Genomic DNA, 42,220 nt, shown 5'->3' with positions numbered 1-42,220 from the left:
AACTTCCGCAAAGACGAAGCTGGCGCAGTCACCGTAGACTGGGTTGTTCTGACCGCTGCCGTTGTTGGCCTGGCAGTTGCAGCATTCACTGCAATCGAAACCACCACTTCCGGCCTGACCACTGAAGCAGCCGCGGCACTGACCTCTGCTGACGCAACAACCAGCGCCATTTCCACAACCAGCAGCTCCAACTAATCCCTGAGAGCTTCTCATAGGAGCAGGACAGCCTAAAAGGCCTCGCCCTGCTCTATTGCCCCCCTTTACTGGAGAAATCCCATGATCAAGTTCATCAAAAACTTCCGCAAAGACGAAGCTGGCGCAGTCACCGTAGACTGGGTTGTTCTGACCGCTGCCGTTGTTGGCCTGGCAGTTGCAGCATTCACTGCAATCGAAACCACCACTTCCGGCCTGACCACTGAAGCAGCCGCGGCACTGACCTCTGCTGACGCAACAACCAGCGCCATTTCCACAACCAGCAGCTCCAACTAATCCCTGAGAGCTTCTCATAGGAGCAGGACAGCCTAAAAGGCCTCGCCCTGCTCTATTGCCCCCCTTTACTGGAGAAATCCCATGATCAAGTTCATCAAAAACTTCCGCAAAGACGAAGCTGGCGCAGTCACCGTTGACTGGGTTGTTCTGACCGCTGCCGTTGTTGGCCTCGCAGTTGCAGCATTCACTGCAATCGAAACCACAACTTCCGGCCTGACCACCGAAGCAGCCGCGGCACTGACCTCCGCTGACGCAACAACCAGCGCCATTTCCACAACCAGCAGCTCTAACTAATTCTTGAAGAGCGCTCATAGGCCGGGCGCACTGCGATAAGCGGGGCGCCCGGCCTATCAATTTGATGACATCTCAACAGTCGGCGAGGAATTAAATGATCCGTTCTATGAAGTCTTTTAAAAACGATGAAGCGGGCGCGGTCACAGTTGACTGGGTCGTTCTGACAGCAGGTATTATTGGACTTGCGATCGTTGTTTTTGCAGCCATTGAGTCTGCGGCGCGCGCGCCGGTAACAGCTGCAGCGGTGACCCTGAATGCCGCAGACGCGACCAGCGCGGCAGTCCCAACACAGTAATATTGTGCCTCTGGCACGCTTTTATGGCTGAGCAGGCGTCCGATTTGGTCGCCTGTTTGTTTTTGCCAGCCAGCATCTGGCGCACTTCATACAGAGACGTCACGAAACCTGTCCTTTGGCTCCCTGAATTCGCCACATTTGCCAAGCAATGTCATTCGTGAACCAGTCTGTGCGCCTTCTTTGCACAACGACACAAACACGAGGTGGGACCCATGCGTGGTATCTTTGCAGCCGTGCTGCTTTTCGGTCTGGGGATCGCAGGATTCGCGGTCTACATGGCACAAAACTACATCAAGGAAATCGACAAGCAGGCCGAGCTGGCCCGCAAAAACGCGCCGCCAACCGTCGAGCTGGTGGATGGCTTTATTGTCGCGCGCCAAATGAAGTTTGGCGAGAAGCTTGCCCTCAAGGACGTGCGCCGCACCAAATGGCCTAAAGCCGCCATGCCAGAGGGCATGTTCACTAACGCCGATGAGATCTTCCCTGACGGCGACAACAAGCAACGTGTTGTCCTGCGCACCATGGAAAAAGGCGAGGTCCTGATCGCCGCCAAGCTGACCGAACCGGGCCAGGAAGCCGGCATTCGCTCCCGCCTGAAAGAGGGCGAGCGCGCCTTCACCATCAAGGTCGACGTTACAAGCGGCGTATCCGGGCTGCTGCGCCCAGGCGACCGCGTGGATGTTTACTGGACCGGCGGCGTCGAAAACGACATCACCCGTCGTGGCGACTTCACCAAGCTTATCAAACCCAATGTCAAACTGATCGCCGTGGATCAGTCCGTGAACGAAGAAATGGAAGGCGGCGGCATCGCCCGCACCGTGACCGTGGCCGTTGCCAGCGATCAAGTGCCTGCCCTGAACTTCGCGCAAAGCTCCGGCCGCCTGTCTCTCTCGCTTGTGGGCGCTGGGGATGACACGGTCGCCGAGGTGATCGAAGTTGACCAGAAACGCCTTCTGGGCATCGAAGATGCACCCGAACCGGAAGTGCGCGAGGTGGTTCAGGTGGAGCCGGAACGTGTATGCTCCATCAAAACACGCAAGGGCGGGAATGTGTCCACCATCCCGATCCCCTGCACGAACTAAACCCGAAAAACTACACTGCACGACGATGGCAGTCCAAATCAAAGGCGCCCCGGATCGCGGGCGCCTTTTTCTCGTGCAGCCCTAGGCGACACACGTCTAACGGATGGAATGTGTCTGCCTGCACACAGCCCCACACATCAACAAGCCCGCCAAAGTCATTGATTCTTGCAATATTTACCAAACTGGCGCAGAGTGCTGCCAATTGTGGGCAAAAGACCCGCGAACTGAGGCGTGATCGAGAGGCAGGTCACAATGATTATGAGACGACTTATTGGCGCGACCCTTCTGGGCGTTGCCGTCGGGGTTATGCCGCTTATGGCGCCCCCCACTGCTGCGGAAAGCCTTCGGGTGGTGCGCAGCGGCACAAACTCTTCACTTGGCGTGCCGATGAACCGCGCCGTTGTGGTGGAAAGCGACGTTCCCTTTGCAGAGCTCTCAATTGCCAACCCGGCCATTGCAGATATCTCTTCCCTGTCGGACCGCACAATCTATGTGCTTGGCAAATCTCCGGGGATCACAACGCTCACCCTGCTTGATGCAACCGGCAGGCTGATCACCAATGTCGAGGTTCAGGTATCTCCCGACCTCAGCGAATTTAAAGAGCGCCTGACCCAAATTCTCCCAGATGAGAAAATCGAAGTGCGCTCCGCCAATGATGGCATCGTCCTGTCTGGCACAGTCAGTTCTACGCAACGCCTTCAGCGTGCCCTGGATCTGGCAGAGCGTTATGCGCCAGAGCGTGTTTCAAACCTTTTGGTTGTTGGTGGCGTACAGCAGGTCTTGCTGAAAGTGCGGTTTGCCGAGATGCAGCGCAGTGTGTCCAAGGCTTTGGGCACCAGCCTTCAGATCTCCGGCTCAGGTGACATTATCGAAACCGGTCAATTCCTGTTGCCCCCAACTGACGCAGGCGGCGTGCAGGTTTCAACCGGCACAGTTGGTGCTGGTCTCTTCAACCTCGACATCGGCGCCTTCGAAGTTGGCGTGCTGATCCAGGCGCTGGAGCGCAAAGGTCTGACACGCATGTTGGCAGAGCCCAACCTGTCAGCACTCTCAGGACAAGAGGCCAGCTTCCTTGCGGGCGGCGAATATCCTGTTCCCAGCCCCGGTGAAGACGGCGAAGTCAGCGTCGAATTCAAGCCGTTTGGCATCGAGTTGAACTTTATACCACGTGTGGTCGACGGCGATCTGATCAATCTGGAACTGGCAACAGCTGTCTCCGCTCTGGATACAGCAAACGGCATCGTGGCTGGCGGCCTTAACATCGCGGCCTTCACACGTCGCGAAGCCGCAACTACTGTTGAACTCCGCGACGGGGAAAGCTTTGCCATCGCAGGCCTATTGGAAGATGACTTTCTTGACAACAATGCCCAGGTGCCTTGGCTCGGCGACATCCCTGTTCTGGGCACCCTGTTCCGCAGCGCCGACTATCAGCGCTCACAATCTGAACTGGTGATCATTGTAACGGCCCATCTGGTAACCCCCACCCGCGGCGAAGCGCTCGCGCTGCCCACAGATCGGATCAAGCCCCCCACAGAGCAGGAACTCTTCCTCTTTGGCCATGTGACCAGCAATACCAAGAAGCAATCCGGTGCTGCGGGTGAAGTGGCCAAGCAGGATTTCAATGGCTCTTACGGCTACGTGATGGATTAAGGGAAGGACGCGACATGTTGAAGAAACTGGCAATCCTCAATCTTTTCCTCGCAGCCGCCTGTTCTGACGGCGACAACAGCGCCGTGCCGTCTTGGTTCCGCGAAGCTGGCTCCGTTGTTGACAGCGGCACATTTGGCCAGGCCACCGTCAATAACCTCGGCATCCAGAATGGCGATCAAAGCTACGTCCTGAGCCTCGCCAACCGCTTCGCTGAAGAAGTGCCAGACATGGTGAACTTCCGCTTTGACAGCGCGGAACTTGACGAACAGGCGCGCGCCATCCTGCGCCAGCAGGCGGTCTGGATCAAACAGTTCCCTGAGGTGCGCTTCAAAGTCTATGGCCACACAGATGCGGTCGGCTCCAGTGCTTACAACAAACAGCTCGGCCTGCGCCGTGCACGCGCCGTTGTGGCCTACCTCGGCTCACAAGGCATCGGCGGCGACCGGCTAGAAGCGGTTGTTTCTCTCGGGAAAACCCAACCTCTTGTCGTGAGCCAGGGCCGCGAACGCCAGAACCGCCGGACCGTGACCGAAGTCACAGGCTTTGTGGACCGCCACCCCACCGTGCTTGACGGAAAATATGCCCAAATTGTCTATCGCGAATACGTGAACAGCGCCCTCCCGACGACGGCAATTTCCGGCCTCGCGGTTTCTGGCGGCGGCGAATAACACAAAGAGCCCAAAGTCGCTCACAAAACAAAGAGTTACACAAAGCCGGCCCTTGGGTCGGCTTTGTTTTGTTTGGGAAACGATCCCCGCCCCACCCGCTGATCGTCGCACAATTCCGCACAATTTCGGCTTTTTGGCCCCAATGTTGCCCCAGTTGAGGGGGATGTTCGTTCTTGAGGCAAAGTGCCCTTGCGAAGATTCGCGGCACTGGGGGCTTCCCTGAAGTCCAAACGCTGAACGAGGTGGGCACCTCTGCACAACATCACGCGCGTCAAGCGCAAGCGAACTAGAGGCTGAATATGAGTAGCGAACCGCTGCAAACTGATCAAAGTCCGATCCTGGCATGCACAATTTGCCGGGATGTGCAGAATTTTGAGCTTCTGATCGTGGACATGGAAGAGGCACTTGGGGAGCAATGGGGCGACCTGGGGTTTGAAGACGCGCTTCCATTCATGGAGCAACCGGATGCCGAACATCTGGAATTCATTGCTCTGGCGATTGATGACATGGATGAAGACGCGCTGGACGAGCTGACAGCCATCATCACAGAGGCACGCAACCGCAACATCCGCACACTTTTGATCGCCGAGGATGTCACGCCCGCGTCCCTGCACCATTTGCTGCGCCACGGCGCTGACGAATTCATCCCCTACCCGCTGCCACCGGGCGAGCTTCAGGCCGCCATCGAAAAATTGCGGACCACCACAACCGCCAAAGCCGCTGGCCCGGAAAGCAAAGTCACCCTGTCGGCCTCCTCGGAATCCCGCGAAGGCGTTTTGATCGCCGTGCATGGTCTTGCAGGCGGCACCGGCGCGACCACTCTGGCCACCAATCTCGGCTGGGAGCTGGCAACCATTGGCGACACACCGCCCAGCGTCTGTCTGGTCGATCTCGATCTGCAGTTTGGCACCATGTCCACCTATCTGGATCTGCCACGCCCGGACTCGGTGTTTGAATTGATCACCGATACCGAAAGCATGGACAGCGACAGCTTCGGTCAGGCGCTGCAGAAATACGAAGACATCCTGCATGTGCTCACCGCGCCCGCAGACATCATTCCACTGGATCTGGTCGGCCCTGAGGACATCGAGCGGGTGCTGGAAATGGCGCGCAAGCACTATGACTACGTGATCGTGGACATGCCCTCCACGCTTGTGCAGTGGTCCGAAGTCGTTCTGCAGGCGGCCCATGTCTACTTTGCGACCATGGAAATCGACATGCGCTCCGCACAAAACGCAATGCGCCTGAAACGGGCCTTGCAGGCCGAAGACCTGCCGTTTGAAAAGCTGCGCTACGTGATGAACCGCGCACCGAAATTCACTGATCTGGCGGGCAAAAGCCGCGTCAAACGTCTGGCCGAAAGCCTGAGCATCTCCATCGACCTGCATCTGCCGGACGGCGGCAAGCAGATCGCGCAGGCCTCAGACCACGGCCAACCCCTCGCGGTATCCGCGGCTAAAAACCCGCTGCGCAAGGAAATCGCCAAACTGGCCAACAGCCTGCACGCGCTCGATCAATCTGACGACAAAGCTGCCTAAAGAGGGATCACCCCATGTTCTCCCGCTATAAAAAAGCCGACGCCAAGCCCAGCGCCGCAGTCGCCCAAAAGGCGGCCGTCGCGCAGAAAAAAACTGCAAAGCCCGCCCCCACAGCCCCGGCACCGGAAGCTGCGGTCGAGGCCAAAAAGATCATGCGCCGCCCGATGGCGCAGCAGGCTGCTGGCGAAGTGGTCGCGGGCGATAAGGAACGCCGCCGCAAGGAGCGGCTTGGGGAAATCAAACTGGAGCTGCACCGCGAGCTACTGGACAACCTGAACCTTGCTGCGCTGGACAAAGCCTCCGAGCGGGAACTGCGCTCGGAAATCACGGCGATTGCCACCGAAGTGCTGCAGGAAAAGGCTATTGTCCTAAACCGCGAAGAGCGCACGACGGTCTTTCAGGAACTCTATGACGAGGTCACGGGCCTTGGTCCGCTGGAAACCCTCCTGCAGGACGAAACCGTCAACGATATTCTCGTCAACGGACCCAAGCAGATCTTTGTGGAACGCGCCGGTAAGCTGGAGCTGACCGATGTGGTGTTCAAAGACGAACGCCACCTGCTGCGCATCATCGACAAGATCGTCTCCGCCGTGGGTCGCCGGGTGGATGAATCCAACCCCTATGTGGACGCCCGCCTGGCGGATGGTTCGCGTTTTAACGCCATGGTCTCCCCGATTGCGGTGGACGGCTCGCTGGTCTCCATTCGTAAGTTCAAGAAAGACAAATTGGGCATCGACGATCTGGTGCGTTTTGGCGCTTTTTCTGAGGAAATGGCCGCCTATCTTCAGGCCGCCGTGGCCACGCGCCTCAATGTGATTGTGTCCGGTGGTACCGGCTCCGGTAAGACCACCACGCTCAACGCGCTCAGCTCCTTTATCGACAACGCCGAACGCATCCTGACCATCGAGGATACGGCGGAACTTCAGCTGCAGCAGACCCATGTGGGCCGGATGGAAAGCCGCCCGCCCAACGTGGAAGGCAAAGGCGAGGTCTCCCCGCGCGACTGTCTGAAAAACGCTCTGCGGATGCGTCCTGACCGGATCATCGTGGGCGAGACCCGCGGCGAAGAAGTGATCGACATGCTGCAGGCCATGAACACCGGCCACGACGGTTCCATGACCACGATCCACGCCAACAACGCGCGCGATGGTATCTCCCGTCTGGAAAACATGATCGCCATGGCCGGGATCGAAATGCCGATCAAAGCGGTGCGCAGCCAGATCTCTTCGGCGGTGAACCTGATCGTGCAGGCCTCCCGCCTTCAGGACGGCTCGCGCCGGATGACCTCCATCACCGAGATCACCGGCATGGAGGGCGACGTGATTTCCATGCAGGAGATCTTCCGCTTCCAGCGCACCGGCCTGACACCGGAAAACAAGATTATCGGTCACTTCACCGCCACCGGCGTGCGCAGCCACTATTCCGAGCGCTTCCGCCTCTGGGGCTATGACCTGCCACCTGAAATTTACGAACCGTCTGCGGGGTAAGACGACATGCCATTCTCACCCGAACTCATTGTCTACGGGCTTATCTTTGTGGGTGTCTTCGTTCTGGTCGAAGGCATCTACCTGACTGTTTTTGGCAAATCGATCAGCCTGAACAGCCGCGTCAACCGCCGCCTAGAGATGCTCGACAAGGGCGCCAAGCGCGAAGAGGTGCTGGAACAGCTCCGCAAGGAGATGAAACAGCACACCGAAAACCGCGGCATCCCGCTCTATTCGGTGCTGGCTGAAAAGGCCCAGAAAGCGGCCATCGCCTTCTCGCCCCAACAGCTGATCCTGATCATGGTCGCGCTCACCATCTTTGCTTTTGTGGGTCTCTCCGTCGGCACGCAAACAGGCACCGTGACCCGCGCCGCCATTAGCGTGATGATGGGCGTTGGCGGCGTCTTCACCTGGGTGTCGATGAAGGCCAACAAACGGATTTCTCTGATCGAAGAGCAGCTGCCTGACGCCATCGAACTTATGGTGCGCAGCCTGCGGGTGGGCCACCCGTTCTCCTCCGCCATTCAGATCGTCTCCAAGGAAATCGAAGACCCACTGGCCACCGAATTTGGTGTAATCGCCGATGAGGCCGCCTATGGTCGCGACATGGGCGACGCGCTCAAGGATATGGCCGAACGACTGGACATGCAGGACATGCGCTTTCTGTCTGTGGCCGTGACCATCCAGCAGCAATCCGGTGGTAACCTCGCAGAAATCCTCGCCGGCCTGTCCAAGGTGATCCGCGCACGTTTCCGCCTGTTCCGCCGCGTGAAAGCCATCACCGCCGAGGCGAAATGGTCCGGCAAATTCCTGTCCGCCTTCCCGGTTCTGGCGCTGATCGTGATCAACGTGATGGACCCGAACTACTACGACGAAGTCAAAGACCACTGGCTCTACATTCCCGGCTGTATCGCCGTGGGCATGTTCCTTGGCCTGAACCTCATCGTGATGAAAATCCTGACCAACATCAAAGTTTGAGGAGAGACCACTATGACCACTATGGAAGCCTTGAACCTGATGTTGACCGACATGATCGGTCCCCAAGGTCCCCTACTCGCTGTTCTGGTGCTTGGCGGCTTCTTTGCCCTGCTGGTTTTCGCCATGATGGTCGCCCGTCAGGATGACCCCATCGAAAAGCTCAAGCGCGCGCAAAGCGGCAAGACAGACACCAAGAACTCACAACAGGATAAGCTGCGGCGCAAGGCGGCCAACGCCAAACTCGACAAATACAAAGCCTTCCTGGAGCCTCAAAGCGAAGAGGAACTGAGCTCTGTCCGCCTCAAACTGATGCAGGCAGGCTACCCGTCCCGCGATGCGGTGCGCGCCTATCATTTGGCACAGTTTCTTCTGGGCATCGGCGGTCTGATCTTGGGCGTGAGCTACTTTATCTTCGTGAAGCAGACCCCGGACTCCAGCACCACCGACATGATGCTCTGGACCCTTGGCCCCGGTGCGGCAGGCTACATGCTGCCGAAATACTGGGTGACCCGCCGCGTTGAAGAGCGCAAAGAGGAAATCACCGCAGGCTTCCCTGACAGCCTCGATATGATGCTGGTTTGCGTGGAAGCCGGTCAGTCGCTCGATCAATCCATCGTCCGCGTTGCTGCCGAGTTGCGCGCCTCCTATCCGGCGCTCAGTCAGGAATTTCAGATCGTCGCGCAGGAGATGAAAGCCGGTAAAGACAAATCTCAGGTGCTCTCTGACATGGGCGAGCGTTGCGGCGTGCAGGATGTGTCCTCCTTTGTGACCGTGCTGATCCAATCGGCCACCTTTGGTACCTCCATCGCCGAGGCTCTGCGGGTCTATGCCGGAGAGATGCGTGACAAACGTGTGATGCGGGCGGAAGAGGCGGCAAACAAGTTGCCAACAAAGATGACATTGGCCACAATGATGCTCACAGTGCCGCCGCTGTTGATCATTCTGGTCAGCCCATCCGTGATCGGGATCACGCAGCTCGGCCAATAAGGCAAAACGAGCAAAAGCAAAAAAGATGACAGGTTTTCGGGCCTGCGCCCTTATCGCAGCATTTTCACTGGCCGCCTGTGACACGGGCGGCCTTGGGGCGTCCAAAGACAGCCCCTACGCGCCCGCCGTGGACCGCTCTGAACCAGCGGTTGACGGTTTGCTTGTGGGCTGGCGCCTGATGGATGCGGGCGAATACGAGCTGGCCATGGACGCCTTTGTGCGCGCCGCCGTGGATCAGGGCCGCACGCCCGAAGTGATCTCTGCTGTTGGCACCGCCAATCTGGTCATGGGCCGTCTGGGGCAAGCAGAAACCATGCTGCGGGAGGCCACTCAGGCAGATGACACAAACCCCGAAACCTGGAACAATCTTGGCGTTGCGCTGATGGAACAGGGCAAAAACGCCGAGGCCGAACAGATCCTCAGACGGGCCTATGCGCTGGACAATGGCGAAAGTGACGCAATCCGGGATAATTTGCGCTTAGCGCTCGCAAAATCGAATCAACCCAGCTATGCTGACGAAAAACCACAAGAATATAAGTTGGTTCGACGGGGCAGCAGTGACTATCTCATCCGTCAGACACCATAGTTGAAGGCACGAGCAGCAAAGGACGCAAAAATGCGCCATACTGTGTTGGGGTCGATCTGCGGGCTAAGCTTGGTTGTTTTGGCAGCCTGCTCCGATAGCGACCAAGAGAGCGTTGAGCGCGCGATTCAGGACGTGAACGCGCTGGATGAAAGCAACCTGTCAGATGTGATGCTGACGGTGGCGGATCCAAACGAAGGCATTGCCTATTTCCAACGCACGTTGAACGACAACCCGGACCGTATTGATATTCAGCGTGGTCTGGCGGTGTCTTATGTGCGCGCAAAACGCTTCACCGAGGCCGTCCCGGCCTGGACACGTGTCACCAAACACAAAGAGAGTACCGCAAACGACCGCGTTGATCTCGCCGATGCGCAAATCCGTGCAGGCCAGTGGGACGCAGCCGAAAAGACGCTGGACAGCATTCCTCCCACCCATGAGACCTTCAAGCGCTATCGCCTTGAGGCCATGATTGCGGACAGCAATCAGGAATGGAACCGCGCCGACAGCTTCTATGAAATCGCGGTTGGTCTGACCACACGCCCCGGCGGTGTGATGAACAACTGGGGCTACTCCAAACTGACCCGCGGCGACTACGCCGAAGCGGAACGCCTGTTTGGCGAGGCCATCCGTCAGGACAGCACGCTTTTCACCGCCAAGAACAACATGGTTCTCGCCCGTGGCGCGCAGCGCAAATACACGCTGCCTGTTGTGCCCATGGTGCAAACCGAGCGCGCGCAGCTGCTGCACACGCTTGCGCTTTCAGCGATCAAGCAAGGCGACACCGAGACCGGCAAGGTTCTGCTGCGCGAAGCCATCGAAACGCACCCGCAGCACTTTGAGGCAGCGGTCCGTGCTCTGGATGCACTTGAGCGCACCTAAGGCTTTATAAAGATGCAGGTTTCCAGTAGTTTTGCGCTATGGTCGCTGATCTTGGCGCTCCCGATTTGCCTGTATGCTTTCTATGTCGACATGAAGTTCAAACGGATCAGCAACATGACCGTTTGGGCGCTCTTTGCCGTCTTTGTTGTGGTCGGCCTTGCCTCCCTGCCGCTGATGGATTTTGTCTGGCGTTTTGCCAATTACGCGGTGGTCTTTGCCATCCTCCTGTTGATGTGGATGCTGCGGCAGATGGGGGCTGGCGACGTGAAAATGGCCGCCGTTGGCGCGCTTTTTGTGGACCGCGCAGACGCGGGCGACATGATGTGGATTGCCTTTGCCTCGCTGATCGCCGCCACCGTTGCCACCCTGATCGTGCGCTTCACACCCCTGCGCAAACTTGCGCCTGACTGGGCCGCATGGCGGCTGAAACCCTCAGCTGACGGCGTGGCTGTGGGCAAAGGCGATCAGATGACCCTGCCCATGGGCACCGGCATCGGCCTGATGCTCTGTACATACCTCCTGCTCGGCGCTTTTTACGGCCAGTAACACCGCGATCTGGCGAAGGCGCTTTTTGCAAGCCGCTGTCTGTGCAAGCTTCACCTTCGCGGCTTGATGCGGCCCAAAAAACGCCACCTTTTGATTGTCTATGAGATGGAAACAGCAATGGGGCCAGCCGTGGCCCGATTAGGAGCGATCCATCCATGAATATGCAGACCACCAATGTGATGGCCCCGCCGCCCCCCAAGCGGCTCGAAGACATGCAACTGCCTGTTGTCATGATGCGGGACATTCTGCTGAAAACCATCTTCCGCAAAAACGTGGACATGGTCACCGCAATCGCCAAGGCCGTCTGCCTACCCATCGCCGTCACCCAACAGCTGGTGGATATGGCGCGCGAACAGAAGCTGCTTGAGGCCACCGGAACACTCAACGCCAACAGCGGCAATGAAATGGGCTATCAGCTCACCGATGCCGGCAAATCCCGCGCCATGGATGCGCTGGCCCAGTCCGAGTATTTCGGCGCCATGCCAGTGCCGCTCGAAGTCTACCGCGAGCAGGTCAAACGCCAGTCCATCCGCAACATCCAGATCACCCGGGACCAACTGACCAACGCAATGGGGCATCTCATCCTGCCCCCCACCCTGCTGGATCAGTTGGGACCGGCTGTGGGTTCCGGCCGCTCCATCCTGATGTACGGCCCTCCCGGCAACGGTAAATCCTCGATTTCCAACGGCATTCGCGACGCAATGGGGGATAAGGTCTATGTGCCCCACGCCATCGAATACGCCGGTCAGGTGATCACCGTTTATGACCCGATTGTGCACTCCGCCGCCGAAGCCGAAGAACAAGACATGTCGAGCCTGCGCCGCACCGCACGCTTTGACAGCCGCTATGTCAAATGTGACCGCCCCACCGTGATCACCGGGGGTGAGCTGTCCCTCAGCATGCTTGATCTGGTCTACAACCCAACCGCGCGCACCTATCAGGCGCCTCTGCAGCTGAAGTCCAGCGGCGGCATCTTCATCGTGGACGACTTGGGCCGCCAGGAAGAACCGCCTCAGGCGCTCGTGAACCGTTGGATTGTTCCGCTTGAGGAAAGCAAAGACATCCTTGCCCTTCAGTCCGGTGAGAAATTCGAGGTGCCTTTTGACACACTCGTCATTTTCTCCACCAACTTCCACCCGAATGAGATCTTTGACCAAGCGGCGTTGCGCCGGATTTTCTACAAGATCAAAATCGACGGCCCAAGTCAGGAGAACTTCCTGAAAATCTTCGCGCTGGTTGCCAAGAAAAAAGGTCTGCCGCTGGACGAAGCCAGCCTCGTGCATCTGCTGAAAACCAAATATCCCACGATCGACAACACCTATGCGAACTATCAGCCGGTGTTCCTGATCGACCAGATGATTTCCATCTGCGAATTTGAGGGCATTCCCTACCAGATGCGCCCCGACCTCATCGACCGCGCCTGGTCCAATATGTTTGTGAAAGACGAGCACATTGTGAAGTAACCGGCCCCATTGCCAAAGACAGTCTCAGGGGGATCAGCGTTGCTGCGCCCCCTTTTTCTTTTCTCCGCCAAGGCCTACATTGCGGCCATGACGCCCCTCGCCCGCCTTTTCGCCCTTCCGGTCAAAGCTTACCGGCTGATTTTCAGCCCATGGGTGGGGTTTAACTGCCGCTATCAACCAACCTGTTCCGCCTATGCGCTGGAAGCTTTGGAAAAACATGGCGCGGTCAAAGGCAGCTGGCTCACTCTGCGCCGCATCGGGCGCTGCCATCCGCTCGGCAGCTCAGGCTATGATCCGGTCCCGGACGGCAAAGACGACAAACACTGCGGCTGCTCAAAGTCCTGAAACCCGCCGATTTCTGCCGCTCACGCGAGGCACTCTGGACAGGCCCCACTAATCTACCTAGAGCTGTGGCATCACCCATTGATTTGTTTGGAGTTTTCCCATGCGTTTTTCACGTCTTCTCGCGGCCTCAGTTGTCGCCACTCTCGCCGCTTCCGCCAGCTATGCGGATAAATTTGTCGGCTACGGCGCGATTGAGGGGTGGAATGTCCACATCGACACCGAAAAGAAATCCTGCCTTGTTGAGACCAAGGATCAACTCGACAACGTGATCCAAATGGGCCTGACCAAAGATCGCGGCATCGGCTACATCGGCGTGTTCACCACAGCCGAGACAGACATCAAGCGCGGCGACAAAGAAGCGGTTGGCATTTTGCTCGGCGATGAAATCTATGTTGGCGAAGCCACCGGCATGCGCGGCAATATCACCAAGGGCTACAGCGGCGGCTACGTCCTGACCGACAACCCCGCTGTTTACGAGGCCATCCGCCGCGAGCAGACCATGATTGTCTTCCCGGAAAAACACTACAGCTTCACCGTTGATCTGACCGGCACCGCCAAGGCGCTCGATCTGGCGCGCAAATGCAACCAAGAGCAAGTTCAGTGAGCCGCTCAGCACGCATAAGCAGCGGTGCCTGACGCCTGACACCAAAGGCGTAAGACAAAGCGCCGAATGGTTAAGAATGGGATTGCACCTTAAGCGGTCCCATTTTTATTTCCTCACACCTCTGGCGCGCAAAAGCTCACTAAAAACCAATCTTTTGTACAGCTTTGAGGCGCACCATAAAAAACAGGGCCTTTGACTGCGAATCTCAGCTTGCGCCGCATGACTCTCCTGTGGATAACTTTGGGGACAGATTGACCTTTGCCCAAGACTTCGCATAAGGCGCACATGCTTGATGATCTCGATGATATTCACCCGCTTTTTCACGGCGCGCCTTCTTCCGCTAGTTTCAAGAAGTTGCGCAAACGAATCGTACGCCAAACCCGTGAGGCAATCGAACAATACGGTATGATTGAGCGCGGCGCGCGCTGGCTTGTGTGCCTCTCCGGCGGCAAGGATTCCTATACCCTGTTGGCTATTTTGCATGAATTGAAGTGGCGCGGCCTTTTGCCGGTCGAGCTTCTGGCCTGCAACCTGGATCAGGGCCAGCCGGGCTTTCCGGCAACCGTGTTGCCCGAATTTCTGGAGCGCATGAAGGTTCCGCACCGCATCGAATATCAGGACACCTATTCGATCGTGAAAGACAAGGTTCCGGCCGGTCGCACCTATTGTGCACTGTGTTCACGTCTGCGCCGCGGCAACCTCTACCGCATTGCCCGCGAAGAAGGCTGCAGCGCCGTGGTTCTGGGACACCACCGCGACGACATTCTGGAAACATTTTTCATGAACCTCTTTCACGGCGGGCGCCTGGCGACCATGCCCCCCAAATTGGTTAACGAAGAAGGGGATCTTTTTGTCTACCGCCCTCTCGCCCATGTGGCCGAAGCCGATTGCGAGAAATTTGCCAATGCGATGAACTACCCCATCATTCCGTGTGATCTCTGCGGCTCGCAAGACGGGCTCCAAAGACAGCAGGTCAAACAGATTTTGGACCAATGGGAGGCCAACAGCCCCGGTCGTCGGCAGGTGATGTTCAAAGCCCTCACCAACGTACGGCCCAGCCACATGATGGATCCGAACCTCTTCGATTTTGCCGGTTTGATGCGTGATCCAGTAAAATTTGAACAAAATTCCGACAGCATTCCTAAGCTGCGTTAACGGATCACTTAAGAGAATCGATAAGAGTAGTTCGAGTTTTATGCCGCACGGGAAACGTCAAATGCAGTCAAAGCTGGGACAGCTCTTGGAATCGCTTCGTGCATTCTGGGTTCAGGAGTCTCATGTCCGGCAAGCGCTTCCGCTTGTCGTGCCTTTGGCGACTCTGGCGGCATGGTTCATCTTTGGCGAGATCGGCCTGCTGATCTGCGCCTTCCTGCTGCCGCTGCCGTTTCTGGCCTTCTCGCCGTTTTCCGAAAGCAGCAAGCGCCGCGGCCGCAGTGAAACAGACGGGCTGACCGGCCTGCTGACCAGCACGGGCCTTGAGCACAAGATGCAGGACAAGATGGCGACGCTGGAGCACGACGGTCGCGTGACCGCCTGCTTCTCCATCAAGATCGACAATTTTGCCCGTCTGCGTGAAAACCACGGCGATCAGGCCGCCGAAGACGTGCTGCGCAATGTCGCCAACCGTCTCAAAAGCGCCTTGCGCTCTGACGATATGGTGGCGCGCTCCGGCGATGCGGCCTTTGTTGTCGCACTGGCACCTGTGGCCTATTTTGATGTCGAAAGCGGCATCCAGATGGCCACCCGTTTCCAGACCGCTTTGGAAGAGCCGGTGCCCCTGCAGATGGCCTCCATCTATGTCAGCGTGTCCGTGGGCTTCTGCCTGTCCTCACGTCTGAGCCGCCCAACCGCGACAGCGCTCATTCAGGCCTCCGAAATGGCCATGAACGAGGCGCAGCTCACCGGTGCCTCCAACATCCGCGCCTATTCCACGGATATGGGCCGCAAGGTGATCTCCCGCCGCAAAACCCAAAGCGAAGCGGCCCGCACCCTGCAGCGCGACCAAATCCGCGCGTGGTTCCAGCCGCAGGTCTCCACCGACACCGGCCTTGTGACCGGCTTTGAGGCGCTGGCCCGTTGGGAACACCCCGAACGCGGCATCCTTGCCCCCATCCAGTTTCTCGACGTCCTGCAACAGACCGGACAGATGAGCCAGCTTGCCGACCTGATGCTGCGCCAATCCCTTGGTGCCCTGCGTGCTTGGGATGATGCGGGCTACAGCGTGCCGGTTGTTGGTGTGAATTTCGCAGGCGAAGAGCTGCGCAGCCCCACTCTGGTAGAGCGCATCCAATGGGAACTCGACCGCACCGAGCTATTGCCTGCGCGTCTCGGCATCGAAGTGCTGGAAAGCGTGGTGGCTGGTGCGCCTGACGATATGGTGGTGCGCAACCTTGAAGCCATCTCCGCCCTTGGCTGCTCTGTGGATCTGGATGACTTTGGCACCGGCCACGCCTCCATCTCCTCCATCCGCCGCCTGCCGGTCAAGCGCATCAAGATTGACCGTTCCTTTGTCACCAATGTCGACCGCGATCAGGAGCAGCAGCGCATGATTGCCGCGATTGTCACCATGGCAGAGCGTCTGGGCCTCGAAACTCTCGCCGAGGGCGTGGAAAACTCCGCAGAACACGCCATGCTGGCGCAGCTCGGCTGCTCTCACGTGCAGGGCTACGGCATCGCCCGCCCAATGCCGTTCCATGAGACCCTGAAATGGATGGCCGCCCATCAGGAAAAGATCGGCCCGGCCCTCCAGATCGGCAACAAACCGAGCTGATCTGCGCGCCAACAGCCACGCGCCACCCGCACAGACAAGCAACGACACAACGGCTTTCCTGTGATTCCAGTCGAATCCCCTTGACCTTTGGCCCCCACCTCTGTTGAACCTCCCCAACGTTTCAACGACAGATGGCTTGCGGCAATGGACGATCAGAACAAGAACCTCATCCTCGCGACGGCGCTCAGCTTTGGCGTCATCCTGATCTGGTTCACCCTGTTTCCCCCACCAGAAGCGGTGGAGGATCCCAACGCCCCGGCGATCACCGCAGAAAGCACTGATGCCGCCACGCCGTCTACGGCCCCTGCCCTGAGCAGCGCTGGCACCGACACGGCCTCTGCCGCTGCCACGGGTGCCGAGCCAACAGCCGCTGCAGATGCGCCCCGTCTGGACATCGCAACCGACCGCGTGACCGGCTCGATCTCCCTGCTGGGCGGCCGCATCGACGATCTGAAACTCAACGACTACCGCGTGACTCAGGACGCCGATTCCGAAATCGTAACCCTGCTGTCTCCCAACGGTGAGCCAAACGCCTACTACGCGCTTTACGGCTGGGCCCCCGGCGCGGGTCTGAACCTTGATCAGGTGCCCGGCTCCAACACCCTCTGGTCTGTTGAGAGCGGCGAGATCCTGCGCGAAGACGCGCCCGTGACCCTGTCTTGGGACAACGGCGCAGGCCTGACCTTCCGCCGCACCATTTCCGTGGACGACAACTACATGTTCTCCGTGGACCAATCGGTTGAGAACACCGGCGCAGGCTCCGTGTCCCTCGCACCATACGGTGTGCTGGCCCGCTACGGTCAGCCAGAGGATCTGAAGAACTTCTTCATCCTGCACGAAGGCATGGTCTCCATGGCGGACGGCGAGCTGGCCGAAATCGACTATGACGACATGACCGATTTCACCTTTGACCAACGCGAAGGCGCACCGGCAGAGGTGACACAGGTGGAGGCCAACGGCTGGACCGGCTTCACCGACCACTACTGGATGGCCACCCTGATCCCGGCACCGGGCACAGGCTTCAAATCGGTCGCCAAATATGACGCAAACCGCGACATCTACCAGACCGAAGCCGTGATGCGCACGCTCACCGTCACCGAGGGCGAGACCGCCACCACTTCCAGCCAGCTCTTTGCTGGTGCCAAGGAATGGGCCACCATCCGCGCCTATCAGAACGAGGGCGGTGTTCAGGGCTTCGTTGAATCCATCGACTGGGGATGGTTTGCCTTCCTGACCAAGCCAATCTTTGCGCTGCTGCACTGGCTGAACGTCCAGATCGGCAACATGGGTTGGGCAATCATCGGCCTGACCGTGATCCTGAAAATCATCGTCTTCCCGCTGGCCTATAAATCTTATGCCTCCATGGCGAAGATGAAAGAACTCCAGCCACAGATGGAAAAGCTGAAAGAAGCGGCCGGCGACGACCGTCAGAAAATGCAGCAATCCATGATGGAGCTTTACAAGAAAGAGAAGGTCAACCCAGCGGCCGGCTGTCTGCCGATCCTGATCCAGATCCCGATCTTCTTCTCGCTCTATAAAGTGATCTTCGTGACGCTGGAGCTGCGCCACGCCCCATGGCTTGGCTGGATCACCGACCTGTCCGCACCGGATCCAAGCTCGATCTTCAACCTGTTCGGCCTGCTGCCCTTCGGCATCCCTGAACTGGGCTTCTTTGAGATCTTCAGCCTCGGCATTCTGCCAATCCTGCTGGGTATCTCCATGTGGCTGCAGCAAAAGCTGAACCCGGCACCCACCGATCCGACCCAGCAAATGATCTTTGCCTGGATGCCATGGGTCTTCATGTTCATGCTCGGCAGCTTTGCCTCCGGCCTTGTGGTCTACTGGATCACCAACAACGTGATCACCTTCGTGCAGCAGTACGCCATCATGCGTCAGCACGGCTACAAACCGGACGTATTTGGCAACATCAAAGCCAGCTTTAAGAAAAAACCAAAAGAGGACGCCAAGTGATGGGCACAGTTGCCGCACTTTGGAGACACCCAATCAAGGCCCACGGACGCGAGTCCGTGGGTCACATTTCTTTGGTCGAAGGCCAGACCTTCCCCTGGGATCGCCGCTGGGCCGTGGCCCATGAGGCTGCCAAGACCGAAGGTGGCGAATGGGCCTCCTGCCGTAATTTCTCCCGTGCCGCCGGGGCCCCTGCCCTGATGGCGATCACCGCCAAGGTGGATGAGGACAGCGGCAAAATCACCCTGAACCACCCTGATCTGTGGGAACTCACCATCGATCCCGCCACCCAGGGCGACAAGCTGATCGATTGGGTGCGCCCGATCATGCCCAAAGACCGCGCCGCCAGTGCCAAACTGTTGCCTGCAGGCGAGGTTGGCATGACCGACAGCAACTTCCCCTCCATCGCCATCCACGCCATCGCCAGCCACCGCGCTGTCGAGGAGCTCTTGGGCCAATCCCTCTCCACAGAGCGCTGGCGCGGCAATATCTGGCTGGACGGGTTTGAGGCGTTTTCCGAATTTGACTGGATCGGAAAGACCCTGCGCATCGGCACCGCCGAAATCGAAGTGCGCGAGCGCATCACCCGCTGTCTTGCCACCACATCTAATCCCGATACCGGCGTGCGCGATGCCGATACGCTGGGCGCACTGAAGGGGGCCTATGGCCATCAGGACTTCGGCGTTTACGGTGTCGTAACCAAATCCGGCGACATTTCCGTCGGCGACACAGCGGAGCTTCTCTGATGCAACTGCCCTTCCCATTTGTCGAAGACCCGGAACCGATCGCGCTGGAGCGCGGCCGCAAGCTCTTCAATGGTGCCAACTCCGACTTTCTCAAAGGTGTGGTGGCCATGGCTGGCCTGCCCGCCGGTGACCGTGTGGAGGTCTGCTTTGCGGGCCGCTCCAATGTTGGTAAATCCAGCCTGATCAACGCGCTGACCGGGCGCACCCGTCTGGCGCGCGCCTCCAACACACCGGGCCGCACGCAGGAAATCAACTTCTTCACCCTGACCGACAGCCACTATCTTGTGGACCTTCCGGGCTATGGCTACGCCAACGCGCCCCTGCCGGTGGTGGAGAAATGGCAGCGCCTGCTGAAGCAATATCTCTCCGGCCGCGCCAACCTGCGCCGCGCCTTTGTGCTGATCGACAGCCGCCATGGCGTGAAAGACGTGGACGAAGAGATCATGTCTCTTCTCGACAGCTCCGCCGTGACCTTTCAGGTGGTGATGACCAAAGCCGACAAGGTGAAAGAGAAAGATCGCGAAAAGATCTTCAAGCAGGTGCGCGAGAAACTCGCCAAACACCCGGCCGCCTATCCTGAGATGGTGCTGACCAGCTCTGAGAAGGGCGACGGCATCGGCACCCTGCGTGCCATCATCGCAGGGCTCGCATAAATTGCACCGGCTGTTGCCCCTCATCCTGCTGTTGGCCATCGGCCTGACAGCTGTCATCCCCAAAGGGTGGATGCCAAAGGTGATGGACGACGGCCACATCCTGCTCGTGCTCTGTACCGCAGATGAAATGGTGGAGATGCTCGTCGATGAAAACGGCGAGCCTGTGCCATTGCACGAACGCACCGGCGAAGAGCGCAGCCCCTGCGCCTTCTCCGCTGTGCCTGACGTCGCCATTGTGGCGGACGGCCCGCACCCTTTGCTGCTGGAGGGCACGCTCACCGCGCTCTGGCAACATCAGGGCTTCACCCACGAAAGCGCAGGCTTTCACCGCCGCTATGACGCGCGCGGCCCCCCTTCCCTCTCCTGACACCCCTTCAAAACCTAGCTTTATCCAAACCGCCCCGATTGCCCGGGCTGCGGTCTGTCAGGAGATATCTTCATGGCTCAGAACAGCCAATTCAGCGGCGAAGCCGCCCCCAACACCCTGTCCCAGAAACTCTATTTCGCCGCATGGCGCTGGCATTTCTATGCCGGTCTCTATGTGATCCCCTTCCTGATGATGCTTGCCATCACCGGAATGATGATGATGTTCATCACCCAGTTTGACGGGCGCGACGGGGAGAAAATCGCCGTCACGCCCCAAGCCACCGCCCTCTCGATCTCAGAACAGGCCGAGGCCGCCACCAACGCCGTCCCCGGCACCGTGGTCGAATACATCGGCCCCAAAAGCGACAGCCTCGCTGCGGTCTTCCGCGTCAAAACAGAGGCCAACCAACAGCTCGTCGCTGTTGATCCCTACACCGGCGCCGTTTTGGAAAGCTGGGACCGCCGCACCGGCTGGTATGATTTTGCTGACAACGTGCACGGCTCTCTGCTGCTGGGCGACACAGGTGACCGCCTGATTGAGATCGCCGCAGGCCTCGGCCTCGTTCTGGTGCTCACCGGGCTTTACATCTGGTGGCCCCGTGGCAATTCCGTCTCCGTTCTGGTGCCAAACCTCGCCGCCCGTGGCCGCGCGCTTTGGAAAAGCCTGCACGCGGTTGTCGGCTTCTGGATCTCGGCCCTCATGGTGATCTTCCTGATCTCCGGTCTGGCATGGGCCGGCATCTGGGGTGGCAAATTTGTTCAGGCCTGGTCCACCTTCCCGGCTGAGAAATGGAACAACGTGCCTCTGTCAGACAGCACCCACGCCGCCATGGGCCACGGCAACCAGAACGACGTGCCATGGGCGCTTGAGCAAACGCCAATGCCTGCTTCCGGCTCCGATGTGGGCGTCACCGGCACCCCCGAAGGCGCAGCAGTCGACATCAACAGCCTCGTGGCTTTGGGGCGCGCGCTGGGGCTGGAGGGCCGCTTCCGCGTCGCTTACCCGGGGGATGAAACAGGCGTCTGGACCATCAACCGTGACAGCATGAGCAGCGACAGCACTGACCCGATGGGCGATGTGACCGTGCATGTGGATCAATACACCGGCAAAATCCTCGCCGAGGTGCGTTTTGCCGACTATTCCGTCGCTGGCAAATCCATGGCGGTCAGCATCCCTTTCCACATGGGCCTCATGGGGCTTTGGAACCTGATCCTGAACACGGTGTTCTGCCTTGCGGTGATCTTCCTCTGTGTCTCCGGCGTGGTCATGTGGGTGAAACGCCGCCCGGGCAAAGCCCTGCGTCTCGCAGCCCCACCCGCACCGCGTGAAATGCCACTCTGGAAAGGCGCGCTCCTGATCGCCGCCGTGGTCTCCATCGCCTTCCCGCTTGTCGGCCTCACCCTGCTGGCCGTGCTCGCCTTTGACGTTATAGTGCTCTCAAACGTACCAGCGCTCAAACGCGCGTTCTCTTAAATCACGTGAGCCCCCGCCGGCATCACGCAGGCGGGGGCCACAACTTGACCAATCCAGATTTCGTCACCGGCGTCGGCATCGCAGGCTGCGGCCGCATGGGCGCTCCGATGCTCGCCGCGCTCCGCGCTGCAGGGTTTGACGCCAAAGGCTTTGATGTGCGCCCGCCCTCCGACTTCGGCGCGCTTGCACCGCATGTTCTGGCGCTGCCCGATTTCGCGGCCCAGCTCACCACGCTGATCACCGTGGTCCGCGACATCGCTCAGACCGACGATGTGCTCTTTGGCGCGCAAAATCTGCTCGCAGCCGCGCCCAATCTCTCCACCGTCATCATCTCCTCCACCCTGTCGCCACGCTACGTCCGCGCGCTGCGTGACAGGATCCCACCGCGGATTACCCTGATCGACGCCCCCATGTCCGGCGCCGCCGTTGCCGCCGAAGAGGCCCGGCTGTCCTTCATGCTTGGCGGCGAGCCACTGGACATCGCCACGCATCAGCCTCTGTTTGAGGCCATAGGCGCGCATTTTCACCACATGGGAGCCTTTGGCGCAGGCATGCAGGCCAAAGTGCTCAACAACCTGCTCGCCGCCTCCAACACCGCCATGACCCGCCTTGTGCTCGATTGGGCCGACCAAAGCGGTCTGGACGAACGCGCGCTTCTGGATCTCATCCACACCTCATCGGGGCAAAACTGGCTCGCCTCAGGATTTGAGGAGATCGAATTTGCCCGCGACGGCTGGGAAGCGGACAACACAATCGGCATCCTCACCAAAGACGTGGCCTCCGCGCTGGACGCCGCGCCGGAAGGTGCCGACACCGCGCTGCCTGATCTCATCAAAGCCCAGATCCGCGCGCTCAAACCACGCGCCTGAGCCCACAAGCCAAGCTTTCACAACCCCACACACATCACAAAGACATCTCTCTAAAAAGTGCCTTACAAGAGGCGCGCTCAGCCGTTGCCAAACGCCCCATTTTGCTGCATGACAACGACATGACACTTCATGCACGCGCGCTCTCCGTTCATCTCTTCACTGCTACCGGGGCGGTTTTCGCCATGCTGGCGATGCTCGCCGCAGTTGATAGCAAATGGAGCCTTATGTTCCTTTGGCTCGTGGTGGCCTTCATCGTGGACGGCATCGACGGCCCGCTCGCGCGCCACTACGACGTGAAGAAAAACGCGGCTGAGTTTGACGGCGTGCTGCTCGATCTGATCATCGACTATCTGACCTATGTGTTCATCCCCGCTTTCGCGCTCTTTAAATCAGGGCTGATGGACGGCTGGACCGGCTGGTTTGCAATCATCGTGATCACCTTCACCTCGGCGCTCTATTTCGCCGACACCCGCATGAAAACCAAAGACAATTCCTTCTCGGGCTTCCCCGGATGCTGGAACATGCTGGTGATTGTGATCTTCGCGGTGGAGCCGAACTTCTGGGTCAGCCTCGCGCTTGTGAGCGTTCTGGCAGTGGCGATGTTCCTGCCGATCAAGTTCATCCACCCGGTGCGCACCGAGCGCTGGCGCTGGCTGTCTCTGCCCACCGCACTTGCATGGACCTTCTTTGCAGGCTGGGCCGCATGGGTCGATTTCCACCCCGAAAGCTGGGCGCATTGGGGCCTTGTGGCCACCTCGGTCTATCTTCTCGGCGCAGGCGCTGCACAGCAGATCCTCTACCGCGAACGCCTCTGATCTGACCGCCCTAGGGCCGTCAGATCAACAAGCCACCCGCGCGCTCATGTTTGAGCAGCCAGACCTTGGTCTCCACGCCGCCGCGCCCTGAAAACCCGCCAAGCCCATTGGCCCCCAGCACGCGGTGGCAGGGAATGATCACCGGTATCGGATTGCCGCCACAGCCCTGCCCGATCGCCTGCGCAGGCACACCAATCTCTTTGGCCAGATCACCATAGGTGCGGGTCTCTCCCAGCGGGATCGCCAGCATGGCATCACAGACTTTCTGCTGAAACTCTGATGCTTCCACCCGCAAGGGCAGATCAAACCCGCGCGCTGGGTCATCAAAATAAGCCGCCAACTGTGCCGCCGCTTCCCGCAGCAAGGGCGTGTCGTCCGCGCCCCCCTGCCCCCATTCCGCACGGGTGATGGCCCCGTCCTCTTCGGTCAAGGTCATAAGGCCAGTCGGGGTATCAACGGTGGTTTGCAACATGGCGCCACGATGCCGCCTCCCCCACCCGGAATCAAGGCTACGGGGGCAGCGCAGGAACGCGGGTGTGCGCTCAAACCTCCGAAAGCGCGCGCTTTATCCCAGCCAAACACATCCGAACGAGCAGCAAGAATCCCACCTCGCCAAAGCGCACGCCCTTGCGGGCGGTCGTGCGCTGGCCCGGCGGCCTGCGGCCTTGTTCCGGGCCATGATCAACAAAAAAAGGGCGCCCAAACCGGACACCCTCCTCAATCTCTTTGGCAAAAGGCTCAGCCCAGCGCGTCGTTACAACGGCCACAGACACCGTCATGGCTGTGCTTGCCAACATCAGGCAGGATCTTCCAGCAGCGCTGACATTTCTCGCCGTCAGCCTTCTCAAAGACCACGCCTACACCCTCAACTTCCGGCAGGCGGAAGGCCTCTGCCGGGCTTGGGTCGTTGTTCACGTCGATGGTGGAGGTGATGCAGACATCAGCAAAGTTCACCGTCTTAAGCGCCTCAACCACTTCAGCATCACGCACATGCACCACCGGAGCCGCCTCAAGCGAGGCACCAATCACCTTGTCGGTCCGCTGCACCTCAAGCGCCGCAGTCACAACACGGCGCACTTCGCGCACCTTGGCCCATTTCGCCGCCAGCGGCTCATTGAGCCAATCCGCAGGCGTTTCCGGGAAGTCGATCAGATGCACAGAGCTGTCGTCCCCCGAGAAGCGCTCCAGCCAGACCTCTTCCATGGTGAACACCAGCACCGGCGCAAGCCATGTGGTCAGGCGGTGGAACAGGATATCGAGAACTGTGCGCGCCGCGCGACGGTTCAGCGTGTCGCCATCACAATACAGCGCATCTTTGCGGATATCGAAGTAGAAGGCCGACAGCTCCACAGTGGCGAAGTTAAAGACCGCAGAGACAACCCCTTGGAAGTTGAATTCTGCATAGCCCTTGCGCACCTGATGATCGAGCTCCGCCAGACGATGCAGCACCCAGCGCTCCAGCTCCGGCATGTCCGCCACATCCACGCGATCCGCCTCGGTGAACCCGCTGAGGGAGCCCAGCATAAAGCGCATGGTGTTGCGCAGACGGCGATAGCTGTCTGCCACACCTTTCAGGATCTCATCCCCGATACGCTGATCGGCGGTGTAATCAGTCTGTGCCACCCACAGGCGCAGGATATCCGCGCCGTACTGCTGCACAACCTTCTCAGGCACGATGGTGTTACCCAGAGATTTGGACATCTTGTTGCCCTTGGCATCCAGCGTAAAGCCGTGGGTCACCACATTGCGGTACGGCGCACGGCCCAGCGTGGCCGACGCCTGCAACAGCGAGCTGTGGAACCAGCCACGGTGCTGGTCGGTGCCTTCCATGTAAACGTCGGCGATCCCGTCCTCGGTGCCGTCCTCACGGTCACGCAGCACAAAGGCGTGGGTGGAGCCTGAGTCAAACCACACGTCGAGCACGTCAAACACCTGCTCCCACTCATCCGCGTTATAGCCGTCACCAAGGAAGCGCTCTTTCGCGCCCTCCACATACCAGCAATCCGCGCCTTCTTCTTCAAAGGCCGCCTTGATGCGCGCGTTCACCTCAGGATCACGCAGTAGGAAGCCTTCATCAGTGGGCAGCGCACCTTTCTTCACGAAACAGGTGAGCGGCACACCCCAAGCGCGCTGACGCGACAGCACCCAATCCGGGCGATCCTGGATCATGGAATAAAGACGGTTACGGCCCTTCTGCGGGGTCCATTTGACCAACTCATCGATGGAGCGCAGCGCGCGCTCGCGGATGCTGTCGCCCATCTCGCCTTTGCCGTCATCCAGCTTGCGATCCACGCTCGCAAACCACTGTGGCGTGTTGCGATAGATGATCGGCGCCTTGGAGCGCCAGCTGTGCGGATAGCTGTGCTTGATCTTGCCACGGGCCAGCAGGCCGCCCACTTCCACCAGCTTGTCGATGATGGTTTTGTTGGCATCGCCCTCACCGCCTTTGCGGTTCAGGATGTACTTGCCGCCAAAGAACGGCAGATCCGCGCGGAAGCCACCGTCATCCATTACGTTATAGGTCAGAACGCTCTCCAGCATCCCGAGATCACGGTAAAGCTCAAATTCCTCCATACCGTGAGATGGCGCGCAATGCACAAAGCCGGTGCCTTCGGTGTCGGTCACAAACTCCGCCGCACGGAAATCACGCATGTCATCCCATTCGCCGTTCGCGCCGTCCGCACCATGCAGCGGGTGGGCAAGCCCCACACCTTCCAGATCGCTCACAGGCACGTCACCGACACGTTTCCACATGTCTGCATCCAGACGTGCGCGGGTCATCACGTCACCGGCCAGATTGTCCGCCAGCACAAAACGGTCGCCCACTTTAGCCCAGCTTTCTTCCGGCGTGCCGGTCACTTCATAAAGGCCATAGGCAATGTCTTTGCCAAACACGACCGCCTTGTTGGACGGGATCGTCCAGGGCGTGGTGGTCCAGATCACCACATAAGCGCCCGCCAGCTTGTGATCGGCAGGCTCAGCCACTTTGAACTTCACCCAGATCGTGAAGCTTTCCTTGTCGTGGTACTCAACTTCCGCTTCCGCCAGCGCGGTTTTCTCAACCGGAGACCACATCACAGGCTTGCTGCCCTGATAAAGCGTGCCGTTCATGAGGAACTTCATGAACTCATCGGCAATCACCGCCTCAGCGTGATAATCCATGGTGATGTAAGGGTTTGGCCAATTGCCGGTGATGCCCAGACGCTTGAATTCCTCGCGCTGGATGTCGATCCAACCCTCGGCAAACTTGCGGCATTCCTGACGGAACTCGACAATATCCACCGCGTCTTTGTCTTTGCCCTTCTTGCGGTACTGCTCTTCGATCTTCCATTCGATCGGCAGACCGTGACAATCCCAGCCCGGCACATAGCGCGCATCATGACCCATCATCTGATGGGAGCGCACGATCATATCCTTGATGGTCTTGTTCAGCGCGTGACCGATGTGCAAATGGCCATTCGCATAGGGCGGGCCATCGTGCAGCGTGAAGGGCGTGCGCCCCTCTTTCTCGCGCAGGCGGTCATACACACCCAGCTTTTCCCAACGCTCCAGCCACGCAGGCTCACGCTTGGGCAGCCCCGCGCGCATCGGGAAATCGGTTTTCGGAAGGTTCAGCGTATCTTTGTATTCTGGGGTCTCTTTGACGGTATCGGCACACATGTGTCCGGTCCTTTTCAGGCGGTCTTATTTGGAAGGATGTAGAGCGGCGCGGCAGTCCATACGCCTTGTCCCGGCGGCTCGTTCTTGGATCAGAGCGCCGGGCTGATAATTCGAATAATAATTGCGAATATCTGCGTCATGAGCGCCTTATAGGCGGCTCAGCCCATGGGGTAAAGCAATGATCGCCCCCGCAGAGCGCCCAAGACCATATAAGAAAGGGAGCTGCGGCAATCGCAACTCCCTCACATGCTGTCAAACGGGCTGGCTTGATCAGGCTGGGTCCGGTTTGGTCTGGCTGCGTGGCTGGCAAAAGCTGGCTGCGTGGCGTGACCTAAGGGGACCTATATGAGCCTCATCTGGCGCGCTGGTCTGATCAGAAAACCGTCAGACACAAGGTCGACGACTTAGGCCGCCTGACCTTCAAAGCTGCCGCACCAGTCGTTGCTTTGCACAACCGGCCATTGCGCCGCGCCTTTCATCTCCTCTTCGGTGAGGAAGGTCGGCGCGTTGAAGCGGCACAGACCCGCGGTATCGGCTTTCGCAGCTTCAGAAGCAGCAGCCCCGTCAAAGAACGCACATACGTTGCAAGCTTTATCAGTCATCGGTCTTTCCTTTTGCTTTTCAGAACCCAAACTGGCTGGCGACGGGCTGGCTGTGGTTGTTCTGCTGGCTATCGAGACTCACCACGAGTCCCGCATCAATTCGTGCTCCAGTGGTATCCGTAAAAATCCGCAACCTCAAGGGTATTTTTGTTTATTTTCAGTTACTTGACAGATTTTCTCAACAACCAAACCCGAGTGTTTCACTTCCAAATCCCAAGTAAAACACATATGTCACACCCACAAAGCGCCCTGCGCGCTTGTATGAAAGGCAGCGCCTCTGTAGGCACGTCCAAAAGGACACCAAACATGGCCACATTGCCCCCAAAATTTGACGTGACACGCGAAGAGATCTCCCGCGTGGTGGCCGCGTTTTATGAAATGGTGCGCCAACACCCGGGTCTCGGGCCGGTCTTTGCCGTGCATGTGGAGGATTGGCCCGCCCATGAGGCCAAGGTGGCTGATTTCTGGGCCAATGCGATCCTTTATGAGCGCAGCTATGATGGCAACCCGCTGAAGGTCCACCGCGAGGCGGGCAATGTGCGCCCCGGCATGTTTGACGCCTGGCTTGCGCTTTTTGAGATGACGCTCAAGCGCGAACTCACCGAGGACCAAGCCGCCGCCTGGTCTGCCCTGGCCCATAAAATCGGCCGTTCCCTGCGCGCCGGTGTGGTCGAACAGATCAAAGGCCCCGGCGGCGTCCCAATCCTGCGCTGATCCCTCTGCTTAAGCAGGGATACTCCGCGGCTTCCTCTTGCCCTAAATATCCCCGCCGGAGGCTCCCCAAAGCCGCCACAAGCGCAGCGGCCGGGTAGGAAACACTGCCCCCTCAGCTCTCTTTGTTGAACAGCCCGGTCAAGGCCCGCTTCACCAGCCCCGCCACCGAAGGTCTGCGCCCCGCGCCAAAGGGCAACGGACGGCACACCTCCATCGCCGCAACGCCCACGCGTGCGGTCAGCGCGCCATTCACGATGCCCTCGCCAAACCGGCGGCTGAGCTTTGCCAAAGCGCCACCACCTGCAACCGCGCCAATCAGGTCTTCGCCCGCGGCCACGGCCCCCGTGGCCACCAGATGGGTCATCACCGCCCGAAAGAGCCGCCAGCTGCCCAGCGTGCCGGAGCGCCCGCCATAGATCTCCGCAATCCGCCGGATCATGCGCACATTGGCGGTCAGCGCCGCCACCACATCGGCCAGCGCCAGCGGCACCAGCGCGGTCACCGCCGCCACCTGCCGCGCCGCGGCCTCCACCTCGCGCTGCGCCGCCATATCCAGCGGCGCCATGAGCTCCGCCTCCGCCAAAGCAATCAGCGCATCTGCGTCCAGCACCTCTTCGCGCTGTTTGGTCAGACCATCCCGCCCCCAGGCCAGATCCTCCCGACCGCGGTAAAACCGCAGCAAATCATCCACAACGCCCCGTGCCTGCGTCAGATCATGCGCCCGCACCGCCGCATCCACCCGCGCCTTCAGCCCGTCCACCCGACGCAGCCGCGCCAGCCCGGCCAGCTCTTTCAGGATGATCAGCAAAGCCACCACCAAAGCCGCCGCGCCGATTGCCATGACCGCCCAGCCTAAGAGCGGAAACCGCACCACCAGTCCGGTCACAAAATCCCAAGCCGCCACCGAAAGCGCCGCCCCCAGAAACGCCGCCACCAAAGCCCAAAAAAGCCGCGCCAACCGCGAAGGCTTCCTCGCCCCCAGCTTGGCCGCCACCTGCATCGCCTGCCCGCTTGGCGTCTCCACCATCAAATCCGGCACCGGCGCCGCCTCCGCCACCTTGGGCGCAGGGCTGTCTTCCAGATCAATCAAAACCGGGCCTTTGCTCATGACATCTCTCTCCGCTCTTGCCGCCAGACATACCGGATATCCGGCAACCGCTCCGCATTGCCCGCGCCATCCGTGCGCTCTTCCGCGCGAAACCCGGCGGCCTCATAAAACCTCTGTGCCGCGAGGTTTTCCTGAAAGCACCTCGGCTGCAGCTCCGCCGCACCCTCTTGCGCACGTGTCAACAACCCAGTGCCCAGCCCACGCCCCCGCGCATCGGGTCGCAGATAAAGCGCGGTGATCCAGCCATTTTTCCTGGCCAAAAACCCCTGAACCTGCTCATCCGCCTCAGCCACCCAGCACTCCTCTGCCTCAACCAAATGCGCGCAGAACGCTTGCGTATCCGCCAGACTGTGCAGAACCGGCATCCACGGCGTGTCTTCAATCCAGCCCTGAAGGATCGCGCCCATGACAGGCCCATCAGATGCTTGGGCACGGCGCAAGGCCGCGGTCACAACACATCTCCCAATAAAAACTGTGCCGCGCGGTCGATCCGGATATGAGGCGGGCCTTCGCCGGGGCGCAGGGTGTTGGCCGCAGGCGCAAAGCGCATGATCTGATAGTCCTGATCCAGCCAGCCGTCCGCGCCGACCTTGGCCGCGTTCAGCAACACATTGGGATCCTCCGGCAATTGCCCCGGATAAAACGCCGCCTGCCGCCCATCCGCCAGCAGACGCCCCCGCACACAATCAAGCGCCGCGCCGTCATGGCTCACGGTTTCCTCCACCGTCGCCCGCAAGGAGGCCAGCGAAAGCGCCTCGGTCTCAGCACCCGCAAATTGCGCGCGATCCGCCGCCTCCCGTGTCAGCGCCTGCATGATCGAGGTCAGATGCGGATGCTGACTGTGATGCAGATGATCCGCCTTGGTTGCGGCAAAGAGGATCTTCTCCACCCGCCGCCGCCCCAGCAGCCGCGTGAGCCAGGCCGTGCGTCCGGGGCGAAACGCGGTGAGCGTGTCCGCCAACCCGCCGCGCAGATCCTCCAGCGCCCGCGGCCCCGCGTGGATCGCGCCCAGCGCCTCCACCAGCACCACCTGCCGGTCAATGCGGGCAAAATGATCGCGGAAAAACGGCTTCACCACCTGCGCCTTATAGGCCTCAAAGCGTTTCTCAAACGCCCGCCACAGGCTGCTCTTGCCCGCGTTTTCCACCGGTACAAGCGGCGCAAAGGTCAGCACCGGCGAGCCCGCCAGATCGCCGGGCAGCAAAAACCGCCCCGGGGTGCAATCGGAATAGCCGCCCGCGCGGGCCGCTTGCAAATACTCCGCAAAAGCCGCCGCCAGATCCTGCGCCTTGGGTTCATCCAGATCAGCGCCGCCGTCCATCGCGCGCATCAGCCCCAGAAACTCCGCCGCCTCGTCGCGCGTAGCGATCCGCTCCAAAACCTCCGCACTCCACTGCGTAAAGCTCTTCTCCATCAGCCCCAGATCCAGCAGCCATTCGCCCGGGTAATCCACAATGTCAAGATGCACGGTCCGCGCGCCCTGCAACCCTGCCAGAAGGCCATTGGGCCGCACCCGCAAGGACACCCGCAATTCGCTGATCGCGCGGGTGCTCTCCGGCCATTGGGGCGCGGCCCCCGTCATCATCGCCAGGTGCCGCTCATAATCAAAGCGCGGCACCAGTTGATCCGGCTGCGGCTGCAAAAACGCCGCCTCAATGCGCCCTTCTGCGGCGGCAGCAAGCTGAGGCATGCGCCCGCGATCCAGCAGATTGGCCACCAGCGAGGTTATAAAAACCGTCTTGCCAGAGCGCGCAAGCCCGGTCACCCCCAGCCGCACCACCGGCTCAAACACACCGCTGACCCCGTCGGCCACCGCCTCAACCTGACGCGCGATCCCATCTGTTATTGTGCTTATGACCAATGGCTTGGGCCCTCTGCCTGTTTGCCTCAACCTATGCGGCGGCCCCCTGTATTTCCAGTGGTGAGAATGGCTTCAAATTTCCCCCCAAGTGCGGTAACCGGACGCCCATGCCCAGATATGCTCTCCAAGTCGAATACCACGGCGCCCCTTTCGCAGGCTGGCAGCGCCAGGCCGATCAGCCCTCTGTTCAGGGGGCTATTGAGGCCGCTTTGGCAAAGCTTGAGCGGCGCGAGCACACCATTGCCGCCGCGGGCCGAACCGATGCGGGCGTGCATGGTCTGGCGCAGGTCGCCCATTGCGACATGGAAAAAGACTGGGATCCTTTCCGCCTGTCTGAGGCGCTGAACTTCCAGCTCAAGCCCAACCCTGTGGCCATCGTCAATGCAGCACGCGTGGATGACGACTGGCACGCCCGGTTTTCCGCCACCGAACGGCGCTATCTCTTCCGCATCCTCATGCGCCGCGCCCCCGCCACGCATGAGGCAGGGCTGGTCTGGCAGGTCAAACATGATCTCGACGTCACCGCCATGCAGGCCGGCGCAGACCGTCTGCTCGGCAACCATGATTTCACCACCTTCCGCAGCTCCATCTGCCAGGCCGCCAGCCCGCAGAAAACATTGGATGAGCTGCACGTGGAACGCGTGGAGACCATCGGCGGGCCGGAAATACATTTCCACGTGCGGGCGCGTTCCTTCCTGCACAATCAGGTGCGCAGCTTTGTCGGCACGCTGGAGCGCGTCGGCGCAGGCGCGTGGACGCCGGATGATGTGACAGCCGCACTGGAAGCCCGCGACCGCGCCGCATGCGGCCCGGTGTGTCCGCCACAGGGTCTCTATTTGGCTGGGGTCACCTATCCGGATGCCCCCTTTCCCTGATCTTGCAAACCGGCCTCAGCCCGCTTGTGATCAGCAAAACAAGGCAGAATTGAAAGCTTACCAAGGGTAAACTCTTGACCTTCTCGCCTGAATCCATGCTATTTGCCCGTCACAGGAAACTCTTGAGGCCCAACATGTTCAAGCCAGCCATCACCGGCACCGGTGTCTTCACGCCAGATCAAGTCATTACCAACGACGAGCTGGTCGAAAGCTTCAATGCCTACGCCGACAAGATGAACGCCCAGAACGCCGCCGCCATTGAAGCCGGCGAGATGGAGCCCATGCAGCATTCCTCCAGCGAATTCATCTACAAAGCCTCCGGCATCAAACAACGCCACGTGCTGGACAAAGAGGGCGTGCTGAACCCCGACGTGATGCACCCGCTGCTGCGTCAGCGCAGCGATGACGAACCCGGCGTGATGACCGAGATGGCCCTTGATGCCTGCACCAAAGCGCTCGCGCAGGCGCAGGTTGACGCCTCCGAGATTGATCTGGTGATCTGTGCGGCCTCCAACATGGAGCGTGCTTATCCGGCCATCGCAATTGAGATCCAGAACGCGCTTGGCGCGGGCGGCTTTGCCTTTGACATGAACGTGGCCTGCTCTTCTGCAACTTTTGGCCTGCAGGCTGCTGCTGACATGGTGCGCTCCGGCTCCGTGCGCAAAGCCATCGTTGTGAACCCGGAGATCTGCACAGGCCACCTGGAATGGCGCGACCGCGATTGCCACTTCATCTTTGGCGATGTGGCCACCGCCACCGTGATCGAGCGCGCCGAAGACGCCAAAGGCGACTACTTCGAGATCATCTCGACCCGCTGCGCCACCGAGTTCTCCAACAACATCCGCAACAACAACGGCTTCCTGCGCCGCTCCCGCCCCGATGGCGTGGTAGACCGCCGCGACATGCAGTTCATGCAAAACGGCCGCAAGGTGTTCAAAGAGGTGGTGCCAATGGTCTCCGCCCACATGCTGTCCCACCTCGAAGCAGAAGGCGTTTCCCCGGACAACCTGCGCCGCCTCTGGCTGCATCAGGCCAACAAGTCGATGAACGACTTTATCGGCAAGAAGGTTCTGGGCCGCACACCGGAAGACGGCGAGCAGCCCAACATCCTGCAGGACTACGCCAACACCTCCTCTGCGGGCTCCATCATCGCCTTCTCGAAATACTCTGACGATCTGGAAGCCGGTGACTACGGGGTGATTTGCTCCTTCGGCGCGGGCTATTCAGTTGGATCCGTGCTCGTCAAGCGTCATTAACAAACTGTGATTCGAAGTGTGCGGTATACTGCCGCACACTGACTGTCAGAAATAACAGTCTATATCGAAGAAACTATCACAATTGACAGCTCTCTTTACTGTGACCACCCAGTCTCCCCTACCAGACTCACGTAAGGTAATGCGCTAGCATGGTCTACGGAGGGAGCTGTTGTTTCGCCGCGGTGCTACCCCAGGCATCCTGAGACAAGAGGTTCGAGAGGTGATAGTTTACTGATCCCCTTCTACTCTGCGCTGTCCCGTGCGGAGTCTTGTATGCACACCCGTGCACATATTTTCCCTGTATGTCTTTTCATGACGTGTAGGTGCCCCGGTTCTCCGGGGCACCTTTTTCTTTGGGCTCCAAAAAACACCAGAACCCGAAAATAATCATTATAATTCAAATGCTAACGGTATCTCACAAGATGCTTGCCGCCCGGCGGATCATCCATCTCAACCAGAATACCCGCTTCCTCATTGTGCATCCGGTTCAGCGGATCTTTCACCAGCCCAGCGCTCATCGCCAGCGCTGCAAGGTCCGCTCGATTGGACAGTCCGGTTTTGCTGAGGATGTTTTTCATCCGTTGCCGCACCGCAGAAACAGAGATCTCAAGCTTCTCGGCAATCACCTTGTCCTGAAGCCCGGCCCCGATCATTTCCAGAAGTTCGCGCTGTTTGTCCGAAATTTGGTTCCGTTCGGTAAATTCTGCCGCAAAATGAGCAAGATACCGCTGATGACCCATCATTGCGACAGTATTTAGGACCCATCCATGGGTCTGAATGATGTGTCGCATCTCTCTTTTGGAGTGGTCCCCGCAAAAGGTGATCAGCGCGGCCTGCGGCGGCGCATTCAGCCGCAGAGGAATAGAAAACCCCGCGCGCAACCCCCGCTCAGCCGCCTCCTTGAGCACCTTGTAGCGCTGCTCCGGGATGTGGTGAAATTCATCCGCGAACTCCAGCCCCACCGCAATCGGCGTCAGGCAATTGATCGCATGGGTGCGGAAATAGCTCCACTTGGAGGTCTCTGGATCGTTGTTGTGGGTGTTCAGCCAGGTGCTGTCATAAGAGGTGCGGATAAACAGCGTCCGCTTCCAGTTGGAGAAGTTGTTGGCGCAGATGAAATCAATATACGGCAGGTTCAGGGTCTGCCCCACCTCGACAATCAGCGCCCAGACCTCCGCTGAAGTCCGCGTGGCTTCCAGATCCGCCAGAAACCCGTGCAACAGTTCCGGTGTGTGACGCTCAGCCGCCAGAAGCGGCCGACGCCCGGACGCATCGATCATCGGTCAGACGGATTCCTCTTCCAGATGCAGCTTCATATCCACCAGAACCTGCTGCAGCGCGACGGTTTCGCGCAAAAGACGTTTGGCCTCGGTGACAGTGATCACCCCATCCTCGATGGATTGGTTGTATTCCGCCATCAGCAGAGCAAACCGTTGGCTCAGCGCGATCACATCGGAGTTGACGCCCCCATTGCTGTTCGGGTTGCGGCGGCTGTCATGGTTGAGCGAATTGCCCCGCAGCTCCGCAAGCGCTGCGGTCACATGCGGATAAGACGCCGCCTCTTCCAGCGCGGCCACCGCATCAATCGGCATAAACCGATCCGCGTGCTCCTCATGCCCGGAATAGTAGCGCCCCAGCGTTGCTTTGGACTTGCCGGTCAGCTCGCAGGCAGCCTCAATCCCGACGTCTTTCACCAAGGCCTCGGAATGCTTCTTCAGATAACTGTCCACAACGCTCATATATTCGTTCCAACCCATTGAATGATCTGCCGCATTTCATCTCACACCCCCACGTGAGGGGAAAGGCAGATTTCTTTTCCCATTTTCGAATTAACCCTATTTTTGTCATTTGAGAAAGACCGGAAGCGTTTCCTCCGGCAATGTCAGTGTCCGGTGGGTGCAGCCGGATCATAGGAGGGCGGTGGAAATCTGCGTGGAGATCCGCCGTTGGCCAACAGGCCGCGCATCCCGGGTTCAACATCCCCAATGGTTCAACCAGTCTGACCCCGGGGTGCGCTCCACCCGCCAAACAAACCTGTCTCATCCGCCGATCCGACGCAGCGATCGGCCTCTGCGCATCGCCGTCAGAGTTTTTTGCGCAGCCCCCTCCCATGGTCTTGCACCCATGGCCCGTTGCGTCTTATCACCCGCCCATGGCCAAGCTGTATTTCCAATATTCGACCATGAACGCCGGCAAATCGACTGTGCTTTTGCAGGCCTCTCACAACTACCGTGAGCGCGGGATGCAGACCTATCTGCTCACCGCGAAGCTCGACCACCGCGCAGGGGCGGGACGCATCGCCTCCCGCATCGGCATTTCCGAGCCTGCAGACACCTTTGATCCAAGCTCTGATCTCTTTGCCAAGATCGAGGCTCGCATCGACGAGGGAAAAATCGCCTGTGTCTTCATTGATGAGGCCCAGTTCCTGAGCGAGGAGCAGGTCTGGCAACTGGCCCGCACCGTGGATGATCTGAAAGTGCCGGTCATGTGCTACGGCCTGCGCGTCGATTTTCAGGGCCAGCTGTTCCCCGGCTCCGCTGCGCTTCTGGCGCTGGCTGACGAGATGCGCGAAGTGCGCACCATCTGCCATTGCGGCAAGAAAGCCACCATGGTTGTGCGTCAGGACGAAACCGGCAATGTCCTGCGCGAAGGCGCTCAGGTGCAGATCGGCGGCAATGAAAGCTATGTGTCTCTCTGCCGCCGTCACTGGCGCGAGGCCATGGGCGACATGCCCAAGGAACGCAGAGCGGCGGAATAAATCCGCCGCCCGCGCTTAAGATTTTCAGGCCTGCAAGGGCTTTAAACGAGATTTGGCGGCGTTTTCCCTTGGGCAAAAGCGATCAGGTTGTCCACCGCCATCAGCCCCATCTGCGTGCGCACTTCCAGCGCCGCCGTGCCCAGATGCGGCAACAGGGTGACATTGTCGCGCTTGCGCAGAGCTTCCGGCACCTTGGGTTCAAACTCATAGACATCCAAGCCCGCCCCGCCGATCTCCTCCGCCTCCAAAGCGGCGATCAAAGCGGCCTCATGTACCACTTCCCCGCGGGAAATATTGATGAAATGGGCGTGGCTTTGCATCGCGGCAAAGACCTCCGCATCAAACAGATGATGGGTGTCCGCCCCACCGGGCACCGCCGCCACCAGCACATCCACCTGCGCCGCCAGATCGGTGATCGAGGTCACGCGCTCCGCCGGAAAGGCCCGCTCTTTTTCAGAGCGGTTCCAGTATTTCACCGGCATGCCAAAGCCAAAGTGGCAGCGCGCAGCAATCGCCTGACCAATGCGGCCCATGCCCGCGATGCCGACGGTCTTGCCGGTCAGATGCATGCCCAGCATTTGGGTCGGATGCCAGCCGCGCCAGTGGCCCGCACGCACCAGACGTTCGCCCTCACCTGCGCGCCGTGCGCTCATCAGGATCAAGGTCATCGCCACATCGGCGGTGGCGTCTGTCACAGCACCCGGCGTGTTGGTCACGGTGATGCCTGCCATCTTGGCGGCCTTGGTGTCGATATGATTGAAGCCCACGCCAAAATTCGCCAGCATCTTGCAGCGCGGCGCCGCCACATCGGCAAACACCTTGCGGTCAAAGACATCGCCCAGCGTTGGAAGCACCAGATCAAAGTTGCGCAGGGCATCGCGCAGCTCATCCCCCTCCATCGGCAGGTTGTTGAGCCGCACCGTCACCGAAAACTGCGCCCGCGCCGCCGCGAGCACCTCATCTGGCAGCGGCCGTGTGATCAAAAGCGATTTCAATGCATCCGCCCCCCGTTTGGCACCGGCCCGTCCGGGCCAATCAGCGTGATCTCTCCCGCCTCATCGGGCAGCCCCAGCACCAGAATTTCCGACATGAATTTGCCGATCTGGCGCGGTGGAAAGTTCACCACCGCCATCACCTGTTTGCCAATCAACCCTGCGGGATTGTAATGCGCGGTGATCTGCGCCGAGCTTTTGCGCACGCCCAGCTCATCGCCAAAATCCACCCAGAGCTTGATCGCAGGTTTGCGCGCCTCCGGATAATCTTCCGCCCGCACCACCGTGCCCACGCGAATATCGACCTTCAGAAAATCGTCAAAACTGATCTCAGCCATTGGCCAGCTCCCGGCTCCGCTCCGCCGCAGCGCCCACGGTTTTGATCATCAGAGGCGGCAGGCCTTCTGCGGTGTCCATCAGAACCTCCAGCCCGGCCTGCGTGGTGCCATTGGGACTTGTGACATTGATGCGCAGCTGTTCGGGGCTTTCCTCAGCACTCTCCGCCAGCGCGCCTGCACCGGCCACCGTGGCTTTGGCCAGCGCCATGGACAGCTCAGGCGACAATCCCTGCGCCTCTCCTGCCGCCGCCATGGTCTCGATCATATGAAACACATAGGCCGGGCCAGAGCCGCTCAGCCCGGTGACCGCATCCATCTGGCTTTCACGCTCAAGGCGCACCACCTGACCAACTGCAGAGAGCAGCGCCTCAGAAGCCACCAAACCGGCCTCTCCCGCAGGCCCATTGGCCACGATTGCCGTGATGCCCTTGCCCACAGCCGCGGGCGTGTTGGGCATGGCGCGCACAATCGGGGTGTTTTCGCCGAGAATGTCTTCGTAAGTGCCGATGGAGATACCCGCCGCAACCGAGACAAACAGCGTCTCGCCATTGCCCATGGCCGCCAAGACCGGCAGCGCATCCGCCATCATCTGTGGTTTCACCGCGATCAGCACCACCGCGGGCGCTGCTGGCAGCTCTGCATTCACATGGACACCGCTTTGCTGCGCCCAATCGCTGGGAAAGGGGTCCTGCACCCAGACCGAGCCCGCAGGCAGCCCATCCGCCAGCCAGCCCTGCAACATCGCAGAGCCCATCTTGCCGCAGCCCAAAAGCACAAGCCCGCGCTCGGCCACCAAAGTCATGTCCATGAAAGCCCCCTTATCCTGTTGGGGGCAAGTGTTACGCCCGCCCGTAGGCCTCTGCAATGGCAACTTGCATTGCATCTTTCACAGTTCGCTCACCCCAGACCACAAGCTGAAACGCCGGGTAAAACCGCTCTGCGTTCTGCACCGCATTGCGGATCATCGTGTCGATCTGATCGGGGCTCGCCACCTGTCCGCCCGCCAGCACCAGACCATAGCGATAAATCATCAGCTGCTGGCGCTCCCAATAGGTGAAGGCGCCAGACCAGCACTCATCATTCACCGCATTCAGCGTCTCATAGAGCTGCGGCAGCTTCTCTTCCGGCGGCTGCGCCTCATAGGAACAGACCAACCGCAGGGTCTCGTCATAGGCAGACCAGGCCAGCGTGATGGAATATGTCTTCCACTGTCCTTCGACCGCCATGGCGATCTGATCATCTGCGATCCGCTCAAAATTCCAGTCCCGCACCTCTGCGATATGCTCAACGATATCAATAGGGTGCAGGTCTTCTTCCAGAAACTGCTCTGATAATGCCATGGCGCCACCTCGTTTTGCTATCGCGTGGGGATTGGCAGCTCCCCTAACGCTTGGTGCCTGCTCTAGGACCTGTGGAAAACTCCACCGCCCTTACAACATATGGTGAGGTGCCCTTTACGATGTGTAAAGCAAAATATCTGTGGATAACGCAATAAGTTGTGGATTAAAGTGAAGTATGCACAAGTCTCCACCGCCCGGTGAGAGACCCAAGGAAGGGCTGTTCCCAATGCCCGGATTTTCGCCAGATTCCAAGAGGATAGTGATGGGACAGCAGGAATTCCCCTTTGCGCAGGTTGATGTCTTCACCGACAGCCCGAGTTTTGGCAACCCGCTGGCCGTTGTCGGCGACGCAGAGCCTCTCAGCGAAACCCAAATGGGGCAACTCGCCAACTGGACCAACCTGAGTGAAACAAGCTTCCTGCTGCCGCCCCGCGATCCTGCGGCCGACTACCGCGTGCGGATTTTCACCCCGGCGCAAGAGCTGCCTTTTGCCGGCCACCCGACTCTCGGAAGCGCGCAGGTCTGGCTCAACCAAGGCGGCGCACCCAAAGGCGCCGACATCCTGCAGGACTGCGGCGCAGGCCTGATCCGCATCCGCCGCGACGGCGAGAAGCTCTTCTTCATGGCCCCGCCCCTCACCCGCAGCGGCGCGCTGGATGCAGCCACCCGCGCCCGCGCCATCAAAGGCCTCGGCCTCTCAGAGGCAGACATCGTAGAGGGCGCATGGGTCGACAATGGCCCCGGCTGGGCGGCGCTTCTGCTGCGCGATCACGCCACGGCCATGGCCATCTCGCCGGACTACGCCACGCTGAACGGCCTGCGCATCGGCGTCGTTGCCCCGGCAACGGAAACCGACTTTGAAGTGCGCGGCTTCACCGCCCGCGGGCTGGAAGACCCGGTGACTGGCAGCCTGAACGCTGGCATCGCCCAATGGCTCATCGGTGCAGGCCATGCCGCACCCAGCTACGTGGCCGCACAAGGCACCGCCTTGGGGCGCAAAGGCCGCGTGCATGTGCAAAGTGATGGCGGCGAGATCTGGGTCGGCGGCGCCGTGCAGAGCTGCATCACAGGCACAATCGCGCTGTAGCCAAAAGAAAAAGGGCCGACCCATCGGCCAGCCCCACAGTCTTCAGCTCGGCAAAAGCCTGAGCCTTACTTGCCTTCCAGCGCCTCGATCCGCGCTTTCAGGGCTTCATTTTCTTCACGGGCCTTCTGCGCCATGGCGCGCACCGCATCAAATTCCTCGCGGGTGACAAAATCGCGATCCGCCAGCCAGCGGTCCATCAGCGATTTCATCGCGTTCTCCGCCTCATCCTTGGCGCCCTGAGCGACACCCATGGCGTTGGTCATCAACTGAGACATGTCGTCCATGAATTTGTTCCGGGTTTGCATCGCTCTCTCCGCATTGTGATCCTGACCCCTTATATGGGCGTCAACGCCCGCAGACACAAGGTTGACTTTGTCGCGCGCACCCGGCCATTTGGGCCGCAAACGGAGAGGCACATGAGCGGACAAATTCCCTTCCCCAATATCTCGCCCGAGATCTTCTCGATTTCCGCCTTTGGCATGGAATTTGCCCTGCGCTGGTATGCGCTGGCCTATATCGTCGGCATCCTGATCGGCTGGCGCATTGTGGTCGCCACCGTCAATCGCGCGTCGCTCTGGCCAAACGACACCGCCCCGATTGAAGCGCGTCAGGTCGAAGATCTGCTCAGCTGGGTCATTCTCGGCGTGATCCTTGGCGGCCGCCTTGGCTATGTGCTGTTTTACAAACCGGCGTTTTATCTCGCCAATCCGGGCGACATCATCCGCATCTGGGATGGCGGCATGGCCTTTCACGGCGGCATGCTGGGCGTGATCATCGCGGGCTTTTTGTATTGCCGCAAATATGACCTGCGCCCGATGCAGGTCGGGGATGCCATGGCGCTTGGCGTGCCGGTCGGCCTGTTTCTGGGCCGGATCGCCAACTTCATCAACGCCGAGCTCTGGGGCCGCCCCACCGATCTGCCATGGGGCGTGATCTTCCCCGGTCAGGCCGCGCAGGATTGCGGCCAGCTGGTGGCCTATTGCGCGCGCCACCCCTCCCAGCTCTATGAAGCTCTCATGGAAGGCGTGATCCTTGGCAGCCTCATGCTGTGGCTCGCCTATCGTCGCGGCGCGCTCAAACGTCCCGGCACCCTGATCGGCACTTTCCTCGCAGGCTACGGCACCGCGCGTTTCCTCGTGGAGTTTGTCCGCCAACCCGATGCGCAGTTCATTTCGCCGGGCAACCCGCTTGGCCTCGCACTGCAGATGAACGGCTATGGCTTCACCATGGGGCAGCTGCTCTCGCTACCCATGATCGCCCTCGGCCTCTACCTCATCCTACGCGCCCGCCCTGAACCCGCGCCCGCCACATGAGCACATTGACCCAGCACCTCCTCGCCCGGATTGAGGCCCACGGCCCCATGACCGTGGCGGACTATATGGGCGAGGCGCTGCTGCATCCCACGTTGGGCTATTACACCACACGCGACCCTCTGGGCGCCGCCGGTGACTTCACCACCGCGCCGGAGATCAGTCAGATGTTTGGCGAACTCATTGGCCTCTCGCTGGCGCAGGCCTGGCTCGATCAGGGCGCGCGCGCCCCCTTCACATTGGCTGAACTTGGCCCCGGCCGCGGCACCCTCATGGATGACATCCTGCGCGCCACCCGCGCAGTGCCGGGCTTTCACGCCGCCGCCCAGATCCACCTTGTTGAGGCCTCCCCAACCTTACGCGCCAAACAGCGCGACACCCTCGGCGATCAAGTCACATGGCACGACAGCCTCGACACCCTGCCGGATCAGCCGCTCTATCTCATCGCCAACGAGTTTTTTGACGCCCTCCCGATCCGCCAATACCAACGCGGTTCGGAAGGCTGGCACGAGCGCCTGATCGCCATGCGCGACGGCGCGCTTGCCTTTGCCTTGGGGCCAGAACTGCCGCAGCTGCACCTCACGCACCGCCTTGCCGACACGGTGCAAGACAACATCGTTGAAACCTGTCCGCAGGCCAGCGCCATCGCCGATCAGATCGGCACCCGCATCCGCGACGCGGGCGGCGCGGCCCTGCTGATTGACTATGGCGACTGGCGCGCGCAGGGCGACACATTGCAAGCGCTGCAGGATCACGCCTTCATCGACCCG

The 42,220-nt window shown here is 59.9% G+C and carries 46 protein-coding genes (1 of these 46 only partly in view); 33 read left to right on the top strand and 13 right to left on the bottom strand.

Annotated elements, in window-relative coordinates; genetic code table 11:
* The 26 genes from J7412_RS16605 to J7412_RS16480 form a co-directional block, all read left to right on the top strand.
* Window positions 1–195: hypothetical protein (locus J7412_RS16605; RefSeq protein ID WP_209079634.1), on the top strand; the 195-nt coding region annotated here is incomplete at its 5' end.
* 81 nt (window positions 196–276) lie between these two features.
* Window positions 277–489: a hypothetical protein gene (locus J7412_RS16600; protein WP_209079633.1), complete on the top strand. Its 213-nt coding sequence runs from the start codon at window positions 277–279 to the stop codon at window positions 487–489.
* A gap of 81 nt (window positions 490–570) precedes the next feature.
* Window positions 571–783 (top strand): hypothetical protein, encoded by a 213-nt coding sequence (locus tag J7412_RS16595; protein WP_209079633.1) that lies wholly within the window; start codon window positions 571–573, stop codon window positions 781–783.
* 94 nt (window positions 784–877) lie between these two features.
* On the top strand, window positions 878–1,078 hold the full coding sequence (locus J7412_RS16590; protein WP_209064498.1) for a hypothetical protein: 201 nt from the start codon (window positions 878–880) through the stop codon (window positions 1,076–1,078).
* 212 nt (window positions 1,079–1,290) lie between these two features.
* Window positions 1,291–2,160 carry a Flp pilus assembly protein CpaB gene (gene cpaB, locus J7412_RS16585; protein WP_209079632.1) on the top strand — a complete coding sequence of 290 codons (870 nt, stop codon included), beginning with the start codon at window positions 1,291–1,293 and terminating at the stop codon, window positions 2,158–2,160.
* Between the two features lie 252 nt (window positions 2,161–2,412).
* Window positions 2,413–3,810, top strand: a complete 1,398-nt coding sequence (locus J7412_RS16580) for a type II and III secretion system protein family protein (protein WP_209079631.1) — start codon at window positions 2,413–2,415, stop codon at window positions 3,808–3,810.
* 14 nt (window positions 3,811–3,824) lie between these two features.
* A complete protein-coding gene (locus tag J7412_RS16575; protein ID WP_209079630.1) occupies window positions 3,825–4,478 on the top strand; it encodes an OmpA family protein in 654 nt (217 codons plus the stop codon).
* 299 nt (window positions 4,479–4,777) lie between these two features.
* Window positions 4,778–6,016: an AAA family ATPase gene (locus tag J7412_RS16570; protein ID WP_209079629.1), complete on the top strand. Its 1,239-nt coding sequence runs from the start codon at window positions 4,778–4,780 to the stop codon at window positions 6,014–6,016.
* Between the two features lie 14 nt (window positions 6,017–6,030).
* On the top strand, window positions 6,031–7,503 hold the full coding sequence (locus tag J7412_RS16565; RefSeq protein ID WP_209079628.1) for a CpaF family protein: 1,473 nt from the start codon (window positions 6,031–6,033) through the stop codon (window positions 7,501–7,503).
* A 6-nt stretch (window positions 7,504–7,509) separates the two neighbouring features.
* Window positions 7,510–8,478 carry a type II secretion system F family protein gene (locus J7412_RS16560; RefSeq protein WP_209079627.1) on the top strand — a complete coding sequence of 323 codons (969 nt, stop codon included), beginning with the start codon at window positions 7,510–7,512 and terminating at the stop codon, window positions 8,476–8,478.
* A 12-nt stretch (window positions 8,479–8,490) separates the two neighbouring features.
* The gene (locus J7412_RS16555) at window positions 8,491–9,465 is read left to right on the top strand and encodes a type II secretion system F family protein (protein ID WP_209079626.1); all 975 of its coding nucleotides are present in this window, start codon (window positions 8,491–8,493) and stop codon (window positions 9,463–9,465) included.
* 25 nt (window positions 9,466–9,490) lie between these two features.
* On the top strand, window positions 9,491–10,051 hold the full coding sequence (locus tag J7412_RS16550) for a tetratricopeptide repeat protein (protein WP_209064481.1): 561 nt from the start codon (window positions 9,491–9,493) through the stop codon (window positions 10,049–10,051).
* A 30-nt stretch (window positions 10,052–10,081) separates the two neighbouring features.
* Window positions 10,082–10,930, top strand: a complete 849-nt coding sequence (locus tag J7412_RS16545; RefSeq protein ID WP_209079625.1) for a tetratricopeptide repeat protein — start codon at window positions 10,082–10,084, stop codon at window positions 10,928–10,930.
* 12 nt (window positions 10,931–10,942) lie between these two features.
* Window positions 10,943–11,476, top strand: coding sequence for a prepilin peptidase (locus J7412_RS16540; protein WP_209079624.1), 534 nt, complete (start codon window positions 10,943–10,945; stop codon window positions 11,474–11,476).
* Between the two features lie 155 nt (window positions 11,477–11,631).
* Window positions 11,632–12,939 (top strand): ATPase, encoded by a 1,308-nt coding sequence (locus J7412_RS16535; RefSeq protein ID WP_209064475.1) that lies wholly within the window; start codon window positions 11,632–11,634, stop codon window positions 12,937–12,939.
* A gap of 87 nt (window positions 12,940–13,026) precedes the next feature.
* Window positions 13,027–13,284 (top strand): membrane protein insertion efficiency factor YidD, encoded by a 258-nt coding sequence (gene yidD / locus J7412_RS16530; RefSeq protein ID WP_209064523.1) that lies wholly within the window; start codon window positions 13,027–13,029, stop codon window positions 13,282–13,284.
* 100 nt (window positions 13,285–13,384) lie between these two features.
* A complete protein-coding gene (locus tag J7412_RS16525) occupies window positions 13,385–13,888 on the top strand; it encodes a hypothetical protein (RefSeq protein ID WP_209079623.1) in 504 nt (167 codons plus the stop codon).
* Between the two features lie 285 nt (window positions 13,889–14,173).
* Window positions 14,174–15,043: a tRNA 2-thiocytidine(32) synthetase TtcA gene (gene ttcA / locus J7412_RS16520; protein WP_209079622.1), complete on the top strand. Its 870-nt coding sequence runs from the start codon at window positions 14,174–14,176 to the stop codon at window positions 15,041–15,043.
* A 61-nt stretch (window positions 15,044–15,104) separates the two neighbouring features.
* Window positions 15,105–16,658 (top strand): bifunctional diguanylate cyclase/phosphodiesterase, encoded by a 1,554-nt coding sequence (locus tag J7412_RS16515; RefSeq protein WP_209079621.1) that lies wholly within the window; start codon window positions 15,105–15,107, stop codon window positions 16,656–16,658.
* 144 nt (window positions 16,659–16,802) lie between these two features.
* Window positions 16,803–18,629, top strand: coding sequence for a membrane protein insertase YidC (gene yidC, locus J7412_RS16510; protein WP_209079620.1), 1,827 nt, complete (start codon window positions 16,803–16,805; stop codon window positions 18,627–18,629).
* Window positions 18,629–19,372 (top strand): MOSC N-terminal beta barrel domain-containing protein, encoded by a 744-nt coding sequence (locus tag J7412_RS16505; RefSeq protein ID WP_209079619.1) that lies wholly within the window; start codon window positions 18,629–18,631, stop codon window positions 19,370–19,372. Before yidC ends, J7412_RS16505 begins: the two co-directional genes overlap by 1 nt.
* Window positions 19,372–20,025 carry a ribosome biogenesis GTP-binding protein YihA/YsxC gene (gene yihA, locus J7412_RS16500; protein WP_209079618.1) on the top strand — a complete coding sequence of 218 codons (654 nt, stop codon included), beginning with the start codon at window positions 19,372–19,374 and terminating at the stop codon, window positions 20,023–20,025. The genes J7412_RS16505 and yihA overlap by 1 nt, the downstream gene beginning before the upstream one ends.
* 13 nt (window positions 20,026–20,038) lie before the next feature.
* Window positions 20,039–20,392, top strand: a complete 354-nt coding sequence (locus J7412_RS16495; RefSeq protein WP_209064461.1) for a DUF2946 domain-containing protein — start codon at window positions 20,039–20,041, stop codon at window positions 20,390–20,392.
* Between the two features lie 72 nt (window positions 20,393–20,464).
* The gene (locus J7412_RS16490; protein ID WP_209079617.1) at window positions 20,465–21,865 is read left to right on the top strand and encodes a PepSY domain-containing protein; all 1,401 of its coding nucleotides are present in this window, start codon (window positions 20,465–20,467) and stop codon (window positions 21,863–21,865) included.
* Window positions 21,866–21,909: 44 nt separating this feature from the next.
* A complete protein-coding gene (locus J7412_RS16485) occupies window positions 21,910–22,734 on the top strand; it encodes an NAD(P)-binding domain-containing protein (protein WP_247743969.1) in 825 nt (274 codons plus the stop codon).
* Between the two features lie 119 nt (window positions 22,735–22,853).
* Window positions 22,854–23,549, top strand: a complete 696-nt coding sequence (locus tag J7412_RS16480) for a CDP-alcohol phosphatidyltransferase family protein (protein ID WP_209079616.1) — start codon at window positions 22,854–22,856, stop codon at window positions 23,547–23,549.
* Window positions 23,550–23,568: 19 nt separating this feature from the next.
* Here the strand turns inward: J7412_RS16480 and J7412_RS16475 are convergent, their stop codons facing one another.
* The 3 genes from J7412_RS16475 to J7412_RS16465 all read right to left on the bottom strand — a co-directional run bounded on the left by J7412_RS16475 (window position 23,569) and on the right by J7412_RS16465 (window position 27,811).
* Window positions 23,569–24,021 carry a methylated-DNA--[protein]-cysteine S-methyltransferase gene (locus tag J7412_RS16475; RefSeq protein WP_209079615.1) on the bottom strand — a complete coding sequence of 151 codons (453 nt, stop codon included), beginning with the start codon at window positions 24,019–24,021 and terminating at the stop codon, window positions 23,569–23,571.
* Between the two features lie 266 nt (window positions 24,022–24,287).
* Window positions 24,288–27,209 carry an isoleucine--tRNA ligase gene (ileS, locus tag J7412_RS16470; RefSeq protein WP_209079614.1) on the bottom strand — a complete coding sequence of 974 codons (2,922 nt, stop codon included), beginning with the start codon at window positions 27,207–27,209 and terminating at the stop codon, window positions 24,288–24,290.
* Between the two features lie 404 nt (window positions 27,210–27,613).
* Window positions 27,614–27,811 carry a hypothetical protein gene (locus J7412_RS16465; protein WP_209079613.1) on the bottom strand — a complete coding sequence of 66 codons (198 nt, stop codon included), beginning with the start codon at window positions 27,809–27,811 and terminating at the stop codon, window positions 27,614–27,616.
* Window positions 27,812–28,117: 306 nt separating this feature from the next.
* Between J7412_RS16465 and J7412_RS16460 the strand changes: the two genes are divergently transcribed.
* The gene (locus J7412_RS16460) at window positions 28,118–28,525 is read left to right on the top strand and encodes a group III truncated hemoglobin (protein WP_209064449.1); all 408 of its coding nucleotides are present in this window, start codon (window positions 28,118–28,120) and stop codon (window positions 28,523–28,525) included.
* A gap of 112 nt (window positions 28,526–28,637) precedes the next feature.
* On the opposite strand, the gene J7412_RS16455 is transcribed toward J7412_RS16460, so the two are convergent.
* Genes J7412_RS16455 through J7412_RS16445 form a run of 3 tightly spaced genes read right to left on the bottom strand, consistent with a single transcriptional unit; the run spans window position 28,638 to window position 31,494 of the window.
* Window positions 28,638–29,633 (bottom strand): TIGR01620 family protein, encoded by a 996-nt coding sequence (locus tag J7412_RS16455; protein WP_209079612.1) that lies wholly within the window; start codon window positions 29,631–29,633, stop codon window positions 28,638–28,640.
* Entirely contained in the window at window positions 29,630–30,085 is a 456-nt protein-coding gene (locus tag J7412_RS16450) for a GNAT family N-acetyltransferase (RefSeq protein ID WP_209079611.1), read from the bottom strand. Before J7412_RS16450 ends, J7412_RS16455 begins: the two co-directional genes overlap by 4 nt.
* Complete coding sequence (locus tag J7412_RS16445; protein WP_209079610.1) at window positions 30,082–31,494, bottom strand: YcjX family protein; 1,413 nt, start codon at window positions 31,492–31,494, stop codon at window positions 30,082–30,084. Before J7412_RS16445 ends, J7412_RS16450 begins: the two co-directional genes overlap by 4 nt.
* A gap of 107 nt (window positions 31,495–31,601) precedes the next feature.
* Between J7412_RS16445 and truA the strand changes: the two genes are divergently transcribed.
* Together truA and J7412_RS16435 are read left to right on the top strand one after the other, a co-directional pair.
* Window positions 31,602–32,369, top strand: a complete 768-nt coding sequence (gene truA / locus J7412_RS16440) for a tRNA pseudouridine(38-40) synthase TruA (protein ID WP_209079609.1) — start codon at window positions 31,602–31,604, stop codon at window positions 32,367–32,369.
* A gap of 134 nt (window positions 32,370–32,503) precedes the next feature.
* The gene (locus tag J7412_RS16435; RefSeq protein ID WP_209064439.1) at window positions 32,504–33,625 is read left to right on the top strand and encodes a beta-ketoacyl-ACP synthase III; all 1,122 of its coding nucleotides are present in this window, start codon (window positions 32,504–32,506) and stop codon (window positions 33,623–33,625) included.
* 404 nt (window positions 33,626–34,029) lie between these two features.
* Here the strand turns inward: J7412_RS16435 and J7412_RS16430 are convergent, their stop codons facing one another.
* Together J7412_RS16430 and J7412_RS16425 are read right to left on the bottom strand one after the other, a co-directional pair.
* Complete coding sequence (locus J7412_RS16430) at window positions 34,030–34,905, bottom strand: LuxR C-terminal-related transcriptional regulator (RefSeq protein ID WP_209064437.1); 876 nt, start codon at window positions 34,903–34,905, stop codon at window positions 34,030–34,032.
* 3 nt (window positions 34,906–34,908) lie between these two features.
* Entirely contained in the window at window positions 34,909–35,364 is a 456-nt protein-coding gene (locus J7412_RS16425; protein WP_209079608.1) for a hypothetical protein, read from the bottom strand.
* Between the two features lie 413 nt (window positions 35,365–35,777).
* Here J7412_RS16425 and J7412_RS16420 point away from each other — a divergent pair, with 413 nt between their 5' ends.
* Window positions 35,778–36,383 carry a thymidine kinase gene (locus J7412_RS16420; protein WP_209079607.1) on the top strand — a complete coding sequence of 202 codons (606 nt, stop codon included), beginning with the start codon at window positions 35,778–35,780 and terminating at the stop codon, window positions 36,381–36,383.
* A gap of 41 nt (window positions 36,384–36,424) precedes the next feature.
* Here the strand turns inward: J7412_RS16420 and J7412_RS16415 are convergent, their stop codons facing one another.
* Genes J7412_RS16415 through J7412_RS16400 form a run of 4 tightly spaced genes read right to left on the bottom strand, consistent with a single transcriptional unit; the run spans window position 36,425 to window position 39,053 of the window.
* Window positions 36,425–37,378 carry a D-glycerate dehydrogenase gene (locus J7412_RS16415; protein WP_209079606.1) on the bottom strand — a complete coding sequence of 318 codons (954 nt, stop codon included), beginning with the start codon at window positions 37,376–37,378 and terminating at the stop codon, window positions 36,425–36,427.
* Window positions 37,375–37,713 (bottom strand): tRNA-binding protein, encoded by a 339-nt coding sequence (locus J7412_RS16410; RefSeq protein ID WP_209079605.1) that lies wholly within the window; start codon window positions 37,711–37,713, stop codon window positions 37,375–37,377. Before J7412_RS16410 ends, J7412_RS16415 begins: the two co-directional genes overlap by 4 nt.
* Window positions 37,706–38,521, bottom strand: coding sequence for a pyrroline-5-carboxylate reductase (gene proC / locus J7412_RS16405; RefSeq protein ID WP_209079604.1), 816 nt, complete (start codon window positions 38,519–38,521; stop codon window positions 37,706–37,708). Before proC ends, J7412_RS16410 begins: the two co-directional genes overlap by 8 nt.
* Window positions 38,522–38,552: 31 nt before the next feature.
* Window positions 38,553–39,053, bottom strand: a complete 501-nt coding sequence (locus J7412_RS16400; RefSeq protein ID WP_209064425.1) for a YbjN domain-containing protein — start codon at window positions 39,051–39,053, stop codon at window positions 38,553–38,555.
* 262 nt (window positions 39,054–39,315) lie between these two features.
* On the opposite strand from J7412_RS16400, the gene J7412_RS16395 reads away from it, so the two are divergent.
* Window positions 39,316–40,140 (top strand): PhzF family phenazine biosynthesis protein, encoded by an 825-nt coding sequence (locus tag J7412_RS16395; protein ID WP_209079603.1) that lies wholly within the window; start codon window positions 39,316–39,318, stop codon window positions 40,138–40,140.
* A 65-nt stretch (window positions 40,141–40,205) separates the two neighbouring features.
* Here J7412_RS16395 and J7412_RS16390 read toward each other — a convergent pair whose 3' ends face one another.
* Window positions 40,206–40,445 carry an accessory factor UbiK family protein gene (locus tag J7412_RS16390; protein WP_058239539.1) on the bottom strand — a complete coding sequence of 80 codons (240 nt, stop codon included), beginning with the start codon at window positions 40,443–40,445 and terminating at the stop codon, window positions 40,206–40,208.
* 111 nt (window positions 40,446–40,556) lie between these two features.
* Here J7412_RS16390 and lgt point away from each other — a divergent pair, with 111 nt between their 5' ends.
* Together lgt and J7412_RS16380 are read left to right on the top strand one after the other, a co-directional pair.
* The gene (gene lgt / locus J7412_RS16385; protein WP_209079602.1) at window positions 40,557–41,453 is read left to right on the top strand and encodes a prolipoprotein diacylglyceryl transferase; all 897 of its coding nucleotides are present in this window, start codon (window positions 40,557–40,559) and stop codon (window positions 41,451–41,453) included.
* Window positions 41,450–42,220, top strand: partial view of an SAM-dependent methyltransferase gene (locus tag J7412_RS16380; protein ID WP_209079601.1) — the 5' portion only. It continues 288 nt past the right edge of the window; the window shows 771 of its 1,059 coding nt (coding positions 1–771); the start codon lies at window positions 41,450–41,452; its stop codon lies off the right edge, out of view. The genes lgt and J7412_RS16380 overlap by 4 nt, the downstream gene beginning before the upstream one ends.

Origin of the sequence: Shimia sp. R9_3 (assembly GCF_017743755.1) — a bacterium.
Taxonomy (GTDB): domain Bacteria; phylum Pseudomonadota; class Alphaproteobacteria; order Rhodobacterales; family Rhodobacteraceae; genus Shimia.
Note: the sequence above shows the minus strand (reverse complement) of the source record. Positions and strands in the feature narration are given on the sequence as shown.

Excerpts from the sequence above, each read along its gene's own strand:
- J7412_RS16600 (WP_209079633.1), top strand. The coding sequence starts at position 277 with ATGATCAAGTTCATCAAAAACTTCCGCAAAGACGAAGCTGGCGCAGTC.
- J7412_RS16595 (WP_209079633.1), top strand. The coding sequence starts at position 571 with ATGATCAAGTTCATCAAAAACTTCCGCAAAGACGAAGCTGGCGCAGTC.
- J7412_RS16590 (WP_209064498.1), top strand. The coding sequence starts at position 878 with ATGATCCGTTCTATGAAGTCTTTTAAAAACGATGAAGCGGGCGCGGTC.
- cpaB (WP_209079632.1), top strand. The coding sequence starts at position 1,291 with ATGCGTGGTATCTTTGCAGCCGTGCTGCTTTTCGGTCTGGGGATCGCA.
- J7412_RS16580 (WP_209079631.1), top strand. The coding sequence starts at position 2,413 with ATGATTATGAGACGACTTATTGGCGCGACCCTTCTGGGCGTTGCCGTC.
- J7412_RS16575 (WP_209079630.1), top strand. The coding sequence starts at position 3,825 with ATGTTGAAGAAACTGGCAATCCTCAATCTTTTCCTCGCAGCCGCCTGT.
- J7412_RS16570 (WP_209079629.1), top strand. The coding sequence starts at position 4,778 with ATGAGTAGCGAACCGCTGCAAACTGATCAAAGTCCGATCCTGGCATGC.
- J7412_RS16565 (WP_209079628.1), top strand. The coding sequence starts at position 6,031 with ATGTTCTCCCGCTATAAAAAAGCCGACGCCAAGCCCAGCGCCGCAGTC.
- J7412_RS16560 (WP_209079627.1), top strand. The coding sequence starts at position 7,510 with ATGCCATTCTCACCCGAACTCATTGTCTACGGGCTTATCTTTGTGGGT.
- J7412_RS16555 (WP_209079626.1), top strand. The coding sequence starts at position 8,491 with ATGACCACTATGGAAGCCTTGAACCTGATGTTGACCGACATGATCGGT.
- J7412_RS16550 (WP_209064481.1), top strand. The coding sequence starts at position 9,491 with ATGACAGGTTTTCGGGCCTGCGCCCTTATCGCAGCATTTTCACTGGCC.
- J7412_RS16545 (WP_209079625.1), top strand. The coding sequence starts at position 10,082 with ATGCGCCATACTGTGTTGGGGTCGATCTGCGGGCTAAGCTTGGTTGTT.
- J7412_RS16540 (WP_209079624.1), top strand. The coding sequence starts at position 10,943 with ATGCAGGTTTCCAGTAGTTTTGCGCTATGGTCGCTGATCTTGGCGCTC.
- J7412_RS16535 (WP_209064475.1), top strand. The coding sequence starts at position 11,632 with ATGAATATGCAGACCACCAATGTGATGGCCCCGCCGCCCCCCAAGCGG.
- yidD (WP_209064523.1), top strand. The coding sequence starts at position 13,027 with ATGACGCCCCTCGCCCGCCTTTTCGCCCTTCCGGTCAAAGCTTACCGG.
- J7412_RS16525 (WP_209079623.1), top strand. The coding sequence starts at position 13,385 with ATGCGTTTTTCACGTCTTCTCGCGGCCTCAGTTGTCGCCACTCTCGCC.
- ttcA (WP_209079622.1), top strand. The coding sequence starts at position 14,174 with ATGCTTGATGATCTCGATGATATTCACCCGCTTTTTCACGGCGCGCCT.
- J7412_RS16515 (WP_209079621.1), top strand. The coding sequence starts at position 15,105 with ATGCAGTCAAAGCTGGGACAGCTCTTGGAATCGCTTCGTGCATTCTGG.
- yidC (WP_209079620.1), top strand. The coding sequence starts at position 16,803 with ATGGACGATCAGAACAAGAACCTCATCCTCGCGACGGCGCTCAGCTTT.
- J7412_RS16505 (WP_209079619.1), top strand. The coding sequence starts at position 18,629 with ATGGGCACAGTTGCCGCACTTTGGAGACACCCAATCAAGGCCCACGGA.
- yihA (WP_209079618.1), top strand. The coding sequence starts at position 19,372 with ATGCAACTGCCCTTCCCATTTGTCGAAGACCCGGAACCGATCGCGCTG.
- J7412_RS16490 (WP_209079617.1), top strand. The coding sequence starts at position 20,465 with ATGGCTCAGAACAGCCAATTCAGCGGCGAAGCCGCCCCCAACACCCTG.
- J7412_RS16480 (WP_209079616.1), top strand. The coding sequence starts at position 22,854 with ATGACACTTCATGCACGCGCGCTCTCCGTTCATCTCTTCACTGCTACC.
- J7412_RS16475 (WP_209079615.1), bottom strand. The coding sequence starts at position 24,021 with ATGTTGCAAACCACCGTTGATACCCCGACTGGCCTTATGACCTTGACC.
- ileS (WP_209079614.1), bottom strand. The coding sequence starts at position 27,209 with ATGTGTGCCGATACCGTCAAAGAGACCCCAGAATACAAAGATACGCTG.
- J7412_RS16465 (WP_209079613.1), bottom strand. The coding sequence starts at position 27,811 with ATGACTGATAAAGCTTGCAACGTATGTGCGTTCTTTGACGGGGCTGCT.
- J7412_RS16460 (WP_209064449.1), top strand. The coding sequence starts at position 28,118 with ATGGCCACATTGCCCCCAAAATTTGACGTGACACGCGAAGAGATCTCC.
- J7412_RS16455 (WP_209079612.1), bottom strand. The coding sequence starts at position 29,633 with ATGAGCAAAGGCCCGGTTTTGATTGATCTGGAAGACAGCCCTGCGCCC.
- truA (WP_209079609.1), top strand. The coding sequence starts at position 31,602 with ATGCCCAGATATGCTCTCCAAGTCGAATACCACGGCGCCCCTTTCGCA.
- J7412_RS16435 (WP_209064439.1), top strand. The coding sequence starts at position 32,504 with ATGTTCAAGCCAGCCATCACCGGCACCGGTGTCTTCACGCCAGATCAA.
- J7412_RS16430 (WP_209064437.1), bottom strand. The coding sequence starts at position 34,905 with ATGATCGATGCGTCCGGGCGTCGGCCGCTTCTGGCGGCTGAGCGTCAC.
- J7412_RS16425 (WP_209079608.1), bottom strand. The coding sequence starts at position 35,364 with ATGAGCGTTGTGGACAGTTATCTGAAGAAGCATTCCGAGGCCTTGGTG.
- J7412_RS16420 (WP_209079607.1), top strand. The coding sequence starts at position 35,778 with ATGGCCAAGCTGTATTTCCAATATTCGACCATGAACGCCGGCAAATCG.
- J7412_RS16410 (WP_209079605.1), bottom strand. The coding sequence starts at position 37,713 with ATGGCTGAGATCAGTTTTGACGATTTTCTGAAGGTCGATATTCGCGTG.
- proC (WP_209079604.1), bottom strand. The coding sequence starts at position 38,521 with ATGGACATGACTTTGGTGGCCGAGCGCGGGCTTGTGCTTTTGGGCTGC.
- J7412_RS16400 (WP_209064425.1), bottom strand. The coding sequence starts at position 39,053 with ATGGCATTATCAGAGCAGTTTCTGGAAGAAGACCTGCACCCTATTGAT.
- J7412_RS16395 (WP_209079603.1), top strand. The coding sequence starts at position 39,316 with ATGGGACAGCAGGAATTCCCCTTTGCGCAGGTTGATGTCTTCACCGAC.
- J7412_RS16390 (WP_058239539.1), bottom strand. The coding sequence starts at position 40,445 with ATGCAAACCCGGAACAAATTCATGGACGACATGTCTCAGTTGATGACC.
- lgt (WP_209079602.1), top strand. The coding sequence starts at position 40,557 with ATGAGCGGACAAATTCCCTTCCCCAATATCTCGCCCGAGATCTTCTCG.